At 50.1% G+C, this 57671-nt stretch carries 54 protein-coding genes, 1 tRNA gene and 1 pseudogene (1 of these 56 running past the window's edge); 38 read left to right on the top strand and 18 right to left on the bottom strand.

What is annotated here, in order from left to right:
* A protein-coding gene (locus tag BLU30_RS08315) for a zinc-binding dehydrogenase (protein ID WP_090245410.1) crosses the window boundary here: on the bottom strand, positions 1-253 show its beginning. The gene continues 1013 nt to the left of window position 1, outside the view; the window shows 253 of its 1266 coding nt (coding positions 1-253); it begins with the start codon at positions 251-253; its stop codon lies off the left edge, out of view.
* Positions 254-448: 195 nt separating this feature from the next.
* Here BLU30_RS08315 and BLU30_RS08310 point away from each other — a divergent pair, with 195 nt between their 5' ends.
* The 6 genes from BLU30_RS08310 (at position 449) to BLU30_RS08285 (ending at position 6708) form a co-directional block, all read left to right on the top strand.
* Positions 449-1219 (top strand): DeoR/GlpR family DNA-binding transcription regulator, encoded by a 771-nt coding sequence (locus BLU30_RS08310; RefSeq protein ID WP_090245409.1) that lies wholly within the window; start codon positions 449-451, stop codon positions 1217-1219.
* Positions 1220-1297: 78 nt separating this feature from the next.
* A complete protein-coding gene (locus BLU30_RS08305; RefSeq protein WP_176770870.1) occupies positions 1298-2140 on the top strand; it encodes a Cof-type HAD-IIB family hydrolase in 843 nt (280 codons plus the stop codon).
* 9 nt (positions 2141-2149) lie between these two features.
* On the top strand, positions 2150-2989 hold the full coding sequence (locus tag BLU30_RS08300) for a Cof-type HAD-IIB family hydrolase (protein WP_090245406.1): 840 nt from the start codon (positions 2150-2152) through the stop codon (positions 2987-2989).
* A 119-nt stretch (positions 2990-3108) separates the two neighbouring features.
* Complete coding sequence (locus tag BLU30_RS08295) at positions 3109-4587, top strand: SH3 domain-containing protein (protein WP_090245404.1); 1479 nt, start codon at positions 3109-3111, stop codon at positions 4585-4587.
* Between the two features lie 376 nt (positions 4588-4963).
* The gene (locus BLU30_RS14680; RefSeq protein WP_090245402.1) at positions 4964-5989 is read left to right on the top strand and encodes a Spx/MgsR family RNA polymerase-binding regulatory protein; all 1026 of its coding nucleotides are present in this window, start codon (positions 4964-4966) and stop codon (positions 5987-5989) included.
* Complete coding sequence (locus BLU30_RS08285; protein WP_090245401.1) at positions 5989-6708, top strand: hypothetical protein; 720 nt, start codon at positions 5989-5991, stop codon at positions 6706-6708. Before BLU30_RS14680 ends, BLU30_RS08285 begins: the two co-directional genes overlap by 1 nt.
* Position 6709: 1 nt before the next feature.
* Here BLU30_RS08285 and BLU30_RS08280 read toward each other — a convergent pair whose 3' ends face one another.
* From BLU30_RS08280 to BLU30_RS08270, 3 genes are read right to left on the bottom strand one after another with little or no spacing between them, the layout of a single operon-like run.
* Positions 6710-7195 (bottom strand): DUF188 domain-containing protein, encoded by a 486-nt coding sequence (locus tag BLU30_RS08280; protein WP_090245399.1) that lies wholly within the window; start codon positions 7193-7195, stop codon positions 6710-6712.
* Positions 7192-7704: a hypothetical protein gene (locus BLU30_RS08275; RefSeq protein ID WP_090245398.1), complete on the bottom strand. Its 513-nt coding sequence runs from the start codon at positions 7702-7704 to the stop codon at positions 7192-7194. Before BLU30_RS08275 ends, BLU30_RS08280 begins: the two co-directional genes overlap by 4 nt.
* Complete coding sequence (locus tag BLU30_RS08270) at positions 7673-8323, bottom strand: TVP38/TMEM64 family protein (protein WP_090245397.1); 651 nt, start codon at positions 8321-8323, stop codon at positions 7673-7675. Before BLU30_RS08270 ends, BLU30_RS08275 begins: the two co-directional genes overlap by 32 nt.
* 190 nt (positions 8324-8513) lie before the next feature.
* On the opposite strand from BLU30_RS08270, the gene BLU30_RS08265 reads away from it, so the two are divergent.
* A tRNA-Ser gene (locus tag BLU30_RS08265) sits at positions 8514-8604 on the top strand.
* A gap of 88 nt (positions 8605-8692) precedes the next feature.
* On the opposite strand, the gene BLU30_RS08260 is transcribed toward BLU30_RS08265, so the two are convergent.
* Both BLU30_RS08260 and BLU30_RS08255 read right to left on the bottom strand, forming a co-directional pair.
* Positions 8693-9478, bottom strand: a complete 786-nt coding sequence (locus tag BLU30_RS08260; protein WP_090245396.1) for a response regulator — start codon at positions 9476-9478, stop codon at positions 8693-8695.
* Positions 9479-9480: 2 nt separating this feature from the next.
* A complete protein-coding gene (locus BLU30_RS08255; protein WP_090245394.1) occupies positions 9481-10683 on the bottom strand; it encodes a sensor histidine kinase in 1203 nt (400 codons plus the stop codon).
* 175 nt (positions 10684-10858) lie between these two features.
* Here BLU30_RS08255 and BLU30_RS08250 point away from each other — a divergent pair, with 175 nt between their 5' ends.
* The 4 genes from BLU30_RS08250 to BLU30_RS08235 all read left to right on the top strand — a co-directional run bounded on the left by BLU30_RS08250 (position 10859) and on the right by BLU30_RS08235 (position 13627).
* Complete coding sequence (locus BLU30_RS08250; RefSeq protein ID WP_090245392.1) at positions 10859-11122, top strand: hypothetical protein; 264 nt, start codon at positions 10859-10861, stop codon at positions 11120-11122.
* 64 nt (positions 11123-11186) lie between these two features.
* Positions 11187-11510, top strand: a complete 324-nt coding sequence (locus BLU30_RS08245) for a hypothetical protein (RefSeq protein WP_090245391.1) — start codon at positions 11187-11189, stop codon at positions 11508-11510.
* Between the two features lie 99 nt (positions 11511-11609).
* Positions 11610-12947, top strand: coding sequence for an SHIRT domain-containing protein (locus BLU30_RS08240; protein ID WP_143024217.1), 1338 nt, complete (start codon positions 11610-11612; stop codon positions 12945-12947).
* 221 nt (positions 12948-13168) lie between these two features.
* Entirely contained in the window at positions 13169-13627 is a 459-nt protein-coding gene (locus BLU30_RS08235) for a hypothetical protein (protein WP_090245388.1), read from the top strand.
* Here the strand turns inward: BLU30_RS08235 and BLU30_RS08230 are convergent.
* The 7 genes from BLU30_RS08230 to BLU30_RS08200 all read right to left on the bottom strand — a co-directional run bounded on the left by BLU30_RS08230 (position 13624) and on the right by BLU30_RS08200 (position 20059).
* On the bottom strand, positions 13624-14631 hold the full coding sequence (locus tag BLU30_RS08230) for a Gfo/Idh/MocA family protein (RefSeq protein ID WP_090245386.1): 1008 nt from the start codon (positions 14629-14631) through the stop codon (positions 13624-13626). The two genes, BLU30_RS08235 and BLU30_RS08230, sit on opposite strands and share 4 nt — an antisense overlap.
* A gap of 98 nt (positions 14632-14729) precedes the next feature.
* Positions 14730-15575, bottom strand: a complete 846-nt coding sequence (locus BLU30_RS08225) for an ATP-binding cassette domain-containing protein (RefSeq protein WP_090245385.1) — start codon at positions 15573-15575, stop codon at positions 14730-14732.
* 139 nt (positions 15576-15714) lie between these two features.
* Positions 15715-16239, bottom strand: a complete 525-nt coding sequence (locus BLU30_RS08220) for a YjbQ family protein (RefSeq protein ID WP_090245383.1) — start codon at positions 16237-16239, stop codon at positions 15715-15717.
* Positions 16240-16249: 10 nt separating this feature from the next.
* Positions 16250-17086, bottom strand: a complete 837-nt coding sequence (locus BLU30_RS08215) for a class II fructose-bisphosphate aldolase (RefSeq protein ID WP_090245382.1) — start codon at positions 17084-17086, stop codon at positions 16250-16252.
* 2 nt (positions 17087-17088) lie between these two features.
* Positions 17089-17793, bottom strand: a complete 705-nt coding sequence (locus BLU30_RS08210; protein WP_090245380.1) for a triose-phosphate isomerase — start codon at positions 17791-17793, stop codon at positions 17089-17091.
* A 45-nt stretch (positions 17794-17838) separates the two neighbouring features.
* Positions 17839-18486 carry a ribulose-phosphate 3-epimerase gene (locus BLU30_RS08205; protein WP_090245378.1) on the bottom strand — a complete coding sequence of 216 codons (648 nt, stop codon included), beginning with the start codon at positions 18484-18486 and terminating at the stop codon, positions 17839-17841.
* A gap of 31 nt (positions 18487-18517) precedes the next feature.
* Positions 18518-20059, bottom strand: a complete 1542-nt coding sequence (locus tag BLU30_RS08200; protein WP_242873548.1) for an FGGY-family carbohydrate kinase — start codon at positions 20057-20059, stop codon at positions 18518-18520.
* 192 nt (positions 20060-20251) lie between these two features.
* Between BLU30_RS08200 and BLU30_RS08195 the strand changes: the two genes are divergently transcribed.
* Together BLU30_RS08195 and BLU30_RS08190 are read left to right on the top strand one after the other, a co-directional pair.
* Positions 20252-21196: a sugar-binding transcriptional regulator gene (locus tag BLU30_RS08195; RefSeq protein ID WP_090245377.1), complete on the top strand. Its 945-nt coding sequence runs from the start codon at positions 20252-20254 to the stop codon at positions 21194-21196.
* A 156-nt stretch (positions 21197-21352) separates the two neighbouring features.
* Positions 21353-23608: an ATP-binding cassette domain-containing protein gene (locus BLU30_RS08190; RefSeq protein WP_090245375.1), complete on the top strand. Its 2256-nt coding sequence runs from the start codon at positions 21353-21355 to the stop codon at positions 23606-23608.
* Here the strand turns inward: BLU30_RS08190 and rsgA are convergent.
* The 4 genes from rsgA to BLU30_RS08170 form a co-directional block, all read right to left on the bottom strand.
* Positions 23605-24681: a ribosome small subunit-dependent GTPase A gene (gene rsgA, locus BLU30_RS08185; RefSeq protein WP_090245374.1), complete on the bottom strand. Its 1077-nt coding sequence runs from the start codon at positions 24679-24681 to the stop codon at positions 23605-23607. The two genes, BLU30_RS08190 and rsgA, sit on opposite strands and share 4 nt — an antisense overlap.
* Before the next feature lie 274 nt (positions 24682-24955).
* Positions 24956-26701 carry an ASKHA domain-containing protein gene (locus BLU30_RS08180; RefSeq protein ID WP_090245372.1) on the bottom strand — a complete coding sequence of 582 codons (1746 nt, stop codon included), beginning with the start codon at positions 26699-26701 and terminating at the stop codon, positions 24956-24958.
* A 14-nt stretch (positions 26702-26715) separates the two neighbouring features.
* Complete coding sequence (locus BLU30_RS08175) at positions 26716-27354, bottom strand: hypothetical protein (protein WP_090245371.1); 639 nt, start codon at positions 27352-27354, stop codon at positions 26716-26718.
* A 13-nt stretch (positions 27355-27367) separates the two neighbouring features.
* The gene (locus BLU30_RS08170) at positions 27368-28630 is read right to left on the bottom strand and encodes a helix-turn-helix domain-containing protein (protein WP_090245369.1); all 1263 of its coding nucleotides are present in this window, start codon (positions 28628-28630) and stop codon (positions 27368-27370) included.
* 515 nt (positions 28631-29145) lie between these two features.
* On the opposite strand from BLU30_RS08170, the gene BLU30_RS08160 reads away from it, so the two are divergent.
* The 7 genes from BLU30_RS08160 (at position 29146) to BLU30_RS08130 (ending at position 36633) form a co-directional block, all read left to right on the top strand.
* On the top strand, positions 29146-29790 hold the full coding sequence (locus tag BLU30_RS08160) for a cobalamin-dependent protein (protein ID WP_090245366.1): 645 nt from the start codon (positions 29146-29148) through the stop codon (positions 29788-29790).
* A gap of 55 nt (positions 29791-29845) precedes the next feature.
* The gene (locus BLU30_RS08155) at positions 29846-30484 is read left to right on the top strand and encodes a corrinoid protein (protein ID WP_090245365.1); all 639 of its coding nucleotides are present in this window, start codon (positions 29846-29848) and stop codon (positions 30482-30484) included.
* A 48-nt stretch (positions 30485-30532) separates the two neighbouring features.
* The gene (locus BLU30_RS08150; protein WP_090245363.1) at positions 30533-31990 is read left to right on the top strand and encodes a trimethylamine methyltransferase family protein; all 1458 of its coding nucleotides are present in this window, start codon (positions 30533-30535) and stop codon (positions 31988-31990) included.
* Between the two features lie 418 nt (positions 31991-32408).
* Positions 32409-32639 carry a hypothetical protein gene (locus BLU30_RS08145; RefSeq protein ID WP_090245361.1) on the top strand — a complete coding sequence of 77 codons (231 nt, stop codon included), beginning with the start codon at positions 32409-32411 and terminating at the stop codon, positions 32637-32639.
* Positions 32633-34165 (top strand): sodium:solute symporter family protein, encoded by a 1533-nt coding sequence (locus BLU30_RS08140; protein ID WP_090245359.1) that lies wholly within the window; start codon positions 32633-32635, stop codon positions 34163-34165. The genes BLU30_RS08145 and BLU30_RS08140 overlap by 7 nt, the downstream gene beginning before the upstream one ends.
* Before the next feature lie 157 nt (positions 34166-34322).
* The gene (locus BLU30_RS08135) at positions 34323-35681 is read left to right on the top strand and encodes a uroporphyrinogen decarboxylase family protein (RefSeq protein ID WP_090245358.1); all 1359 of its coding nucleotides are present in this window, start codon (positions 34323-34325) and stop codon (positions 35679-35681) included.
* Positions 35665-36633, top strand: coding sequence for a GTP-binding protein (locus BLU30_RS08130; RefSeq protein WP_090245356.1), 969 nt, complete (start codon positions 35665-35667; stop codon positions 36631-36633). The genes BLU30_RS08135 and BLU30_RS08130 overlap by 17 nt, the downstream gene beginning before the upstream one ends.
* A 32-nt stretch (positions 36634-36665) precedes the next feature.
* On the opposite strand, the gene BLU30_RS08125 is transcribed toward BLU30_RS08130, so the two are convergent.
* Positions 36666-37574 (bottom strand): LysR family transcriptional regulator, encoded by a 909-nt coding sequence (locus BLU30_RS08125; RefSeq protein ID WP_090245354.1) that lies wholly within the window; start codon positions 37572-37574, stop codon positions 36666-36668.
* Positions 37575-37833: 259 nt separating this feature from the next.
* Between BLU30_RS08125 and hnr the strand changes: the two genes are divergently transcribed.
* The 18 genes and pseudogenes from hnr to BLU30_RS08040 form a co-directional block, all read left to right on the top strand.
* Entirely contained in the window at positions 37834-39333 is a 1500-nt protein-coding gene (gene hnr / locus BLU30_RS08120; protein ID WP_090245352.1) for a 6-hydroxynicotinate reductase, read from the top strand.
* The gene (locus BLU30_RS08115; protein WP_090245351.1) at positions 39314-40162 is read left to right on the top strand and encodes an FAD:protein FMN transferase; all 849 of its coding nucleotides are present in this window, start codon (positions 39314-39316) and stop codon (positions 40160-40162) included. Before hnr ends, BLU30_RS08115 begins: the two co-directional genes overlap by 20 nt.
* A gap of 15 nt (positions 40163-40177) precedes the next feature.
* Positions 40178-41083 (top strand): 2-(hydroxymethyl)glutarate dehydrogenase, encoded by a 906-nt coding sequence (hgd, locus tag BLU30_RS08110; protein WP_242873546.1) that lies wholly within the window; start codon positions 40178-40180, stop codon positions 41081-41083.
* Positions 41084-41974 (top strand): nicotinate dehydrogenase FAD-subunit NdhF, encoded by an 891-nt coding sequence (gene ndhF / locus BLU30_RS08105; protein WP_090245350.1) that lies wholly within the window; start codon positions 41084-41086, stop codon positions 41972-41974.
* On the top strand, positions 41967-42461 hold the full coding sequence (gene ndhS / locus BLU30_RS08100) for a nicotinate dehydrogenase small FeS subunit NdhS (protein ID WP_090245347.1): 495 nt from the start codon (positions 41967-41969) through the stop codon (positions 42459-42461). The genes ndhF and ndhS overlap by 8 nt, the downstream gene beginning before the upstream one ends.
* Positions 42461-43738: a nicotinate dehydrogenase large molybdopterin subunit NdhL gene (gene ndhL / locus BLU30_RS14635; protein WP_278286246.1), complete on the top strand. Its 1278-nt coding sequence runs from the start codon at positions 42461-42463 to the stop codon at positions 43736-43738. The genes ndhS and ndhL overlap by 1 nt, the downstream gene beginning before the upstream one ends.
* Entirely contained in the window at positions 43722-44714 is a 993-nt protein-coding gene (gene ndhM, locus BLU30_RS14630; RefSeq protein ID WP_278286245.1) for a nicotinate dehydrogenase medium molybdopterin subunit NdhM, read from the top strand. Before ndhL ends, ndhM begins: the two co-directional genes overlap by 17 nt.
* A gap of 46 nt (positions 44715-44760) precedes the next feature.
* The gene (locus BLU30_RS08090) at positions 44761-45909 is read left to right on the top strand and encodes a PTS sugar transporter subunit IIC (RefSeq protein WP_090245345.1); all 1149 of its coding nucleotides are present in this window, start codon (positions 44761-44763) and stop codon (positions 45907-45909) included.
* Positions 45910-46001: 92 nt separating this feature from the next.
* Positions 46002-47162, top strand: a complete 1161-nt coding sequence (gene ena, locus BLU30_RS08085) for an enamidase (protein WP_090245344.1) — start codon at positions 46002-46004, stop codon at positions 47160-47162.
* 32 nt (positions 47163-47194) lie between these two features.
* A complete protein-coding gene (locus BLU30_RS08080; RefSeq protein WP_090245342.1) occupies positions 47195-47776 on the top strand; it encodes an amino acid synthesis family protein in 582 nt (193 codons plus the stop codon).
* Positions 47777-47861: 85 nt separating this feature from the next.
* Positions 47862-49706: a 2-methyleneglutarate mutase gene (gene mgm / locus BLU30_RS08075; protein WP_090245341.1), complete on the top strand. Its 1845-nt coding sequence runs from the start codon at positions 47862-47864 to the stop codon at positions 49704-49706.
* 14 nt (positions 49707-49720) lie between these two features.
* Positions 49721-50863 carry a 3-methylitaconate isomerase gene (gene mii, locus BLU30_RS08070; protein ID WP_090245338.1) on the top strand — a complete coding sequence of 381 codons (1143 nt, stop codon included), beginning with the start codon at positions 49721-49723 and terminating at the stop codon, positions 50861-50863.
* A gap of 18 nt (positions 50864-50881) precedes the next feature.
* Positions 50882-52324, top strand: coding sequence for a glutamate mutase L (locus BLU30_RS08065; protein ID WP_090245336.1), 1443 nt, complete (start codon positions 50882-50884; stop codon positions 52322-52324).
* Positions 52321-53190 carry a 2,3-dimethylmalate lyase gene (dml, locus tag BLU30_RS08060; RefSeq protein ID WP_090245334.1) on the top strand — a complete coding sequence of 290 codons (870 nt, stop codon included), beginning with the start codon at positions 52321-52323 and terminating at the stop codon, positions 53188-53190. The genes BLU30_RS08065 and dml overlap by 4 nt, the downstream gene beginning before the upstream one ends.
* Positions 53191-53203: 13 nt before the next feature.
* Positions 53204-54610: a serine dehydratase alpha family protein gene (locus BLU30_RS08055; protein ID WP_090245332.1), complete on the top strand. Its 1407-nt coding sequence runs from the start codon at positions 53204-53206 to the stop codon at positions 54608-54610.
* Between the two features lie 366 nt (positions 54611-54976).
* Positions 54977-56239 carry a 2,3-dimethylmalate dehydratase large subunit gene (dmdA, locus tag BLU30_RS08050; protein ID WP_090245331.1) on the top strand — a complete coding sequence of 421 codons (1263 nt, stop codon included), beginning with the start codon at positions 54977-54979 and terminating at the stop codon, positions 56237-56239.
* A 15-nt stretch (positions 56240-56254) separates the two neighbouring features.
* Entirely contained in the window at positions 56255-56746 is a 492-nt protein-coding gene (dmdB, locus tag BLU30_RS08045) for a 2,3-dimethylmalate dehydratase small subunit (protein ID WP_090245328.1), read from the top strand.
* 534 nt (positions 56747-57280) lie between these two features.
* A pseudogene (locus BLU30_RS08040) lies at positions 57281-57671 on the top strand (sulfide/dihydroorotate dehydrogenase-like FAD/NAD-binding protein); the annotation flags it as partial.

Below are 57671 nucleotides of genomic sequence, written 5' to 3'. Positions count from 1 at the left end.
ACTGATCCTTCCATTGGTCACCCACTTCGACGATGACTCCTGAGAATTCATGGCCGATGATGACGGGATTGGTATCCACATTTTGGGGGCAGCGTTTATGGGCCTTTCCCTGAGCCACCAGCTTGTAGGTCGACATACAGATGCTGTCACTCACGACCTTCACCAGGATTTCATCCTCTTTAATTTTAGGAAGCTCGAATTCTTCCAACCGAAGATCATCTTTGCCATAGAGGCGGACTGCTTTAGCTTTCACTTTGTTACGCACCTTTCTTTATTAAAACCCCAATACAATCAACTTATTTTCACTAATATTCACAACTTTAACCAAATTATATACTTGCGAAAACTTGCTGTCAACCCCTAAAATCAAAAAAACGCAAGTTTTTAGTTGTGATATATTGGGAATCTGTGATAGACTATACAAAAGCACGACAGGAGGAGACAGGATATGGGAAAATCACTAACGGCAGATCGCCGCAACCAAATCGCCCAGATTTTAATGAAGAAGGGAAGTATTAAAGTAGGGGATTTGTCCAAGCGATTTGGTGTGTCGACGGAGACGATACGAAAGGATATTATTTATTTGGAGGGGGAGGGAATTGCAACCAAAAGCCATGGAGGTGCCATTGCAACGAGTGATTTTGTGGAGCGTCCCTTAGATGTGAAAGAAATGGATCACGCGGAAGCCAAGGCGGTCATCGCCACCGAAGCCGTGGATCGCATTCCACCCGGAGGGGCAGTGGTCCTGGATACAGGGAGCACTAACACGGCCATCGCCCGGCAGCTTCTGCTGAAATCGGGAATGACTATTTTTACCAATTCAGTGACCATTGCCGGGGTACTGGCGGAGTCAGACAATAATGTGTTTCTATTGGGGGGGCTTGTAAGGCCCAGCAGCAAGGCTACCGTAGGAGGATGGGCTTTGGAAGCCCTATCCACCATTCACGCCGATATTGCGTTTTTGGGATCGGATGGCTTTGAGGGATTGCCGGGACCATCGACCCTCTCCTATGAAGAGGCGGCCTTTAAACGCAAGGTCATCACCGTTAGCGATTTGGTCTACACGGTGGCAGACAGCAGCAAATGCAGCAGTTCAGGATTATTCGGCTACGCCGATTGGCACCAATTGGACGGTTTGATCATCGACAGTGGTATGACCCCAGCCATGCGGGATAAAATTCAAAAAGAAACAAGGGTAATTTTTCCACAACCCCTTTAAATCCAGTTTCCATCATGTTACAATATGTATGAAAATAAGTGCAACAATGTAAACATATGTAAAAATGGAGGAAAAAGCATGGGAATAAAACTGGTCGCGCTGGACATGGACGGGACGACTTTGGACAGTAATATCTGCTTAGCACCAGAAACGCGGGAGGCGATTGTCCGTGCCATTGATGCTGGCGTTCATGTGGTACCTTGTACTGGACGGGTTTTTGCCCAGCTGCCCCGGGAAATTTTAGGAATTCCAGGCCTGAATTATGCGGTAACAGCCAATGGGGCTCGGGTAACCGATCTGCGCGAAAACAATACTCTCATTTACGAAAATCCAATTCACAAAGATGTCCTATCAATGCTTTTAGAAATTGTCACGGCCTATCCTGTTTTACTGGAAGTCTATATTGGCGGACGGACATATATGGAACGAAGCTGCTTTGATGCCATGGGAAGCTATGGGGTACCAGAGGAGTATTACAGCTTGTTTGCAGAATCCTGCCAGCTTATTGACTCTGCAGATGATTTTAAATCCTTGCTGAAAAGCCAAAGTGTGGAAAAGGTCAATATCTTTTGCAGCGATACCGAGATCAAGGGCCGGATGGCAAAAGCCCTGAACACGACGGGTGAAGTCATGGTGACGACTTCCATGGAAACAAATTTAGAAATCAATGCAGCAACGGCCAATAAAGGAGACGGGCTTTTCCATCTTTGTAAAAATTTGGGACTCCATGCCCAGGATGTTATGGCCATTGGGGACAGCAACAACGATATGGAAATGCTTAAATATGCCGGATTGGCCGTGGCCATGGAAAATGCATCGAAGCCCATTAAGGCGATTTCAAACTTTATTACCACAACGAACGATGCTCTGGGCGTGGCCAATGCCATGAATCGGTTCATTTCATCAGAGTGGGTTTCTTAGGAGGGAAATATGGGAGAAATCAAGCTGGTTGCCTTAGATATGGATGGAACAACACTGAACAGTGATATAAGCTTGGCCCGGCAAACCCGGAAGGCCATCCAGGCGGTAATGGACTATGGTGTTAAAATTGTGCCGTGTACAGGCCGGGTGATGGATGAGGTCCCCCGGGATGTTCTGGATATTCCCGGAATAAGTCATGCCATTACCTCCAATGGTGCCCAGGTGACGGATTTGAAAAACCAAAAGGTGCTTTACTCCAATACGTTTAAACGGGAAGAGCTCCAGGAGGTCGTGGAAATTTTAGATCATTATGATCTGATGATTGAAGCGTATATCGATGGTGGAATCTGGACCGAGGCCCGGTGCCTGGAACGGATTTGGGACTACAATGTCAAAGAGGAATACTGGAGCATGTTCTTTAAAACCCGTCATGCGGCACCCAGTCGGGATACTTTTATTGATCGTATTTTATGCAGCCCAGTGGAGAAGTTCAATATTTTTTTCCGGCATCAGAAGGAACGGGCACGTTTGGCTGAGCAGCTCCGACAGAAAACGGAGATGACGGTCATCTGCGCAGCAGAGAATAATCTTGAAATCAATAATCCTACCGCCAACAAGGGGGATGGACTGAAGCATCTGTGCGGATGCCTCAATATCTCCGGAGATGAGGTTATGGCCATTGGCGATAGCAATAATGACATTGAGATGCTTAAATATGCCGGCTTGGCGGTTGCCATGGGGAATGGTGGAGAACGGGTTAAACAGGTCTCCGATTATGTGACCAGTACCAACGACGATGGCGGGGTTGCCCTGGCGCTGGACCGTTTTATTCTAAAACGGCCATCATAAAAGGACTTTTTTATGCCACTTTTACTAAAAGTGGCTTTTTTTGCGTAGAAATAGACAAAGAGCGGTAATGTTAAATGCCTTTATTTCAGGTATAATTAAGAAATAAGGAGGGATATTTTATGCGAAAATTATTTACGTTTTTTTTGGTGCTGACCCTGGCCCTTGTCCTGACAACGGGCTGTCAGACTAAGAACAGTACCGATTCCCGGGTCTTGTTTAAAGCCAAGGATGAGAGCGTCGAATTGTATATGCCTAACGATTCATGGAAGGTGATGACTGATGAGACTGGAGAAGCTGAGTTGGCCTCTGGGGAGGACAGTACCATCAGTATTATCTACGTTCCCGCTTCAGAATTCAACAGCTTGACTTTTTATAAAAGCCAGGGGGATCTGGAAGGGGGGATGCGGCAGATTAACGCCGATACGGGGAATACCTTCAGTACTAGCTATTTCTTAGATACCAAGGTGAATGGAATTGAAACCTACAAATACCTGGCGAAGATTACTGACGCTAAGGGTGGCGTTAGCTATACTGAATCCTACACCATCAAAGGGGATGAGGGTGCTTATGTGGTCAATGGCGTCGTCAAGGGCAATAACGAAGTCCTGGTCCAGGAGATGGAAAATGCCGTGGACAGCTTTACAATCCTCACCGGAGCTCTAAAGGGCAGTACGGCAGAAACCGTGGAATCCACCAAGGCGGAAACCACCATCCAAAAAGAACTTCAGGCAGAACAGAACAGTCTGAAAACCTACGATTCTTATACTACCCGATATGCCACCGGGGAAGTCAAGATCCGTAAGACCCCCAGTGTCTACAGCGATAGCCTGGGAACCATTGAGGGCGGTGATGCCGTAACCGTCATTGGGGAGACCAATCATTGGTATAAAATTCAGGATGAAAATGGGAACGCCTACGTTGCCCGGGCTTACTTTGTCGCGAATAAGGATGCTGCAGATGGCACCTTAGAGGCCGAAAAGCAGTCCTTAAAAACCTACGATGCCAAGAAAATGCACACCACCTCAGAGGTGCATTTCAGACAGGATTGCACCACCTACAGCGATATCCTGGATACCCTGGCGGTCAATACTGAAGTTTCGGTCACTGGGGAAACCACCAGTTGGTATCAGGTGACCTACAAGGATCAGAATGGCTATATCGATCGCCGGTACGTGACCATCGACACTCCTGCGGCGACGAAAGCGCCCCAGGCAAAGCCTACCGCCACCCCAGCACCGACGGCGGCCCCGACGGCAACACCAGAACCCACTGCCGCTCCTACGGCGACACCTACTGCCACGCCAGAATCAACGCCTGAACCGACACCGGTGGCGACAACCCAAACGGCAGATCCCACGCCCACCGTTATCCTGGCGGACGGGGTCACGCTGACCAAGCTCGATTCCCCCTTGACGCTGACCGCTCTGAAGCCTGGGAACGTCCGGGAACAACCCAACGCTGAATCCCAACTGATTAAGACCATGGCCACTGGTGATCAATTTACGGCCATTGCCAAAACCTCTGATGGCTGGTACCAGGTCCAATTGGATGACAAAACAACAGCCTTTATCCTGGCAACCTATTTGGGAGGAGATTGATTCTGTCCCCACTCCATGAGACCGGTTTTACCGGTCTCAGAGCGTAGACAAAGTGGTGTAGCGCAGTCAGGGAGAGGATAAAAAAGATTCACCCCGGACCCCAAGCGCTGATGAACAAAGGGAAAGCCCTCAGTTGTCAGTGCGCAAAACCTTCGGTTTTGATGGGGTTCAAGGTAGATTGACTTTCTTAATTTGATGAAAACCCAAAACGCCAGCCCGCAGGGGCAACCGGGGTTCTCGTATTTTTATCATCACCCTGACCTAGGTTTGTCGACACACTGAGACCGGCTCTACCGGTCTCTTTTTATGTCCTGCGTTGCGATTTTGAAGGTCCAATGCTATAATTCTTGTAAGGAAAATAAAAAATGGAGGCTGTATGGACGAAAAACGAACGACCCTTTATCTAGTCCGTCACGGAACAACGGATTTAAATGTTAAAATGTGTTTTCAGGGGGCATTGGATATTCCTCTGAATGCATTGGGTCTGGCCCAAGGGGACCGATTATACAATTATTTTAGAGAAATTCCCATCGATGTGGCTGTCAGCAGCCCGTTAATCCGGGCGAAGCAGACCCTGGAAGCCCTGCTGGGGGACAGGGTGTTCCACTACGATATCCAAATCGAACCTGATCTTACAGAAATCAATGGAGGCGTGCTCGAGGGACGAAGCATGAAAGAGTGCGCCGTTTTGTTTCCGGAATTCATGGCGGCCATGGGTGCCCATCCCGGGGCGGTTAATCCCCCGGGGGGCGAACCGGGACCAGTGGTTTATAAACGGGTGTCAGAGGCCATCAATGGGCTGGTCCGTGAGCATCAGGGAAAGACCATCGTGGCCGTATCCCATGGCTTTTCAATTCAGACCTGGCTCAATTATGCCAAGGGCATCCCTCCGGAGGCGATGGAGGAGGAGGTACTCCCCAATGTATCGGTGAGTAAATTTACCTTTGATGAAAATTTTAAGATCACCATTGACTATATCGGTGATAATAGCCATCTGCCAAAAGATATGCAGCAAACCTATAATTGGGAGGAATTAACCATGGAAGAACCTATTTTCTTATGCTATCCCCGGTGCTCGACCTGTAAAAAGGCCCGGAAATTTTTAGAAGACCATGGGGTGACCTATACCGAACGTCATATTGTAGAGGACCCTCTGACCAAGGAAGAAATTTTAGCTCTCATGGACCGCTATGGGGGAGCGCCGAAGCGATTTTTTAACACCAGCGGCATGCGCTACCGGGAATTAGCGCTAAAAGATATCGTCCCCAATATGGATACTGAAGACATGGCCGTCTGGCTAGCCACCGATGGGATGCTCGTCAAACGTCCCCAGCTTATTTTAAGGGATAAGGTCTGTGTTGGGTTTAAAGAACAGGAGTGGGCTGAGGCCCTGGGTCTTTAATGGCCATGGAAATGAGTGAGCGGTATAGCTGTCTGCCCCAGGGTCCCCAGCCCATGGAAATTGTCCTGCTCATGGGGCGGGGCTGTTTTTGGAAAAAATGCCGATTCTGCGACTATTACGATGATGCTGGAGAGGATGCGGTCAGTATCCCCCTGGATCACAGGGTTCTGGATGCGGTCACCGGGGCCTTTGGCCGTTTGGTCGTCCTGAATTCCGGCTCCTATTTTGAGCTGCCCCGGGAAATCCAGATGCGAATCATCGATCTGTGTGTGGAAAAGGGGATTGCCCATCTCCATATGGAAAGCCATTGGCTTTTGGTGAATCGGGTGAAAAAGCTAAAGGCAGAGCTGGCTGAGAAGGGGATTGCCCTCCATCCCCGGATCGGTATTGAGACCTTCGATGAGAATTATCGGGAAGGGGTCATGGCAAAGGGCATGGGTTATGGTCTCGCTCCCTCGGATATTGCCGCCGTTTTTGATGAATGCTGTCTCCTCTTCGGCATGGAGGGCCAGAGCACTGAACAATTTGAGCGGGATTTGACCCTGGCGAAAAAATGGTTTCAAACCGTCTATATCAACATCTTTAACGATAATAAAACACCCATTAAAGCCGATGTCCGGCTCATCCACTGGTTTATGGACAATTGGTACAAATGCCTTCAAAAAGACCCCCAATGCTGGGTTCTCGTTGAGAATACAGCCCTGGGGGTTGGGGACTAAGCTATTTAAAATGGATGAAGGGTGCCCGCTGATCCGCCGGAGTGATGAGATCCAACAGCACCTGGCGAAGGGCCTGATCCTCCTCGGAGGATCTTTTTTTAATCCGGGCTTCCTTCCCTTTTTTGGGGTTATGGCTTTTCCGAGTCATAAAGCGTTCGTACAACAGCTGGTCCATATTGGTGGCATTGTAGATAAAACCACAGGGATGGACCACCGCCAGTACCTGGGGATAAATCACGGAGGCCAGGCTATAATCGTGGGTTACGATGATATCCCCCTTGCCGGCCAAGGCACTCAGCTTATAATCCATGGCCCCGGGCAGATAGTCGCTGGGGGAAAACGCCATGACATCCTCATCGGTGTCCTCATCCCAATCCCTGTTTCCCTCAGTAAAGATAAAAGCTGGAATATTATATTCCTTGGAAAGTTCATGACAGACTACCTTCGCGCTTTTGGGGCAGGCATCCCCGTCGATTAAAATCCTCATTTTTTCACTCCCTTTCGATGTGATTCTGCGTCGAGCTCCAGGGCCAAATCTGAGGGAGCCCTGTGCTTTAAATTACCCAGGCGAACGTTAAAATAATAATTATTCGTAAATTCAATGAGGGCAAAGGCCCATAGAATAATGCCAAAGATATTAAAGGGTACCCAGAGCTGTTGGGGCTCCCGGAGCAGAAGGTAGATTATTAATAAGGGATAGAGGCACAGGATGTAAGGGGTTACCTTTTTTAAAAGTGCAAAAATTTTAAGAATGAGGGGACGATCCATGGAAGTGCCCCTGGCCTCTTGACGACGGTAATACCAATAGGCCGTTCCCTGAAGGAGGACAAAAATTAAGATGGCACCCGGGATAATGAGCCGTAGATCCAGACCGGTTTCCAGGGTTCCGGCCAGGCCATAGATAATATAGCCACAGATAAAAGCCGTTACCAGCTCGCTGATAAAGAGCTTATGGCATTGTTTTTCACTTCGTGTTGGTGTGGTTTTTGGATTCATGGGGGGATGTCCCTTTCTCTGGTTGATGGTATCGGTGTTTTTCAATATAAGCGGATAACCGCTTGGTATTCAGCAGGAAGATGACGATAAGCACCGCATAGATGGCAATAAAGATAATAAGCTGGGTGGGATTATCCGACATAATACCCGCCCCGATAAGGGTGTTGAGCAAGATACCCGGAGTACGTCCCACCACACAGAGCAGTAAGAAGCGCCGGAAGGGAATTTTGGTCAGCCCGGCCACAAAACAGATGAGGTCATCGGGAAATGCCGGAAAAATAAAAATGAGGAATAGGATGGTTTCCATTTTATCCTCATGGATACTTTCAAACTTCTCAATCCAGGGCGAATTGTGGGAAAATTTAACCACAAAAGGCCGCCCCAATCGCTTCGTCAGCGCAAATACCGCACAGGATCCCAAAATTACCGCCACAGAGCTAATGAGCGTCCCCCAAAGGCCACCAAAAAGTGCACCGCCAATGAGGGTGGTGGTTCCTCCTGGCAGGGGAGCCAAAATAACCTGAAGCATCTGGAGAATGAAATAAACGGCAGGGGTCCATGGTCCAAAGCTAAGAAGATAGGTTTTGAGTGCATCAATGGTCCCTAGATACTTAAGCATGTCGGTGCCGCCTCCTTTTGGTTTATTTTAGCATACCCTGATGGAGAATTCCCTAAAAACCTCAAAAAATTTCTGAATTAATTTCCGGTTTTTCCTTGACAAAAACATCATTCACCATTATAATTATAAACTGTTCGGTAAATAAATATAATCGAATTTTAACTTAATATTTTTACTTTGCTGAAGCAGTGGAGAGGTGTCTGAGCTGGTTTAAGGAGCACGCCTGGAAAGCGTGTATACGTGAAAGCGTATCGGGGGTTCGAATCCCCCCTTCTCCGCCATTTAAAAATTATGCGCGTAAGCGTTTTTTTATTTTTTGGAAAAAATCAAAGACAAACGCTCCCCGTTTCCGTGGAGCGTTTAGTGTCGTTAGCACCAATCCATTTTCTTCAAAAGAGCTGAGAGGGTGACCTCTGCCCAGCTATACTGTTTCATGTATTCCCCTGAAAAAGCCCATTTACCACGGTTCATTCCTTTGAGCAGCATATAATAATCACAATCAAAGGCTTCCATATTGACACAGCGCCCAGTCCGGTCTTCGGAGAGGATCGCCTCGATACCATATTGTTTTAGAATCCGTCGCAGCCGCATTGCAGCTGTGCGGCATAGGGCGTCATCCCCTTCCCCCTCCCAAACCACCGCCATTGCTTCCTTTGTTGTGACAAGTCCCCCTTTACTATCGACTAAAAATGCCAATAACTCCTTGGCCTTGGCGCTTGAAAATTCAATAGGCTGTCCATGTAAAAAAACATCAAAGGTGCCAAAGGTGCGAATAAAGACCGGCTTATCCTGGCGTTGGCTTAAAAGCCGTGCCCGTTGGAGGACATCATGGATATCTGCAGAGGAATAGGGCTTGGTCAGAAAATAGTCAGCCTTAAGCTTTAAAGCCGCATTGGCAAACTGATCATGGGCGGTGACATACACTAACACAATCTCTGGATACAGGGCTCGTAAGGCCTTGCCCAGGGATAGTCCACTCATCTGGGGCATATCAATATCCAGGATTGCAAAATCCACGGCATGCTCCCGGGCAAAGTTCAGGGCTTCTTGGGGATTAGCGAAGCTTCCAAGAATATCGATATCCTGGATCTGGGTACAGAGTTTTTGGAATTTGCGCAAGGCCCAGAGCTCATCATCTACAAAAATAGTTCTCATTTTCACACTTCCTTTTCAGCCTTTGGGATGACCAGAGTAACGGTGGTGCCCACCCCTGGGGTGCTGGATATTTCCATTTTTCCCTGGCACATCTGTGTCAATCGATAGTTGACATTGTACAGTCCGGTGGAGCCGATATCCCTTTCCGCTTCATTTTCCCTCATTTCAAATCCAATCCCGTCATCCTCAATGGTAATGGTAAAGGCATCGGGGGTTTCCTTAGATGTTATTTGGATATGTCCGCACCCACCCTTGGGTCGAATACCGTGATTGATGGCATTTTCCACAATGGGCTGAATGGTCAGGGGAGGAAGCTCGAAATTCGGGGAATCAATGGGGTAATTTAAGTGAATTTGGTTCTCAAAACGTAAATTCTGAATTTGCATATAGGTGCGGACATGGGTTAATTCTGTTTCAAAGGAGACGAGCTCCTGGGAAGACAGGGTATCGATATTCATGCGAAGGTAGCGGGCAAAGGATTCAAGCTCTTCTTTGGCTCGGTTCGGATCCGCCTCAATGGCATCCTCAATGGCGCCCAAGGAATTGTAGAGAAAATGAGGTTTGATTTGGCTGAGCATTAGGGTGCTGCGCAAATTATTCAGGCGTACCTCAGAGAATTTATCCAGCTTCTGATGGACGGTACGAAGCTCTATGACAAAAAGCATAATATTGATAAAGAGTATCCCCATCACCAGGGTGGTTGTACAGGTATTAATAATCCAGATATCCCGATAGGGAAGTCCGTTGGTGGGTGTTACCCAATAATCGATGAATCCGCAAAGGATATAACAGATAATAATCAGGCCCGAGGAATAAATGCCCATGGGGATAATCTCATCGTAATTATCATCAAGATATATAAATGAAAAGCAGACGGGAATTAGGGTAAATAAAAAATTCTGAAAGCCTAATTCCCAGTCCAGAAAGTAGGCAGCCCCAATCTCAAAGAGATAGGCATAGAGCAGGATGCACAAAAACATCAATTTGAAAGAACCGAACCGTGACATGCGATACAGCAGGAAAAAAAGGGAACAGCCAAAGAGGCAGATTCCGATTAAAAGATATTGTTTTAAAAAGAGGAAGATCAATAAAGAGTAAAGGGATTGGACGACACCCAACAACAGGTGAATCAAATAACGGTGTTTATCAATGGATTGATACAGATATTGGAGCAATCGATCCCGATCAATATAGAGTTTTAGCACATCAAAATCCTCCTCAGCTAATTTTAAACCATTTTACAGATAAAACCACAGGGTATCTACGCTTCTGATACGCATGCTACTGTAAAATGGCAGTATGATTGATAGTGAGTAGGATACAGATTCAATTTTTTAGGAAATGGTAGTTAATAATCATTATAACAAAGGAAGGGGGTGGATGCAAGTGGATAATTCCCTTGAAAAGACAGGGAACTCAATGGAGTTACTTGAGTTTTTAACGGTTTATTCGGGCTGTCGGTTCATATCCGATTTAAAATCGACAACACAATGGAAGGTTGTGCTGAAAAAGATAAGTGAGCAGGATACACTTGTAAATCAATTCTCATTGAACGAATGGAAACAGGCGTTAAAATACCTAAAAAATGAAGGAAACCCGGGACAGTCAAGGGAAGCGATTCTTCAACAATTGCTAAAGGAATAGCAAATACAACGGAGAAAGGACAAAAGAAAAGGGCGTGTTAAATTTGAAAAGGATAAAAAGGCACTTGGAAGCTGGCTTATTATTATTTTTTATTGTCGGCTTTTTAGGGAGTGGTGTGGGGGGGTTGACATCAATGCATTCCACCGATGCTCAAGCTGCCAGCCAGGTTTTTGTGCCCTTTGTACAAAAAAACTGGGGACATAAGGAAGAGCAAACACAAAGCGGTTTAATCACCAAAGAGTCAGTCAATATCATTAGAAAAATAAATCCGAATACGGGTATCGGAGCAGGTTGGAGCCGACAAGGCTCCATAAAAATGGGGCTGCTGCTTTTAATCAGCATTTTTTTAATTATCCATATCCGGAAAAAGGCAAAACAAAGAAGATGATTCTTCAAAATAAAATTTTATGCAAATGAAAGAGAAGGATGGTATTAGGACGGTATGAAGAGACTTGGAATTACTTTTTGCATGACAATGATGATTTTTATGAATTTAGGAATGGGTGTTAATGGCAAAGCGGTCAGGGCGGAGAGTTTGGCTTTCACAAGTTATCTTTCTCAGACCTATGGCGTACCCTATACAGAAAAGGACGCCAATGGAAGTGCTGCTGATAGGGATCAGGATGGGAAGTTAACCTATATGCTACCATCCAATGGCTATAAAGCCGCTACAAAAACAATCACAGAAACCATTATCAATGAGCGGGGGTGCCAGGAGGATCAAATAACCACGGTTTATACTGATGGGGTTGAATTTAATGCCCGTTCGGTGATGGATCCTAATTTAGACGATTATTCAAACAATGGATATTTTGAAAAAGTTTACAACCCCAGAAATCATCATGTCAATAGCGATAATGCGGAATTGGCTGCTACCTTTGGCCCTGGGAATCTGGAGGTTCAGCACTGGCAGGATGCGGGACTTAGCCAAACCCAGGTACAGTACTGGCGGATTGTATTTGCCAGCGACTATGCCATGGATAATGCGGTGATGACCATTACCCTTCCCTATGATGGCACCACAAATTCGGATACGACAGACTGGGTGATCAATCGCTACTATCCCGCGGTTAATGGTGGTGGGCGCTATACCCAGGCAATGCAAGGGAAATCCATAACCATCAATGGAAACATAGCAACCATTGAGTTTGGCAATATTCCTTCGGATAGTGCCTATGGGATTACCTTTACAAAAAGATTTGATCCTCCAGCCGATTTTTCAGAGGATAAAAAAGTAACGGCTGCCAAGGTAACCGGCCAATGGAACGAAGAGGGATTAAGGTTAGCATTGATGGCTAAAAAAGAGAAAATGCGGGCAGAAGGGGCCAGTCCAGAGGAAATAAGTGCAGCGACCCTGGATTATATGAAAATGCCGCAATCCATTGAGAGTATTCGTTATGAAAATGAAGTGTGCCCTCGCCGCTTTGATGTCATCCATCACTTCGTAAGTAAAACGGAGGGAAAGGTGTTACCGCCAGATGTTCTAGCAATTCTGCCATTAAAACAGACGGGAAAAACAGTGGGGACAGAAGTTCATGCCACCGCTCCCAGCCAAAATGCAGTGCAGGTTGAGGATGGTATTTGGCGTTTTAAAGGCTATGATCGAGAGAAGGATATTATAGGGGATCAGGATGTTGAATTTGTTGGATATTGGGAATTTGAACCAGCGGCAACAAAATACCTGGCAACAGAAACGAAGGATAAACAGGTAAATAACGATGTAAAAACGGGCATTACAAGGGATCATTGGGGATTGATTCTTTTGCCAATCCTGTTGGCTGCAGTGGTGGCTTACCCGGTAATTAAAAAAATCAAAGGAATCTAATCGTCAGTTAATAGAGGTGATGCCTTCAATCGCTACAAAATACCCTCAATGATCATTTTAGATCATTGGGGGTATTTTGTATGATGCACCGGATGAATTGGAACACCCGTGCGAAGAACTGGGGATTGATGCCAGAATGGGAGTAAGGATATAATTAAGGAAGTTTAAAGCGAAGCTATTGAATCGCATTTGGCGAGTAAATCGAAGGTGGGGGAAGGAGAATGGCCATTCATATTCGGATCCCAAGGATGCTCGAGGAGCAGTGGGATGAGCCGGGAATTCAACAGGAATTAAATCAAGCAGAGCGAATTTTGAAAGGGCAAGGGGCACTGCTGACCGATGGACGGATTCATTTTATCTTTATAAAGGGGGAATATCGCCAAGTAATGCGTCAGTTGAAAATCACTGGCCTGCTTATTAATAAAACGGGAAGCCCCCTTCATAGTATCAGTGCCTCCATACACCTGCGGTTTAATGATTTTAGAGCCATAATTCGGCCTCGGATTGTATCCTTTCCCGGGCATTATATTGGGACGCTCTGGCCGGAAGAAGGGCTATTGTTCCACAGCAATTTCCAGGTAAAGGGAAAAATGGCAAACCAGGTGTTCTCAGCCCTGGATATTAGCGGCAGTATGGAAAACATCCACTTTTCCCAGGAAAAAATAGGCGTTGCCCTTTAAAGAATCTGGGAAGGATTGTCATCATCTGGAAAGATCAGCCCCATCTGTCGCCGGGCTTCATCCATAATCTCCAGACTCATCAGAGAGTATTGATTATGGCAGGCACCAGTATGGCCCGCTTCAATGAGTCGTACCCATTCGGTCACCTGACCCACCATATCCAGATCCCGGCCCTGGCCAGGTGTGGCACTGAAAAGGGATTCGGGGGCACCTTGGCGGGGAATGAGCTTAAGGTCCAGGGGGCGGTTGATGGCCGTTAGCAAAAGGGTTCCATCCTCTCCTTGAATTTGGCTGGGGATATGGCCATCAGTAATTTTAGAATAGGTTAACTCGGCTTCCATGCCGTCGTAGGATGCCAGGATGGTACCCGCACCGTCCACACCGTTTTTGAGGAGGATCCCCTCAGCGACAATTTTTTGAGGTGCACCAAAGAGCTTGACCAGGGGATGGACGCAGTACACCCCAATATCCATTAACGCACCGTTCGATAAGGCAGGGTTAAAGGCATTTTCAACAATGCCTTTTTTAAAATTATCATAGCGGGAGGAGTATTGACAATACTGGAAACTGACCCGGCGAATGGTTCCCAGACGGGGCAGGGCCGCGGTCATTTTTTGAAAACCAGGGGTAAAGAGGGCGCGCATCCCTTCCATGAGGACAAGGTGCTGCTCCTCCGCCAGGGTGATTAGCCGGGCGAGCTGGGCCGCATTGGTGGTGATGGTTTTCTCACACAGTACATGCTTGCCATGGCTTAGCATGAGAAGGGCTTGTTCGTAATGACAGCTATTGGGGCTGGCGATATAAACCCCATCAATCTCTGGGTTTTGGGCCAGGGCTAGGAGGTCGGTTTCGATAGCCTGGGCACCATGTTTTTCTTTAAAGGCCAAGGCCGTTTCGGGATTCCGGGAGTAGACGGTGTGATAATGTAAGGATGGGATGGTCTGGATTGCTGAAATAAACCAATCCACAATAAAATTGGTGCCGATGGTGGCGATGTTGATCATGGGAGGTCCTCCAATAGTTTTTTTATAGTATAACAGAGAAAGGCAAAGATGTTAAAGATTATGATGGTCATCAAGAAAAAAGGGTTGAGGTAAGAACCTTACCCCAATCCGCTACCCGTAATATCCATAAAAATATCTTCAAGGGTAGGCTGATGGCTGTGGATGGATTGAAGGCGGTTCTCCAGGATGAGCTGTTTAAGGGTGTTGTCTTCAAGAAAGGCAGAAATGGGACGGGTCATTTGTTTTTTGCCATGGTCGTACCAGGTATAGGTAATCCGGATGCCGCCCCGGGAGAAAATAAGGTTCTGCGGGGCATCCATGGTGCAGATCTTACCATTCACTATAAAGGCCACCCGATCACACAGATCGGTGGCATCCTGGATACTGCTAGTGGCTAAGAGGATTGTTTTTCCCCGGGCCTTTTCCTTAAGGATCAGCTCCTTCATCATTTGGCTTTGGGTGGAGTCCAGACCCATGGTGGGCTCATCCAATAGAAGGAGCGGTGGGTCGCTGAGCAGGGTCTTAATAAAATTGAGTCGGGCCTTCATTCCTGGAGAGTATTCTGAAACAGGCTTTTCGGCATTATGGGCCAGACCGACAGTGGACAAAAGCTCCTCAATGCTTCGGGATGCCTTGGGGATGGGCGGCGCAAAAAGCCGTAGATTTTCCAGGACCGTAAGCTCGTCATAAAGGGTGGAAAAGGAAAAGCAGACGCCGATGGCACCAGGATGGGCGGCTCTGGCATGGCGGCAGTCCATTCCGGCGATGGAAGCAGAGCCTTGAAATTCTGGCAGCAGCCCAGTGAGGATTTTAAGGAGAGTGGTTTTACCTGAATAGGCCGGCCCCAGGAGACCAAAGCATTCACCACGGTGGACGGAAAAGCTGACATCTTCAATAAAAGGCTCTGGGCTGGGACTGTAAAAGAGGTTTCGTACACTAATCATAAATAAAGATACCTCCGGGTTTCTATAATGGTTTTAACACCATTATAGAGGGACCCCGGGGGAAGGTCAATGGATTCTTTGCACAAAGAACCCCCGAAACCTTTACCGAATTTCATTCAAAGGCTCGGGGGTTATGGGCTTATTCGCCCATGACGATAATCTTACATTTACGGGAACGGGCCCGGGTGCGGTCGAAATCCACAAAGTAGACATAGCCGGTTTTGCCGACGCCTAACTGGCCTTCATCGACTTCGAAAATAGCGCTGGAGCCCAGGAGTGTGGATTTTAAGTGGGCGTCGCAGTTGAGAAGCTGGGTTTTATCCCCACCGGGAATCCAGGATTCCCAATCCGGCCAGGTAAAGACATCTTCAAAATGCTTGTCCCCAGGGTAGCGGTATTGGCCCAGTTCCACCTCGTCGGGGATAATCTTCTTGAGGGCATCATTTAAATCAGCCTGGAGGAATTCCGTGGTCCCGTCCTCGGTGAAGTCGTGGACAAATTCTTCAAAGAAGACGGAGCAGGTGGTGTGGGGGGAAATGACGGTACAGGTTCCGTTCTGGACCCCGCTATTTTTAATGGCAGTCCGAACACTGTCAGTAATATTGATAAAGCTGGGGGTGCCGCCGTGGGATTCAAGCTGGATGGTTTCTTTATAAACGGTCATAAATGGCTCCTTAAATGAAATTATCGAAATTGTGTTTTAAAACGGCAGCCATTCCGGTATTGGCGGCGCGCTTCATGGCCAGGAAATCATCAGCGCCCTGGGCGTGGATTTCTTTGGTCGCACCGACGAGGAAGTCGGTAAAGATATTGATTTTGGCAATGCCCTCAGTGGCACAGCGGTGGATATTATCATCCCCGGAACCAGAGCTGCCGTGGAGGACTAATGGCACCGGAACGGCAGCGGCCAGTTCCTTGAGCCGTTCAAAGTTGAGGACCGGAGTGGTATTACCAGCATAGAGGCCGTGGCAGGTCCCAATGGAAACCGCCAGAGAATCCACATCGGTTTGTTCCACAAAGGCAACCGCTTCCGCAACAGAGGTGTAAATGGAATCGCTCTTTTGGCCTTCAGCACCACCGCCAAAGGCATCTCCCTGGCCCACATGGCCAATTTCTGCTTCCACAGTGATTCCCCGGGGATGGGCCAGTGCAACGACTGCCTTGGTGATGGCCACATTTTCCTCGAAGGGTTTGGAGGACGCATCAATCATGACCGAGGTGAAGCCTAAGTCCATGGCCCGTTCCAAAAATTCTAAATCCTGGCCATGATCAAGATGAAGAACCACAGGAACGGAGACCGCTTCACCCACCAGTTTCCCGATGACCGCGGCTTCTTCCAGGGAAATGACATCCTGATGTGCCTGGGCAAAGGATAAGATCACGGGTTTGCCTTCCGCCTCAGCGGTTTGGACGAAGGTCCGGGCCATATCGAGGTCCAGAAAATCAGGGGCGGGTACGGCGTAGCCGCCTTTTTTTGCATCGTTGAGGATTTCTTTTGAATTGACTAACATTTTTACGCTTCTCCTTCTGTCTTTCTGTCTTTTTCTGCCTGTAAAATGGCAACCGCCATTTCCCGAATCCGCTTAACGGGGTCTGGTGCGCTGAGGATACCACTGGTACCGCCAGTGCCGTCGGCACCCAGACGGACAACATTGTACACATCCTCTGCGGTGGTGATCCCTGAGGCAATCATAATCCCAATGTTTTTATCAATGGCCCGGATTTTAGAAACGGTATCCAGGATGTAATCATCCCCAGCGACCTGGCCCGTTCCGATAAGATCGGTGGGTTCAGCCAGCAGGATATCCGGACCAAGTTGGGCCAGTGCCAAGGCCTCTACGACGGAATCTCCACAAACGATGGTGGTCATCTTCAGTTCTTTGGCCCGAAGAATGGTTTTGTACAAGGCACTGATGGTCAGTGGATTTTCGGCATGGTTGAGGAACACCGCATCGGCACCAGCTGCCTTTAAGGAATCCGGCAAAACATGGCCCATCCCACGACCGGGTGTCAAAGGGTCCATGTGCTGGGCCGTGACGATGATATGGGATGTTTTTTCCCGAATCTGGCGGATATCGGCATAGGGGCAGGTAAAATACAGCTCAATGCCCGTCTCTTTTGCAATTTCATCCGCGGCGACAGCCAGCGCCAGTGCTTCTTCTCCATATAGATACGATTTGGGATTAACGACTAAAAATACATTATGTCCAGTTTCCACAACCAACCTCCAACTTTCTAATACTTTTTTGAATACTTTAAACCGTTATAATTCTTTTAATTGGCTGACCCGATCCGGGATGGATTCCCCTCCGAAGAGGTAGCTTCCGGCAATGAGGATATCCGCACCGGCCCGGACGAGGTCCGCACCGTTTTGGTCATTGACACCGCCGTCCACACTGATGGGAACGGTGTGTCCACATGTAGCCATCAGTGCTTTAGCCTCAGCAAGCTTCCCATAAATGGATTCATCCAGCTTTTGGCCGCCATAGCCTGGCTCACCGCTCATCAGGACAAGCCAGTCTATATGGGGCAGCAGGTAGGGCAGGCGCTCCAGTCCGTAGGACGGCCCGATGCCAATCCCCGCCTTAATACCGAGTTTTCTGATTTCCGCCAATAAGTGCAATGGATTGGGGCAGGCATCCAATTGGAAGGTGATGACCTCTGCCCCGACATCTGCAAAGATCGGGAAATAAATATCCGGGTGGGCCACTTCGAAATGAACCGAAATGGGCAGGGGACAGACTTGGTGTAAATCCCGGACGGTTTGTGGGCCGAAGGCCACATTGGCCACGTAATATCCATCCATGATATCAACGTGGAGATAGTCAATTCCTGCGGCCTCGGCCTGGGCGACTTGAGCGCCCAGGCGGGTTTGGTCACAGGCTAAAATTGAAGCAGATACGCGTGCCATATGAACTCCTCATGATTTGAATGGGTGACCCCTAATGGGTGGTCACTGCGTGCATCCAGTCCTTGGCCAGGGGATAAAATTCCTTGTACTTTTCATAGTAGAAGGTATAGGCATCGTGGCGCTCCTGACTGGGTTCAACGATGTAGTCCACCGTGGTCATGGATTCAGCAGCCGTCTGGATATCCGGATAGATGCCCCCAGCCACAGCGCCCAGGATAGCAGAACCCAGACAGGGCCCTTCCGTTACCTTTGGAACGATAATGGGCACATTGGATACATCCGCATGGGTTTGGAGCCAGAAGGGACTCTTAACGGCCCCACCTGAAATGACGATGCCCTCGGGGACGAAGCCTGCTTCCTTGAAGGAATCCATAATGACTTCGGTACCGTAGCAGATGCTTTCAATGATGGCCCGATACATATGGGCCGGGGTGTGACCTAAGGACAGGCCATAGAACATTCCCCGGATATCCGCATCCACATAGGGTGTCCGATTCCCCTGGAAGAAATCCAGAGCAATGATACCATCGGAGCCAATGGGCAGCTTTTCTGCCTCCCGATTCAGGATGTCATAGACGCTCACACCTTCCTCAGCCGCCTGGGCCTTGTAATTGCCGCAAAGCTGTTCTTTCACCCAGTTGACGATGGAACCGGTGGACGTCTGTCCTCCCTCGACCATCTGAAGCCCATTGACGATGGCATCGGGATAGGAACCCCAAATGCCCTTACTGTGGATGGCTTCCTTAAACTGCGCAATGTGCAGGTGGGAGGAGCCGGTGATTAAGGTGAGTTTACCCGGCTGGACAGCATTGAGTCCAATGACACCGACAAAGGCATCGGCACCGCCTTCACCCACCGGAATCCCAGGGACCAGCCCCATGGCCTCTGCGGCTTCTGGTGTCAGGCCGCCGACGAGGTCCCCCATGGCCATGACTCGGGATGGCAGTTTTTCCACCAAATCCTCCAGGCCGATGGTGTTATAGAAATCGACGGGATAGCCCCCTTCTTCTGCGTTGTAGTACCAACGACAGGATGCACAGTTGATGCTGGCGGTATATTCCCCGGTGAGGCGGTGAATGAGCCAATCCGTACATTCATAGAAACGTGTGGCTGTATTGTACACCTCTGGTTCATTTTCCTTGAGCCAAAGGGCTTTGGCAGGCAGACATTCTGCGGAAACCATGCCGTAGCCATTGTATTTCAGAGCATCGTGACCGGTTTCGTACATCCGTTTGGCTTGTTTGGCCGCACGGATATCCATCCACATAATGGCAGGCCGGAGCGGGACCATATCGTCTTTAGATAAAAGCACTGTACAGCAAGTGGTATCCACGCTCATCCCCCGGATGTAAGCCGGATCAATGCCACTTTCTGCAATGGCGGCTTTAGATGCCTTACAGATGGCATCCCACCATTCATTGGGATCTTGTTCCGCTAGTCCCGAGGCGGGGGTGTAAAGAGCATAAGGCTCCTCACAAAAAACAATAGGATTCCCCTTTAAATCAAAAATTCCAACCCGGGCTCCCCCGGTTCCCATATCGACCCCTAATACACACTCTAATTGTTTCATCATCATTACCCCTTTCAATGATCTCGCAATTGATAAGACACATATGTGCCTTACAGTAACGTACGTTATAGTCATCATACAACGGGAACATATGTGTGTCAATATTTTTTTGAAAATTCAATTATTCTTGACATTTTCGTTAATAATCACGTATAATCTAGTAACAAATGTGCCTAAATGAAAGAAGGACAAGAAATGGCGAAAAAAAACGATTCGACGGAATCAATGTTTAATAAAATGGTTCTCATTGCAACGTTGTACTATAAAGAAAAAATGTCCCAAAATGAAATTGCCAAAAAGTTGGGAATCTCCCGTCCCTGGGTCTCCAAGTTACTGACCCGGGCAGAGGAAGCCGGTATCGTGAAAATCGAGGTACTGGTTCCCTTTACGGAAAACACCGCTTTGGAAAACAGCTTGATGCAGAAGTATCGTGTTAAGCATGTGGGCGTCATAAAAAACGATTCACCCATGAAAGATGATTTAGCTTTAGCCGCAGCCAATTATTTCATATCTGAACTTCGACCTGAGGATGTGGTGGGAGTGGGGTGGGGAACTGGGGTCACCCGGCTGATTTCAGCCACCGAATCACTGAGTTTTCCAAGGGTAAAGATCTTGCCCCTGGCAGGGAGTTTTGGAAACTCATTGGATTTCCTGCCCAATCTGAGCAGTATCCGTCTGGCTAAAACCCTGGGTGCCGTGGCAGAGGTCATCCATGCCCCTGCGGTTTGCAGCTCGGAGGAAGAATTCGAAACCCTGATGGCCAATCCCCAGACCCGTCAGCTTTTGTGTGAGGCCGAACACGCTGATATCCTATTGTTGGGGATGGGCACCTTCGAATCCTCAACCATGCCCCAATACGAAATTTTTACAGCAGAAGAAATTGAAGAGCTGCGCAGCCGCCGGGTTATGGGGGATATTGGACTACAATATTTTGATGTAGAAGGCAGACCCATTGCCATTGGAGCCACAAAAAAACTTATCCGGGCCAATATCTTTGATGCCAGCAGTAATGCCCGAACCAGCATCGGTATTGCAGAAGGGGTAAAAAAGAGGGATATCATCCACGCAGCACTTTCTCTTAAGCTGGTCAATGTTTTATTTACCAATGAGGAAACCGCTATGGCATTGCTGGAAAAATAATGGGAAGAGTCTAAAACGTTTTTAATTTTTGTGTTTACATTAAAAATTCCAATGATTATGCTTAATGATGTACCGTACAAATCCCCAAGACCCATCGGAAAATCCGGAACCCGATGGGTTAAAATCAATTTTATGTATTGCACAAGGAGGAAGTAAATGGCACATCCAGAAAAAATCATCATCAAAGGACTTCAGCAGAATAACCTAAAAAATATTTCCCTGGAAATACCCAGGGGAAAAATCGTCGTTTTTACGGGGGTATCGGGCTCGGGAAAATCCAGCATCGTCTTTGATACCATTGCGGCAGAGAGTAAGCGTCAAATGAACGAAACCTACCCGGCCTTCATTCGGGGGCGGCTTCCCAAATATGAAAAGCCCAGGGTAGACAGAATTGAGAATCTATCTCCCTCGGTGGTCATTGATCAGAGCCGGATGGGTGGGAACGCCCGGTCTACGGTGGGGACCATCACCGATTTGTACTCCGCCCTGCGGGTACTGTACTCCCGTATTGGAGAGCCCCAGGTGGGGAGTGCCTCCTGTTTTTCCTTCAACGACCCCAGCGGGATGTGCCCGGAGTGCTCAGGACTGGGGAAGGTAATGACCCTGGATCTATCGGCCACCTTTAAACCTGAGGAAAGCTGGAATACAGGAATGGTGGACCTCTCTCTCTTCAATCCTGGAAATTATTATTGGAAGCAGTATGCGAAATCCGGTCTCTTCGACCTGGATAAAAAATGGAAGGACTATACCGAGGTGGAGCGTTGCCGGATGCTTTATGGAAAAGACACCCCGGATGGCCCACCGCTCCATCAAAAAGTGGAGGGCATCCACAGCCACCTCACCCGACTGCTTCTTAACCGGGATCGTTCTACGGCCAGTGAGACCATTAAAAACCGGATGTCCGAGCTGATTGCAGAGGAGGACTGTCCCCGTTGTCATGGAAAGCGTCTGAACGAAGCTGCGCTGTCTGCCCGGATTGCAGGCTATACCATTGCCGAAATGGGAGAGCTGGAATTCACCACCCTTCGGAAGGTACTGTCCTCCGTGACCGATCCCAGGGCTGTAACCATCATTGAAGGCATGGTGGCGACCCTCACCCGGATGATTGATATCGGCTTGCCCTACCTGAGTATGAACCGGGAATCCCTCTCCCTTTCCGGGGGAGAAGCCCAGCGCTTAAAGCTGGTGCGCTACATGGGCAGTGCCCTCACGGGGATGATCTATATCTTCGACGAGCCCAGCACCGGGATGCACCCCCGGGACGTGTACCGAATGACACGGCTCTTAAAAAGTCTTCGGGACAAGGGCAACACGGTGCTGGTGGTGGAGCACGATAAGGATGTTATCCGCATAGCCGATGAGATCATCGATGTGGGGCCCCTGGCAGGGCGCGGGGGCGGCCAGATCCTCTTTCAGGGAAGCTATGGGGCTCTTTTAACCTCCGGGACAATCACAGGGAAGGCCATGGAGGCGCGGATTCCCTTGAAAGCCCATCCCCGTGTCCCCCGGGAATTTCTGCCCATTCGTCACGCCAGCCGTCATAATTTAAAGGACGTATCTGTGGATATTCCCCTGGATGTGCTCACTGTAGTAACTGGAGTGGCCGGTTCGGGAAAGAGCACCCTCATCCGGGAAATTTTCGCCAGGACCTACCGGGACCGGGTGGTCTTAGTGGATCAATCCCCCATAACCGCAACAGGGCGATCGACCCCCGCCACCTATCTGGGCTTTTTTGATGAGATTCGAAAGCAGCTGGCCAAGGCATCGGGCCAGCCGGCATCCTTTTTTTCCTTTAATAGTAAAGGGGCCTGTCCGGTGTGTAAGGGAAAGGGCATCGTGGTGACGGAGCTGGTGTTTATGGACCCGGTGACCACGGTGTGTGAGGCCTGCGAGGGCAAACGCTATAGCGATGAAGCCCTGTCCCAGAGCTATCGGGGAAAAAATATTGTGGATATTCTGTCAATGACAGTGGAGGAGGCCCAGGATTTTTTTCAGGAAAGTGGAAAAATCACCAAGCATTTGAACGCTATGGCGGCGGTTGGTCTGGGATACCTGTCCCTGGGACAGCCCCTCTCCACCCTTTCAGGTGGAGAGCGCCAGCGCTTAAAGTTGGCTAAAAATCTGGATAAAAAAGGGAATATTTACATTTTAGATGAACCCACCACCGGACTTCACGCCAAGGATGTGCGCAAAATTATGGGGTTATTGGATGGCTTCGTGGTCAAGGGAAATACGGTTATCGTCATCGAGCATAACCTGGATGTAATGAAACAGGCCGATTATCTCATTGATATCGGACCGGATGGCGGTACCGCCGGGGGACAGGTGGTGTTCACCGGGGCCCCGGCGGTGATGGCCGCCCAGGGGGAGACCATCACCGCAAAATATTTGAGGGACAGCCTCATAAATTAATGCTTTTTCTTCGAGCGATTGGCCTTAGCGATGGCTTTAAACTTCTTCTCCTTCTTGGCCAAATAGGTATCGGGATCATCGCCGTAGGCCGCTTCAGCAACCAGTTTCCCGTAGGACCTAAAACGGTCCGGGGATAAAGTCCCTTGGGCAATGGCGGCTAAGACTGCGCAGCCAGGTTCTGTGGTATGGGTGCAATTTCGAAAATGGCAGTTCTGGGTTAAGGCTTCGATATCCTCAAAGCTTTTTTCAAAGCCTGTGGAGACGTTCCACATGCCCAGCTCCCGCATCCCCGGGGTATCGATAACCAGACTGCCCCCAGGTAGGCGTATCAGCTCCCGGTGGGTGGTGGTGTGCCGCCCCTGATCATCATCCCGGAGACCTCCGGTTGCAAGGCGTCCTTCTCCCAGAAGAGCATTAATTAAGGTCGACTTCCCGGTTCCGGAAGAACCGAGGAAGGCGGCGGTATGGCCGGGAATCAGGAGGGATTCCAGAGCGTCAAAGCCCTCCCTGGATAAAGCGGAGGTGACTAAAACCCCCGTACCAATGGCAACGGCGTAGACCTCAGCCAGGCGTTGGTTTAAGGTATGGCACAAATCGGCTTTGGTCAGTACCACCACTGGCTGGGCACCGCTTTCATAGGCCAGTGCCAGGTAGCGCTCCAGTCGATGTATATTAAAATTCTGATTTAAGGACATACAAATAAAAACGGTGTCGATATTCGCGGCCACCACCTGGCCAGCCAGGGCCTTGCCCGCCGCCCGCCTTATGAAAAGGCTCTTTCGGGGAAGGACCTGGTGGATAATGGCGTGGCCGCCAGCATCGTTGTCCCGGTCCAAAAGGACGAAGTCCCCTACACCGGGAAAGTCCGAGGGCATAGCAGCCCCATAGCGCAGCTTGCCAGACACCTCGGCCAGTAATTCCCCGGAGTCACAGACCACCCGGTACAGGCTCTTTTCCTGGGTAATGACCCGGGCGATAATGGGATTTTCCTCAAAGGTGTGTGCCAAGGTGCGGATGCGGTCGTCTAAACCATAATGTTGTAAATGAATGGACTGTTTTTTGATTGTGTTCATGTTTTCCTCCTAAAGATTTTGTAGAGTCTTATGGAGGTTGTGCAGGATTAATGTGTGCAAACCTCCCGGTTTGCCACAAGATCCAAGGTGTGATTGGTTTTCAAAAAGCAATGCTCCTCTTTTATAAAATAGTGGGAATACTCCCTGATTTGTATTGTAGCCATGGGGCAGAGGTTTGTCAATGGCCTGTGGATCATTGTCCCGGGGAATGGAAATAAAAGAAAATCGACAAGGTCGTCCCATTGGGGGGGCCTTGTCTTTTTTTGCAGGAACTTTAATTAAAATTCATATTCATAATATAAGCTTCCATAAATTCCGGGGTATCCGCCAGATTGATCTGTTCGGTGCAGGCTTGGATCTGGGTTGCCCGGGTGAGCTCCTCCTGGTTTAAGAGACAGCGCTGGACCCCGTGGCCGGCACCATTGCCGATGGCCAGGATTTTATCCCTGGGAACGGGGGGCAAAAGGCCGATGGCCAGGGCGTTTTCGATGTTGATAAAATTGCCGAAGGCCCCGGCTAACACCAGGGCATCCACATCGGAGAGGGTAAGGCCACATTCCTTTAGGAGGGTCATACAGCCCGAGTAAATGGAGCTTTTCGCCAGCTGAATCTGGCGGACATCTCCCTGGGAGAGGTAGACGGGCTTGTCCCCCCGGGAGAAGTAAAAGACCACATCCTGATCCGGAGTATCCAAAACGGCCAAATGGGCGGCCAGGGGACTGCCGGGATGGCGTGTCAGATATTCCTCGGGGGTGAGGAGATAGCCACTGGGGTCAATGATCCCCAGGCTGCGCAGAACCGCTACGGCATCGACGATGGCAGAGCCACACAGACCGATGGGGGCACCGTCGCCGATGACCTGACAGCAGATTTCCCCCTTTTCCAAGGTAATGCCTTCGATGGCACCTGCGCTTGCCCGCATACCGCATTCGATATTCGCCCCCTCCAAGGCAGGCCCACAAGCAGTGGAAGCGGTTTGAAAGCCGGTGAGGGCGTTGCCAAGGGCAATTTCACCATTGGTGCCTAAATCGACCATGAGATATTTTCGGTCATCCTGGGGAAGGGTGAGGAGGACGGATGTGGTGTCAGCTCCGACAAAGCCCCCCAGAAGGGGAAGAAAATCGATCACAGCAGCATCCGGCAGGTTGAGGCCACAGGCATGGTTGTGGGTGTGGATGGCATCCTCTGTGATATTGGCATAGGGAAAGCGTCCGAGGGCCTGGGGGTCCATGGCAAAGAATAAATGGGCCATGGTGCTGTTACCGCAGAGAACCAGGTGATAAAGGTCCTTGAGCAGCCCGGGATGATCCCCTTCACAGCGACGAAGCAGTTCATTGATGGTATCGGCGATGGCCTGGCACTGGTCCTCCAGGGCAGATTCCCGCTCCTGGCAGAACAGAATCCGGGCGATGACATCGCCCCCAAAGGTAATCTGCTTATTCAAGGACGATTCGGTGTAGAGCAGGCTGCCGTCAATAAGATCGTAGACATAAAGCACCACACTGGTGGTCCCAATATCAATGGCCCCACCATAAAGCTGGTCCGTGGTATCTCCAGGCTGGATGTCGATCGGAAGGCCCTGGTGGCGGACCACCGTTATACCGGATACATTCTTTTGGTTGACCATGTGGGAAAACTTTCGGCGCAGAGTCAGGCTGGTATCCCTTAGAAATGCGCTGTAGCTTTCTGGGGTGAGAGCCGAAAGGGGGTGGTGGGTTTTTCTCAGGGCTGGATCAAAGGGAAGGGTGGCATCGCTGTGGTGTCCGGTTAAGAGGGAAGCCTGATCTAGATACTGGGAATCTTCCAAATAGACGGTTAAATCCTCTTCCACCATCAATTGGCAGGCCAAGACCTCCCGTTTATGTCTGTTTGCTTCGATGGTAACCTGGCATTTTCCACAGGTGCCCTTTCCGCCGCAAACCAGGTCCAGGGGGAAACCTGCTGAGGAGCAGGCTTCTGAGAGCAGCCCCCCCGCTATAGTAATATTGGTTTTTTGGTTGATGAAATTTAGCTTAAACATCGGGTGCCTTTCTTTTAAAAATCCACATCCCGGTAGGGACAGTCCGTTGAATCACAGCTGTTACAGTCATGCTTAGTTGAATGGGTTTCGATGGTGGAATCGGCACCGTAATAGTAAAGCATGGATTTTTCAGGGGCTAACATAAAATTGGACGTTAGTGTGATATCGAGATCCGTTTCCTGCTTAAGGGCATTCAGGAGAACAGCCTGGGCTTCAAGATCAATGCCGCAGCTTCCAGGCGATTGTTTTCGGGTGAGATGGATATCTTTTTCCAAAAGACTGTATTCCAGCTGGGTATTCATTTGGTTGGAGGCATTGAAGAGAATTTCGTTTGAGATGTGGTTGAGCAAAAACCCATCGAGAAAGTCTTCTTCCTTGAGCATCCGTTCAATCAGATCGTCGATTTTCTGGGAACAGGAGCAACAACAAAGCACAATGTATTGACAATTTTCAACCCCGGGGAGGATACCCCGAAAGTGATTGTGCTGAACACTGTAGCAGGTAGTGATTTCGAGATGGTGCATGGCCAGCTGGATGAGCGAGGGAAAGACCTGGTGGGTGTAATTGGTCACATTCTCGTTTTCCTTGAGGTGCAGCTGGCGAAAGATTTTTTCTTTATCATAAATAAACTTAGTTTTGATGTATTCAACCATGATAACCTCCAAATTATTCTTGTGCCGTAAGGCGTTTTCGATATTGTTTGGGTGTTTCGCCTAAGAGTTTTTTAAAAACCTTGGTGTAGTAGCTCTGATCGCCAAATCCCACTTGGACGGCGATATCGGCGATGCTTAGATCTTCGTGCTCTAAATAGGTCAGGCTTTTTTGGATACGGATATTGTTGAGGTATCCCGTAAAATTTACACCGACCTCCCGTTTGAAGAGCTGGGAAATATAATTGCTGCTGATATGCAGATGGTGGGCTAAATCGTTAAGGGTGATTTTCTCACTGTAGGCATCTCCAATGTATAAAAGGGCGGCTTTAATAAGGTCCGATTGTCCAAGGATCAGAGTGCTGTAAACATGGTCGATAAAGTGAGCCACAATATCATTAATCCAGCTAAAGAGTTCGGATGTCGTTTGAATTTGGCTCATGGCAAAGATATGGTTAAAATCAGAACTGAAAATTTTTTGGACTGAAGCACCACTATCAATGGCCTTTTGGGAGAGGGTCCCGAATAATTCGAAGATCCGACCTTTGATATTATCGTAATTGCCACCCTCGATAATAAAGATTTCGTCATAATAAGCCTTCAGAACTTCAGTGGATTTCTCCTGATCCCGCTCCTCAATATAGCGGATGAGCTTGCGCTCCAGAGAGTTCAGGGTAGAGTTATCCTCGGGTCCGAAGGTATTCTTATGCTTATACTTTTCGATTTGATCACCAATATACAGTTGGCTTTGGTGACGGGTGTTCAGGTGCTCGTAATCCTGCCAATTGCGGCAGAAACCAAGAATGCTGTTGAACAACAGCGTGGAAAGGCTTTGGATATGATTGGGATTATATATCATGAGTTTTGAAATGGCAAGGGAAATTTTGGGGAGTAGGGTCTGTGCTTCGGGATAGAGGTTAAAGACCCGATCCACCAGAGTATCATTGAGGTTTCCCATTACCAGTGGACCGACGATAACGCTGGCCTGGTGCTTTTTATCGATCAGTACGGGAATCGCAATATTGATCAGGTCTGAGGGGCAGGCGAAGATATAAGGCTCACCCAGGCTGCGGGCAATCTGGGCGGAAAAATTCATACTATCCGTGCATTTTTTATTGAGCTGTCCTTGATGTTCACTAAAAATACTACAAAACTTGAGTTCTGTCCGGTAGCTGGCTAGAATTTCCCCAGAGTTTTTATAAATCGTAACCGGTACACCTGTGCAGATACAAAAATCATTGACGATTTCCTGTAATTTCTCTAGAATTTCATTCATCATTTTCTCTCTTTTATTTATATTTTCATTGAGTGATCCTGTTGGTTAGGCAGCCAGTACATCAATTAAGGAAAGGCAATTCTGATTGCTCACCGACAGGTTATCCTGTAAAGTAGAGGGACAGCATTCCTTTTGATGCATTTTTAAGGATGAAATCCTATTTATATCAACGTGAGTTGCTTTTATTATTCATTATAGCAGAGGAATTTGTCAATGAGAATCATGAAAATTTTTAAAAAAGTAAAAAAAGGATGTGCGAAAGTTGTAAAAGTATGATTAATCGTGGTATAAAGGAAAATATAGTGATGTTTTTTACAAAAAATAGTGTTTTTGTCCAAAAAAAAGAGAAACCGATTTTCCCTCTGTGAATCAGGATGAAACTGTGGGGGAAAAATACAAATATTCATGTTGCAATTCATAGAATCATGCCAGGGTCCTCAGTATAATAATGTTAGTTGGTTAAACAGTTATAAGGATCTCGTGAAAATCAAGTGAATTGGTAGGTTAGGAGGATATAAATGTTACCAATGAAAAAGGTATTTCGGAAGATCATCGATGGTGATGAGGTCTGTACAGTGGAAATATGCCGGGAATTCCTGGATGCGGGTGTTCCACCCATGGAAATTCTGGAAAAGGCAATGATTCCCGCTATGGATCACTGTGGCGTATTACTGAGAAGCAAAAAAAGCTTCATCCCCCAGGTATTAATGTCTACCCGGGCCATGCAGGCAGGGATTGATGTGCTCAGACCCTATTTGAGTCAAAGCCAGGAAAAGATGATTACTGCTGAAACCATTATCATTGGGACCGTTCAGGGCGATATCCATTCTATTGGAAAGAGCCTGGTGTCCATCATGTTGGAAAGTGTGGGGTTCACTGTGGTTGATTTGGGAACCAACATTTCAGGGCGGGAATTCATCGAAGCGATTATTGAGAACAAAGCCCAATACGTTAGCCTATCGGCCATGTTGACCACTGCGATGATCAGCATGCGGGAAATCGTTCAGGAAATTAACGCCTATCCCTTCGATTGGCCGGTTAAGATTTTAGTGGGCGGCGCACCGATTACCAAGGCCTTTGCCGCAGAGATTGGGGCAGATTTTGCAGATAATGCTGCGGATTGTGTCGAAAAGGTTTTAACCTTTAAAGATAATACAGATTGAAAGGACCCTTAGGTCTTTTAATAAAAAAATCAAAGATATTTAGTAGGAGGATAGTATGGCACTATTACAAGAAATTAGTCAAGCGGTTATTGCAGGAAATGTAGCGGATACCGTTGCAAAGGTTGAGGCAGCCGTCTCCGAGAAAATTGAAGCATCCAGCATCTTAAATGATGGATTAATGGTTGGAATCAACGAAATCGGTGAACAATTTGGGGCGGGAAAGATCTTTGTCCCCAACGTTCTGATGGCTGCAAAGGCCATGAATGAAGGTGTTGAAGTGATCAAACCTATGCTCGCCAGTGAAGGCCCAACCACCGTTGGGACAGCAGTGGTTGGTACCGTTAAAGGTGACTTGCATGATATCGGTAAAAAATTGGTGGTTCTGATGATGCGCAGCGCCAATCTCAATGTTATTGACCTTGGTGCCAATGTTGCTGCAGAACAGTTCATCGAAGCCATCAAAGAACATCAGCCGGATGTTGTTGGGTTGTCCGCTCTGCTGACCACCACCATGAATGAACAAGCCCATGTCATTAAAGCCTTTGAAGAAGCAGGCGTCCGAGACCAGGTCAAGGTCTTAATCGGTGGTGCACCGGTTACCCAGGGCTGGGCCGATAAAATCGGTGCTGATGGCTTTGCGGCAGATGCTGCGGGTGCGGCTGCCTGGTCCAAAGCATACGTTACAAACGCATAATAAGTCAGAAACCCCATAGTTTAAAAGCGAAAGGATAAAAGTGGAGATATGTTAGGTCGAGTAAAATACAATGTGATGAATGATCAGGAATTGTCCTATTTAAAGGGAGAAATCGAACGTCTGCTCATTGAGCGTGGCGTCATCCTGGACCATGAAGAAATGCTGGATGATTTGGCAGCGGTGGGCTGTGTGGTGGATAAGGATGCAAAAGAAGTTAAATTCACCAAGGAACTCATCGACAAAGCCCTGGCGGCGGTGCCTGAAAAATTCACGCTGTACTCTCCGGGCGGAGAGCGTGACTTGGACTTCCCAAGTGCCGATGGTCGTTTTTATACCCGCACCAACACCGGGGCCCCCAATTACCGCACGATCCAGGGAGATACTCACTATACGACCTTGGAAGAGGTTGAAGAATGGTACAAACTCACCAATGCCATGGAAAATCTGGACTTCGTTACCCTACCCAGTACTTCCGGTGAATATGTACCTGGGGATGCAGTCGATGTCTATACGTTGGAAAAAGCCCTTAAGCTTTCCGCAAAACACATTTGGATTCAACCCTACGAAGCAGATAATGTGCAGTACTTGATTGATATGGCGGCTGCCGCAGTGGGAGGCCTTGAGAACCTTCAGAAAAAACCCATTGTCAGCTTTATTGCCTGTAGTGTGCCCTGCCTGACCTATAAGCACATGGATGCAGAAATCCTGTATCGCTGTGCCAAGGCTGGCGTACCGGTTCAGCCCTGCTCGCTGCCCACTGCTGGTGCCAACACACCCGTAACGGCCCAGGGAACAGCCTTTATGGCTTGTGCTGAAGTCCTGGCCATGATCATCATGCTTGAACTGCTGTGCCCGGGCCTTCCGGTTATCGCAACACCATTGCTGTTCTCCATGGATATGATGACCACCTATACCCTTCAGTCCAATACAGAAATTACCATCGCACGATTGATTGCCATGGAACTCTTTGAAAATGGCTATAATGTTCGTGCCCACTCCTATGGTACAGGTACCGATAGCCTGTGCATGGATGCCCAGAACTTTATTGAACGGACGAGCCTTACAGATGCCATGGCAATGTCTGCGGCATCGGTTCTCGGTGGTGCTGGTCAACTGGAAACAGCCAAGACCATCAGTCCTGTCCAGTTGATTATTGATAATGAAATTTTCGGGATTGCCCAGCGAATTCGCCGGGGTCTGGATGTGGATGTCGAAACCATTGATGCCGACGAAATCTTTGAAGCTTTGGATAAAGACCCGTCCTTTAGTTTCCTGATGAGCCCCCACACCGGCCGTCACTTTATGGAGCCCCATCGCCCGGATATGTTTAACCGTGATGGCGTGGTTCACTGGGAAGCCGAAGGCTGTAAGACCCTGGAAGATAAGGCTCTGGAAAAATTCCATACCATTATGGATGCCGACAGCACCTATACCCTGGAAGCAGATAAGGCAGCTGCTGTGGAAGCCGTTTTAAAGGCTGCCCATGCTGCTCTTGTCAAGGAATAATACTGAATTTAAGTGAATCTGGCGCGAAACGGCCATAACAGTTTCAAGCGATTTGTATACATTTCCCATTGATTCGGCTATTTAAGTAGCGCGGATTCTGCACTCTTCAATGGCGATGAGTGATATATCCTGCCTGATTCATCCAATGGATTGGGCGGGATACCAGACAGAAGGGAGATTTCTGTCTGGTAACGCTTATTACTGAAAAAACGTGCATTCATCATATGAGCCCCCTTTCAAAGGCTAGGTTTTAAAACGGAAGAATCCCTCTCTAATTTTCTGGCTACAGGCTTCCTTCGAGTTTGCCTGGGCTAAACTCAGCAATTCCTTTGTTTTAACGACGTGTGGAAGCGATGTCTGAGAAAAGGGGCTAATATGATGAATGCACCGCAACTGTTTTGCTGCGAAAGGAAAAACCATGAGAGTCACAAAAACTGAAAAGATTTGGTTGATTGTCGTTACGGCTTTGTTCGTGCTGTACAATCTTCCGGGAGTGCCACCTTACGGTGAAGCTGTCCCAACACTGGTCCATGCGGCCCTGACCGTTATACCCCTGTGGATTGCCGTTTATGTCGGGATGCACAAGGTCTATAAGGTATATCGCCTGAAGGATCAAGAGAAAAAGAATAAAGGGGATGAAAAATGCTAAGTTCAATGACAATCTGGGTTGCATTTGGCATCTATATGTGCTTCCTGCTGGGGGTAGCATTCTATGTTACTCAGAAAGAAAAGAAACAAGCGGCTGGGGAGAATTTATTAACAGCCAGTGTCGCCTGGCCTATTTTGGTCATGACCTATATTGCCTCACTGATGAGTACCTGGGTTTTCTTCGCTGGACCAGGGGCCTACTATCGTGGGGGATTGGGATACTGGATTTCAGAAATGAGCTATATCGCGCTCTTCCCAATTATTGCTCACTTTACAATGAACAAGGTGTGGATGGTTAATCAGGAAAAGGGAAATACCTTTGTCACACCTGCAGATTTCTATTTCGAACGGTTTAAGAGTCCTGCCCTCCGCACTATTCTTGGTATTGTCTTCCTGGCAGCTTCTTTCCCGTATATTTCTTCGGTACTGGTGGCCATTGCCCAGGCGGCGGATTACGCTACTGGTGGTGCTATCCCCTATCAGACGGCGGTTATCGTCGTGGGCTTGATCATGACCATCTTTGTTTGTATTGGCGGGGTGAAGTCAGCGGCGACGGCGGATACCATTCAGGGGCTCGTTTTTATCGCCTTACTGTGGTTCATTGTCATTGCCTGCCTCATCGTTGGTTTTGGCGGATCTCTGACCCTGGCGGTGGAAAGCCTCTGGGAGAATACTCAGTCCTTCTTCTCCTATCCAGGGCCCAGCGGGTGGGTGTCCTATGCGTCACGATTTGGCTACCCCTTCTCCTGTGCCATTGGATGGACCATTATGCTCCCCCATGTATTTGTTCGTTCAGGCTATTATGGGGACAACTTAAAGGCTCAAAGAAAGCTTTCCTACATGACACCGGCCCTTCAGGGTTTGGTGTGGACCGGAACGATGTTAATTGGCCTGATTGGCTTAGCCTTAGTCAGTGATATGGCAACTTCAGAATCCGAATTAATTATCCCCTATATGATTAATAACTTTGTGAATGCCTTTAATCCCACCCTGGCGGTCTTAATGATGATTGGCTTCTTCGTCGGGGCGACGGCGGTCGGTCTGTCCACGGCCAATGCCTTCTTAAGTGTTGCTTCCGGTATTGTGGCTTCTGATTTAATTAAGAACACCTTCCATATCGATGTGCCTAAGAACAAGGAAATGCTGGTCAATCGTGTTATTATCGCGGTGCTTGGCCTGGGCTCCCTGGTGATCGCACTGAATCCGCCAGAGCTGATCTTTACACTCATTATGTTCTCCATTGCCATCGTCATGCCGCTGTTCCCAATTCTGGTCTTTGGCCTTTATTGGAAAAAAGCCACAAAGCAGGCTGCCGTTGTATCGACCATTGTTGGAACCGTATTGGTTCTGATGACGTACTTTGTGTGGAATATCGGAGATGTATGGTATGGAGCCATTGGTCTCATTGGTGCCACGGTTACCATGGTAGTGGTTAGCCTGTGTACCAAACAAGACGAAGCCGATTCCAAGGAGTTCTATGAAACTCTGGATCGGGCCACAGATCGTTTCTACGAAATTCAGGAGTAATTTAGGAATACTGAATAGAAATTTTGGGAGAAATCAAAATAAATGGAGGCTTCTGGAAAGAAGCCTCCATTGCTAAAGGTCCTTGAGGCGGAGTCATTTATAGAGTGGCCCCGCCTGAATGAAAATTAAAATCCAATCCATGAGGAGGAACAAAAACATGAGTAAAGAGTTGATTTTTAAAACAATGCGCCACGAACCAACAGAACGGGTGCCATGGGTTCCCTTTTCAGGCATCCATTCTGGAAAGCTTGGAGGATACACGGCCGAAGAGATTTTAAAGGATGGCCAGAAATTATATGAATCTTTAATGGAAGTGGCCAAGGTTTATGGCCCTGACGGTATGCCCATTATGTTCGACCTTCAGCTGGAAGCCGAAATTCTTGGCTGCGAGCTGCTCTGGGCCCGGGATAACCCGCCTTCCGTGGAAACCCATCCCTACGAAGGGGATAAAAAAGGCATTCCGTGCCGGTGCAAAATCCCTACCCGGGAATCGGGACGAATTCCTGTTATGCTGGAAGCTATGACCAAGCTTAAGGCTTCTGTTGGGGAGGATATCGCCCTCTATGGCTTGATTTGCGGCCCCTTCACCCTGGCATCCCATCTTCGGGGCAGTGAAATCTTTACCGATATGCTCATGGATGAGGATTATGTCCGGGAACTGGTTGGCTTCTGCGCGGAAGTGGCCATTAAAATGAGTGAAATGTACATTGAAGCCGGGATGGATATCATCGCGGTGGTGGATCCCCTGGTCAGCCAAATTGCACCGGAATCCTTTGATGCCATGTTGGCAGAATCCTTCACCGCCGTCTTTGATTATATCCGCAGCCGGGACCGCTTCTCCTCTTTCTTCGTGTGCGGGAATGCGACACCTCAGCTGGATGTCATGTGCAAGACTAACCCGGACAGCATTGCCGTCGATGAAAATGTGGATTTCAAATATGGGAAATCGGTATCCGATCAATACAATATTGCCATTAGCGGGAATATCCCCTTGACCGTGGTCATGCTCCACGGCGAACCCAATGACAACCGGAAATGCGTCATTGATCTTCTGGATTCCATTGAGGACAAACGCAATATGATTGTCAGTCCTGGTTGTGATATGCCCTACGATGTGCCCCTGGAAAACACCATCGCCTGTGCCCAAGCCGTTAAAAGCACCGAACAGGCCCGGGAAATGATCGTCGGTTATGAAGGGATGGATTTAAGCGATATTGAAGTTGAAATACCGGATTATGATCATCTTGAACGCCCCTTTATCGAAGTTTTCACCCTGGACTCCGTACAGTGTGCAGCCTGTACCTATATGATGGCTGCGGCAACCCGTGCCAAGGAAAAATACGGCGATCAAATCGATATTATTGAGTACAAATATACGGTTAAAGAAAATATGGTTCGATGCCAGAAGATGGGCATCACCAACCTGCCCACCATGGTCATTAATGGCGAAATTAAGCACGTTTCCATTATTCCCGATAATGAAGAATTAAGCCAGGAAATTGAAGCCCTCTTATAAAGGTGTCACCTGCCAGTGTGACATTGCGCATCGAAAAACGAATATCTGTTTATTGACAGGTTTTTTAGGCGCCGGAAAGACGACGTTGCTCAAAGAGTTGATGTCGTCTTTTCAGCGTCAAAGGATTGGAGTTATCGTCAATGATTTCGGGAAGATCAATGTTGACTACCGGTTAGTGGAAACCGAGGGTATGGCCATGGCCGAGGTTTCCAACGGCTCCATCTTTTGTGCCTGTGTGAAGGATAAATTTGTAGATAGTCTCATCGCCATGTCCCAGTGCGATATTGACATGCTGTTCATCGAAGCATCGGGGCTGGCAGACCCTTCCAACATCGGGACGATTCTGGAGGGGATTCGTGGGAAAACCGGAGATGCCTTTCATTATCAAAGTGCTCTTTGCGTTATCGATGGGGAAACCTACTTGAAAATGTCAAAGATACTACCGGCTTTGACCCGGCAGGTGGAGTATTCCGATATTGTCCTTGTTAATAAGGCGGATCGAATGGATGCGGACACCCGGGACGGGGTGGTTGCCCGGGTGATGGCAATCAATCCCGGTGCCCAGGTTTTTGTGACCACCTATTGTCAGTTTGATTACAAAGCGGTCTTGGGCGTTAAAGCCAGTTGCCGGGATGCCAAGGAAACCACCAACACCCCAGAGAGCCGCCCGGTGACCTTGAACCTGGAGGCTGTGCATTCCATGGATTACAAGGCTTTCAATGATTTCTTAAAGGCAGTTATCCCCGATACCTATCGGTTTAAGGGCTTTGTTAAAACCCTGGATGGGGATTTTGAAGTCAGTGCAGTAGGGGACTGTGTGGAAATGCAAAAGGCCCAAAAGCCTGTTGAAAAAACAGAGCTGGTGGCCATTTCCGCAGTGGGTCTTCGCTTGTACACCACGGTGACCAAGGCCTCCAAGGCATTTTTGCATGGGGCATTAAAAATTCTTTGAGAAGAATTCTTAATGCCCTCGGATCCCACCCCCTACTGCAGAGGCAGGCTTTGGTTATTGAAAAACTGGATAAAGTTTAACAGGGTGAGGGACAAAGGGCTGTCTGCATTCCAGATGATATAGGCACAGGAGGAAATAGTGGGGCTGGTGATGGTCTTGACCACCATGTCTGAATCATTTTTAAGTAGGGAAGAGGTGTAGGGTACAATGGCAACACCCAAGCCCTGCTCCGCCCAGCTGAGCGAAGAGGACAAATCGTTATTCAGACAGAAGAACTTTGGAATAAAGCCCTTCTGCCGACAATTATTGGTAATGAGCTCCCGGTAGCGGTGGTGAACGATTAAAGGCGTATTTTTAAGTTCGGCTAAATCGATACTGGGTGACTCTAAATCCTTGTAAAAGGACGGCTTGGCCATGGTGACAAAGGAATCAAAATGGGGGTTGCTCAGACCATCGTTTTCCAGGAGGATCGAATGAAAATCATGGAGGTTAAAGGGCTCCCGGACGATTCCCAGGTCAACAGAACCAATGGAGAGGAGGGCACAAATGGAAGCCGTGCTTCCTTCCACTATATCAAAATGAACATTGGGTTCAATTTCTAAAAATTCTTTAATTCGCTGGGGGAGCAGCTGGTTACAGGCCGAGGTAATGGTGCCAATGCGAATGATTTCCTGTTTTTGCGCCTCCTCAGCCTGGAGGTCTGCGATGGTTTCATTGATAAGGCTGAGAATTTCTTTGGCGCGCTCCTGGAGGAGTAACCCCTTTTCGGTAATGATCATTCGTTTTTTTTCGCGCTTAAACAGCTCAATGTCAAATTCCTCTTCCAGTGCTTTTAGGGATTGGCTAAGGGGGGGTTGGCTGATGTTCAGATTGATGGCAGCCTTTGTAATGTTCTCCGTTTCAGCAATCGCTAAAAAATATTCAAGCTGTTTTAATGTCATGACGATCAAACCTCCTAGTTTTAAGATGAACAACCATATCGATTTAATTTCATTTTAGCATAGAGCAATATAAAATGCTATCCCTATCGGTATCTACAAATGAAAACAAGTCATATCGAAAAGATATGATGCAATGGAAATTTTCTAAATATTTAATATTGGGAATAAAGTGAAGAGTTCAATATAATAGGATTAAGTATTTGGAAAGGAGAATCAGTGGCGGAGAGGCACCGATTATTCGATGAAGGAGATCTAGAGGATGTTTAAAATTGATGAAGAAAAGTGTAAGAAGTGTCGGATGTGTGTCAAAGAATGTCCGGTTCATGCGGTGTATTATGAAAAAAAGGACAAAGGGGCAATTGTAGAAATTACGGAAAAATGTGTGGAATGTGGTATTTGCAAACGGGTATGTAAATTTGGTGCCATCGAAAATGACGCACCCTTAGAATCTGTGATTACCTGCAGCTCCTGTCCCATTCAATGTAAGGTCCCCCTGGGGGAAACCGGGGCCTGTACGCGTTATCGCAATGTTGGCGGAAAGCTGGTAAGGGATCGGGAGCTGGTGGTTGAAGCCTTAGAACAAAAGGAAGCAGCGGACAATATCAAAAAGCCCATCATTACAGCCGTGGGAGCCGGAACCAACTACCCCTGTTCCAAGCCAGCCCCCCATATTGTCAGTGAATGCCGGGATGGCGTGGATGTGGTGACGGTGGTTACTGAAGCTCCTCTGAGCTACAGTGGACTGGTGATTAAGCTGGATACCAACACTTATATTGGGGAAGAAGGGGACCCGGTATACCGTGACGGCAAGGTTGTGGGGATGGTCAACACCGAAGAATATGGCTCGAAGATGATTGCCATTGGCGGTGCCAATAGACTCACTGGAGATAATGGCTTTGCCACGGCCCGGACCATTGTAGAGCTGGCCAACGGGGAAGAGGTCGAGCTAAAGGTCAACAAAAAGATCGTGCTGAAGCTTAAAGCCGGTGTGGCACCGGTCATCGATGGTGTTGAAGAAAGCATCATGCGCATTGGCTGCGGTAGTGCCACCGTGGGACTCTTTGCCAAGCGAATGAAGGATGCGGTGGATGAATGTATCGTGATCGACCACCATGTCATCGGCTTGTGCTCTGAGCATTTGGCGGGTGAAGCCGTGGGAATGACCTGGAGCGGGATTATCCCCAATGCCACCAAAAGCTCCAGAGGCCGTTACTTTGGCGGTCATGGCAGCGGCATTGGCGGAACCTCCCTGGAAACGCCCCGGGACGCCATCAAGGGCGCAGATATGAGCATTGCTAAAGCAGGTATGCAGGTGATGGTGGTGAACACCACCGGTGAGATTTACGCTTTGTTTGAGCTGAAGGCCGATGGCAGTTTTGACGAAATTCCCATGACGGAAGCCGCCCTTGGTGTGGCCTTAGCCATTCAGGATAATTGCCAACGTTCCATGACCTCGATTTTATACACCGGGGGAACCGGCGGCAGCGCCCGGGGTGGGGTGTGTACCCATCCGGTGAAGATTACTGAAGCCGTCCATGAACAAAAAGCGGTATTAACCATTGGGGGAGCTCCCGCCTTCGTTTATCCTGGCGGCGGAATTAACTTCATGGTGGATACTCAAAAGGTGGTGAATAAGGCCTTTACCTGGGTGCCCACACCGGCAACGGTGGCGCCGGTGGAATACACCATGACGGTAGCGGATTACGAAGCCATGGGTGGCCATATGGATCAGATCAAAGATGTGTCCGAGTACAAATAAGGACTTCTTCCGGGTGCTGACCGATGGCAGGGTCTACGTGGATTACGGGCCAGTATCCATGGTTCTGTCGGCCATGAAAAATGGGGTAGCACAGCCTTCTCTGTGTGCTGCCCACGCCCAGGCCATTCCCGGGATTTTGGAAGAAATCGCAGAAGTCCGGGATCAATTATGCCGCTATCCGGCGGAGATTCATGGCAAGGGCCTGCGTGGCCTGCCTCTGGAGATGGTCGAAACCGTTCGCCGGGTGGGTGAACCGACCTTAACCCCAATGGCGACAGTGGCGGGAACGGTGGCGGACTGTGTGGCGGATCAGCTGTTCAAGGAGGATGTGGACACGGTGATTGTTAACAATGGCGGGGATATTGCCCTTCGGCTGCGCCGGGGTGCCAGTATCCGCATGGGAATCCTTCCGGATTTGGCCGCAGGGCAGATCACCCAAACCATTACCCTCACAGAGGAGGATGGCATCGGTGGAGTGTGTACCAGTGGATTAGGCGGACGGAGCTTCACCCGGGGGATTGCCAATGCCGTCACTGTTTTTTCAAAGCGTTGTATGATTGCCGATGCCTGTGCAACACATCTGGCTAATACTTCCTATGTGGCATGTGATGGGGTGATTACCGCCAGGGCTGGAGATATTAAGCGAGAAAGCGATATTGCAGAACTTCAGGTTGTTACCCAGGTGGGCGTTCTCAGTGATGGGGTTCGGAAAAAGAGTCTTAAACAGATAGAGGCAGAAGCGGTACGCCAGGCCCGAATGGGGAATGTGGCAGCGGTCTTTGCCGATGTTGGGGGCACCGCCATGGCGTGGCACCCCAATGAAGTATAGAGATGGAGTGGAACAATGGAAAAATCAATTAAAATTGGATTTATCGGGTTAGGGGCCATGGGAAAACCCATGGCAATCAACCTCCTCAAAGAGGGGGTTACGGTGTATGCTTTCGATCTGATGGAAGCCAATGTGGCTGCCGTGGTGGCCCAGGGGGCCCAAGCCTGTGAAAATAATCAGAAGGTTGCTGCTGCTTCGGATATTATTTTTACCTCTTTGCCCAATGCCGGGATTGTAGAAACCGTCATGAATGGGCCTGGGGGAGTCCTTTCGGCTTGTAAAGCCGGGACGGTCATTGTGGATATGAGCAGCGTGTCCCCATCTTCCACCTTGAAAATGGCCAAGGTCGCTGCAGAAAAGGGTATCGATTATGTGGATGCCCCGGTAAGCGGCGGAACCAAGGGGGCCGAAGCTGGAACCCTGACCATTATGGTGGGGGCCTCAGAAGCGGTCTTTGAGAAAATACAGCCCGTCCTTTCTGTTATTGGTAAAGATATTTATCATGTGGGGGATACGGGTGCAGGGGATGCGGTGAAAATTGTCAACAACTTGCTTCTCGGCTGTAATATGGCCAGCCTGGCCGAAGCGCTGGTCCTTGGGGTGAAATGTGGATTAAAACCAGAAACCATGCAGGAAATCATCGGGAAAAGCTCAGGCCGAAGCTATGCTATGGAAGCGAAGATGGAAAAATTCATCATGAGCGGTGATTTTGCAGGGGGATTTGCCATGGATCTCCAGCATAAGGATTTAGGCCTGGCCCTGGAGGCTGGTAAGGAGGGAAATGTCCCCCTGCCAATGACCGCCATGGCGACCCAAATTTTCGAAGGCGGACGGGCTATGGGTCTGGGCCGGGAGGATATGTCAGCGGTCATTAAGGTATGGGAGCAGATGACCGGCGTTTCAGTTTCAGGAGGGCAATAGATGAAAGACTTTGAATTTTTCGCCCCTAAAACCTTAGAGGAAGCAAAAGGCCTTTTGCATCAGTATAAGGATGTTCCCCCGGCAATCATTGCAGGAGGGACAGATTTGGTCATTGAAATCAATGATCGCTGGGAAAAGCCGGATGTGGTGATCGATATTAAGAAGCTTAAAGAGCTGGAATACATCCGGGTAGAGGAAAACACCATTCATATCGGTGCGCTGTCGACCTTTACCCAAATTGAAAACCATCCCTTTATCCGCTCCCATGTCCGGGCTCTGTATAAAGCCGCCAGCCAGGTGGGTTCCCCCCAAATCCGGAATCTGGGAACCATCGGCGGGAATTTATCCACCTCCTCCGTGGCTGGGGACGGGGTCTCTGCCATGACGACACTGGATGCCACGGTGGTGCTGGAAAGCGTCCGGGGCACCCGGCAGATGAAGCTGACGGATTTCTTCGATGGAGAGGGCTTCAAACGGCGCAATGCTCTGGAAGCTGATGAGATCATGACCGAGGTCATCATCGACCGCCCGGATGCCCACAGTGCCAGTGCCTTCTACAAACTGGCCAAGCGGAAATCCCTGGCGATCTCCGTCATCGGAGGCGGTATGGCCGTTAAGGTGGATGACGCTGGGGTGTGTACCTGGGCATCCATGCGGGGTGGCTGTATTGGCCGTTATCCCCTCCATTTTAAACAGGCCGAGGAAATGCTGGTGGGGGCACCCCTGACCATGGAAACCATGGAAGCCACCCTTCCCATTCTCCACGACACCGTGTACGATATGGCCCGGGCCCGTCCCTCTGTGCTGTATAAAAAAGAAAGTGTCCAGGGCGTCTTTAAAAAGCTTTTTGTGGACATTCTGGATCAATTAGAAGGGGGATGCAATGAATAAAATCACCATTAATCTTAACCTCAATGGGGAGGCACGGAGCATCGTGACTGAACCCAACAAACGGCTTTTAGATCTTCTTCGGGAGGATTTTGGACTGACCAGCGTGAAAGAGGGCTGCTCCGAAGGGGAATGTGGGGCCTGCACTGTCATCTTCAATGGCGATCCGGTAACCACCTGCTGTATGTTGGCTGGACAGGCTGACGAATCCACCATCATTACCCTGGAAGGGGTGGCAGAGGATGGCAAGCCCAGCCTGCTGCAGCAATGTTTTCTGGAAGCTGGGGCTGTCCAGTGCGGGTATTGTACCCCGGGGATGATCCTGACGGCCAAGGCCCTTCTGGATAAGAACCCCGATCCCACGGATGAAGAAATCACGGTGGCCATGTCAGGTAATTTGTGCCGCTGTACGGGCTATATTAAAATTCACGCTGCTGTGCGCTACGCCGTGGAACGGATGCGCGAACTGAGGATGAAGGAGGGCGCCTGATGGGAAAGGACTATCAAGTACTTGGAAAAAACAAGGTCAAGGTTGATTCCCTGGAAAAAGTGATGGGCACCGCTAAATTTGCGGCGGATTATTCCTTCCCGGATATGCTCTACGCTGGGGTGTTTCGAAGTACCGTACCCCATGCCAGAATTGTATCCCTGGACCTTTCCAAAGCCCGGGCCATTGACGGTGTGGAAGCGGTGTTAGACTACCACGCCATTCCAGGAAAGAATCGATTTGGCATTATTATAAAGGATGAGCCTTGCCTGGTGGATGATAAGGTCCGCCGGTATGGCGATGCCATTGCCGTAGTGGCCGCCCAGACCCCGGACCTGGTTCAGGAAGCCCTGGATGCCATCACCATCGAATACGAGGAGCTGGAAGGGATTTTCACCATGGAGCGGGCCTTAGAAGAAGACTCCCCGGCCATCCATGGCGACACCAATATTCACCAGGTCAAACATTTGGAATACGGGGATGTGGATGCTGCCTTTAAACAATGTGATATCGTTGTGGAGGATACCTATTCCACCCATCGTCTGACCCATATGTTCATCGAGCCCGATGCCGGCGTATCCTATTACGACAATGAGGGAATGCTCACCGTTGTGGTGTCGACCCAGAATCCCCATTATGACCGGGGAGAGGTTGCTGGAATGCTGGCTCTGCCCAACAGTAAGGTCCGGATTATCCAGGCCACCACTGGCGGTGGATTTGGCGGGAAGCTGGACCTTTCGGTTCAGTGCCATTGCGCCCTGCTGACTTACCACACCAAAAAGCCCGTGAAGATGGTTCGCTCCCGGGAGGAATCCACGACGGTCTCATCCAAGCGTCACCCCATGACCATGCATTGTAAGACCGGAGCGACCAAGGATGGACGACTCCAGGCGGTACAGGTTGAAATGTTTGGGGATACCGGGGCTTATGCCTCCTACGGACCGGCGGTTATCACCCGGGCAACGGTGCATTGCATGGGACCCTACGTGGTGCCCAATGTACGGGTAGATGCTAAATTTGTCTATACCAATAATCCCATGAGCGGTGCCTTCCGGGGATTTGGTGTTCCCCAGGCATCGGTATGTCATGAGGGACAGATGAATGCATTGGCCAAGGCCCTGGGAATGGACCCCATTGATATCCGGATTCTCAATGCGCATCAGGTCGGAGCGAAGCTGGCCACCGGACAAGTTCTGGAAAACAGCGTCGGCTTAATCGAAACACTGGAAAAAGCCAGAGAAAAAGCAGTGGAGGTGATGGGTTATGAAAAAACGCGGTAAAGGTGTGGGCAGTATGTGGTACGGCATCGGGAATACGGGCCTGCCCAACCCTGCAGCTGCCTTCGTGGAGATCCACGGAGATGGTTCCGCCAACGTGATGTTTGGTGCGGCGGATATCGGACAGGGAAGTGGGACGGCCATGGCCCAGATCGCCGCTGAAGAGCTTGGACTTGATTATGAAAAAATTCATGTGACCTGGGGAGATACCATGGTCACCCCGGATGGTGGGGCAACGTCAGCTTCCAGACAAACCCTTATCACCGGAAACGCCGTTATTCTGGCTTGCCGCCAGGCCAAGGAAACCCTGGCTAAAACCGCAGCGGAAAAATTGGATTGTGCCCCTGAGGAGCTGAGCTTCAGAGACAACACCGTTTTTATCACTGCAGATCCAGAGCGAAGCATGACCTATGGCGAGCTCATGGCAGCCATGAAAGCCGCTGGACGGATGGCTGTCGGTGCAGGGTCCTATAACCCTAACACAACGGGCCTGGCTCCAGAGAATATGTCTGGTATTCCCTTTGAGGTTTACTCCTATGCCACGACCATTGCTGAGGTGGAAGTGGATACGGAAACCGGGGAGGTGGATGTCCTTAAGGTGGTTTCCGCCCACGATGTGGGAACTCCCATCAACCGATCCATGGTCGAGGGCCAGATCGAAGGGGGGGTCACCATGGGCCAGGGCTTCGTCCTCATGGAGGAAATTGAAGTCAATACTAAAAATGGTGCCATTAAGAACCCGTCCATGTCGAAATACATCATTCCGTCCAACCGGGACGTGCCAGAGATCCATTCAATCCTGGTAGAAAGCGAAGGCGGACCAGGACCCTTCGGTGCAAAGGGTGTGGGCGAACCGGCCCTGATTCCCATGATTCCGGCGGTCGTTGCCGCCATTGAAGATGCCCTGGGTACACGTTTCACCCATACCCCCATTATGCCGAAAGACATTGTGGCAGCGGTAAAGGCACAAGAAAAATAAAACTGAATACAATCCATTAATGTTAACAATTAGAGAGGGAAACACTATGGAAAACAAAGAGAAAAACGCAGTCCTACGGTTTTTGGAGAAAAAGAATGTCATTATCTCGTTTAAGCGATATGGCATCGATGCGCTTTCTGCAATGGCCCTCGGGCTATTCGCATCGCTCCTCATCGGGACGATCATTACCACCATCGGTCAGAATATCGGGAATTCCACCCTGGATCTGGCCACGGCAACGAATGTATCAACCCTGGATTATATGGCGGTGAAGCTGGTGGAAATCGGGGGATTTGCAACCTCGGTGACCGGCTGTGCCATGGCTATATCCATTGGGTACGCGTTGCAGGCACCACCCCTGGTTTTATATTCACTGGCAGCCGTTGGGCAAGCCACCAATAAGCTTGGCGGGGCCGGCGGCCCAATGGCCGTGCTGGTGGTTGCCATTTTGGCAGCAGAACTTGGAAAAATTGTTTCGAAGGAAACAAAGGTCGACATCATCGTGACACCCTTTGTGACCATTGCCGGGGGGATCATCATCGCCATGGCCATTGCACCAGCCATTGGTGCGGCGGCCAGCAGCATCGGCTTTGCCATTATGTGGGCCACGGATTTCCAGCCCTTCATCATGGGCGTTTTGGTTTCGGTGATTTGCGGGATCTGTCTGACCTTGCCCATCAGCTCGGCGGCCATTTGTGCGGCCTTGGGCCTTGTGGGTTTAGCCGGTGGGGCTGGAGTAGCAGGATGCTGTGCCCAGATGGTTGGCTTTGCGGTCATGAGTTATCCTGAAAATGGTTTTGGGGGACTCATCGCCCAGGGGATTGGGACCAGTATGCTTCAGGTTCCTAATATTTTAAGGAATTGGAAGATTTGGATTCCACCCATTGTGGCTTCGGCCATTACGGGTCCTATTGCGACTTGCATCTTTAAGCTGAAAATGAATGGTGCCCCGGTATCGTCCGGAATGGGAACTTCTGGCCTCGTCGGTCAAATCGGAGTAATCACCGGTTGGGCCTCACCTTCAGAAAATGCCCTGGCCCTGGGTGAAGCCGCTGTGCAGGCAGGTGCTTGGGATTGGATCGGCTTGATTCTAATCTCCTTCGTGCTGCCGGCAATACTGACTCTGGCCGTTGCCATTCCCCTGCGTAAAATTGGTTGGATTCAAAAAGATGATTTAAAAATTGACATGGGTTGATGCCACACACTGGCTGGGGCACAAGCCATGGGAAAAAAACAACTGAGTCATTCACGGGTCATTACCCATGAAAATATAATGGAGGAACTGTTATGAGTAAAACAATTATCAAAAACATTGGAAAAATTGTAAGTGGCGACATCAAAAGCCCCGTGCTGCAAGCCGACACTATTGTTGTGGAAGACGGCCTCATTGCTGCCATTGGCGGTGAAGAGCTGATGAAGGATGCGGGTGATGCCACCATCATTGACGCCGCAGGTTCTACGGTAACTCCTGGGTTGCTTGATACCCATGTCCATGTTAGCGGTGGGGATTACGCCCCCCGTCAGAAAACCATGGATTTCATCAGCAGCGCCCTGCATGGCGGGGTCACTACCATGATTTCCGCAGGATCTCCCCATTTCCCGGGACGCCCCAAGGATGCCGCAGGGACCAAGGCCCTGGCCATCACCCTGTCTAAGTCCTACTATAATGCCCGTCCGGCGGGTGTGAAGGTCCACGGTGGCGCCGTTATTCTGGAAAAAGGACTGACGGAAGAAGATTTTATCGAAATGAAGAAGGAAGGGGTCTGGATCGTTGGAGAAGTCGGTCTGGGGACTATTAAGAACCCGGAAGATGCCGCTCCCATGGTGGAATGGGCCCATAAACATGGCTTTAAGGTGCAGATGCATACCGGTGGGACCTCCATTCCAGGAAGCTCTACCGTTACGGCGGATGATGTCATTAAAACCAAACCCGATGTGGTTTCCCATATCAATGGCGGCCCTACGGCCATTTCTGTTCAGGAAGTGGACCGCATCATGGATGAAACAGATTTTGCCATGGAAATCGTCCAGTGTGGGAATCCTAAAATTGCAGATTATGTGGCCAGACGGGCTGCAGAAAAGGGACAGCTTGGCCGGGTAATTTTCGGAAACGATGCCCCCTCAGGTACGGGTCTCATTCCCCTGGGTATCCTGCGCAACATGTGCCAGATTGCTTCTATGTCGGATATCGATCCTGAAGTTGCCGTGTGCATGGCTACTGGGAATTCCACAGCGGTGTATGGCCTCAATACCGGGGTTATTGCACCGGGGAAGGAAGCGGATCTCATCATCATGGATACGCCTCTGGGCTCTGTGGCAGAGGATGCCATGGGCGCCATTGCCGCTGGAGATATTCCTGGCATCAGCGTGGTCCTCATTGATGGTGAGGCTGTGGTGACCAAGAGCCGCAACACCCCACCGGCAAAAAGAGCTGCAAAGATTTTATAATTTAAACCATTTAGAATAAAGGAGAAATAATTATGGCTGTAGAACCGAAAATCAGAAAAATTGTCACAACGATTGAAGATGTTAAATTTGAAGGCTTTAAGGAATTAGACCAACCCATTAAAACCGTATCCGTGGCTGCCGTCATCGAAAACCCTTTTGCTGGGAAGTACGTTGAAGATTTAAGCGAACTCAGCGAAATCGGTGAATGGCTGGGTGAACATCTCAGCAAAGCTGCTGCAGAAATTTTAGATGGCCACGTTGAAACCTACGGCAAGGGCGCCATCGTTGGATCCAATGGCGAGTTAGAACATGCCGGTGCCATCATGCACCCCAAGCTGGGCAAGCCCATGCGTGAAGCCATCGGTGGTGGGAAATCCATTATTCCTTCCGCTAAAAAATCTGGCCCTGCGGGAACCAGCCTGGATGTGCCGGTGCATTTCAAGGATGCGGCCTTTGTTCGGACCCACTACGGTGCAATGGAAGTACGGATTCCTGATGCTCCTAAGTGTAACGAAATCGTCGTAGCCCTGGTCTTCTCCAATGGCGGACGCCCCCATGCCAGAATCGGTGGGCTGACCATGGCAGAAGCGAAATGCGAAGACGGCTTGCGGTAAAGTAAGATGATTTAGCTTCCCTGGGTTTCCCAGGGAAGCTGAAAGATAGAGAATCAGATGTTGAAGAGAGTGGAATGAGGAGAGTATGCAAGAGAAAACAAAAAGAATCATAAAAGAGGATATTGAAGCGGTTCGGGCGTACAGTGATTGCTTCGATGTGGAAATGCCGGATTTGGATGAAAATGGTGAGGTGATCGGACTGCCGGCACCCTATCCCCGGGAAGTGGCTGGAACAGTTCGCAGCGGCTATCGGATTTACGATCTGGCTAAAAAGGCAAAGGAACGAGGCTGGCCGATTCAGAACCCCATTTTGGGTCGGAATACGGCAGAGGAAACCTATGGGGAATCCCAGGAAATGTACGCTTATGCTGATAAATTTGATGAAACCCTCTTCCACTTTGTCCACGCTGAAGCCACCCGACATATCGATCCTTTGAAGGGTCGGGAGCTCATCAACCAATCCCGGGGAAAGGGTGGTATTACACCCATAGGTGAGCGGGAATTTATCGCCATGGGCGGTGGTTCCAAGCATCCGGTGCGGATTAACGCCACCGGGGATACCCCCCATCTGTCCATTATCAATGCCCTGATTGCAGGCTTTGATGGGACGGATATCGGACCGGTGATCCACGTTCACTTTGGGGGACGGGGAATTCACGACTATAAGACCAAAGTGGTCAATGGCTATAAGGCCATCCAGATTTGTGCAGAAAATAATATTTTCGTCCAGCTGGATTCCCATAAGCACCTCAACAACATCGGGGGCACCGACGGCATGGCTCTGGCCATGTGCCTGCTCTCCGAAGGGCTGGCGGTCCACGCTGGACTGCCCTGGGAGCTATCCGCTATCCAGATGAATGTGGCCGGTATCAATATCTACGCCGACCTGGCCGTCATGCGGGCCTTCCGCAAGGCCTGCCACAGTAAATCCATCATCGCCGTGCCGGAAACCTTCCAGAACCCACCGGGAAACCTGGTGGCAGAGGCGGCCCATTTCTCGCGGATGGCTGTAACCGCCAAGCTGGGTGGTGCCGATTTCTACCGGCCCAAGGCCGCAGAATCCGTGGGGATTCCCACCGGGGATTCCATGGGCCAGGCCATCTGGGGGACCGAGGATGTCTTTGGCCATGTGGTCAATCCGGATATCCAGTCTCCGGTCATCGACGCCCGGGAGGCTGAAATCATTGATGAAGCCCTGGCTGTGCTGGAAGCCACCCTCCATTTAGAAGGGCTGACCTTAGAAGCCATGACCGATGATTTCTGGAAGCAATGGTCGGATGAGGCGCTCATCGACCTCATCGTTGCCGCCGGTAAGGCCGGGGTGTTAGATAGCCAGCGGGCTGCCGGCTGGGACTTAAAGCGCCACGTGGTGGTGAACCGGGATAAAGACGGTATCACCCGCTACGTCAAGGGCTACACCCCCCTAGGGGTGGATGCCAGCCGCTGTGCCCAGAGTGATGAGGATGTGGAAGTTCATGTGGAAAAAGCCCCCACTCGTCCGGAAAAAATCGTCCTGGCCACCGTTGGTGCGGATGCCCATGTCAATGGGATCAATGTCATCCGGGAGGCTTTCCAGGATGCGGGCTACGATGTGGTCTACCTCCGGGGGATGAACCTGCCGGAAAGCGTGGCTGAGGTTGCCGCCGAGGTGGGTGCCGATGCCGTGGGCGTCAGCAATCTGCTGGGCCTGGGTATGGAGCTCTTCCCGCGGGTCAGCAAGCGCCTGGAGGAATTGGGTCTCCGGGATAAAATGGTGGTCTGTGCTGGGGGCAGAATTGCCGAAAAGGAAGAAGAGCACCGTCAATTCGAAGAAAAAATCCAAAAGGAAGGCAGTGCCTTCATGGGAATGGATGGCTTCTTTGGACCGGGGAGCTCACCAGAGGACTGTGTTAAAATCATCGGCGATATGATCAATGCCAAGAAAGCATAATAAGGAGGAGAATGATGAGTGATCAAATGCGAATCCCCTGTGTCATCATGCGGGCAGGGACCAGCAAGGGAATCTTTTTAAAGGGAAATGACCTGCCAGCAGATCAGGAACTGCGGGATAAGGTGATTCTGCGGATCTTTGGGAGCCCGGATGTCCGCCAAATCGACGGCTTGGCTGGGGCAGACCCCCTGACCAGCAAGCTGGCTATTATCGGACCATCCACCCATCCCGATGCCGATGTGGACTACACCTTTGCCCAGGTGAGCATCACCGATGCTGTGGTGGACTACAACGGCAATTGCGGGAATATTTCCGCTGGGGTTGGTCCCTTTGCCATTGACGAATCCTTTGTCAAGGCCGTGGAACCCATGACCCGGGTTTGCATCCATAACACCAATACCGGCAAGCTGCTTTACGCCGAGGTAGAGGTGGAAGATGGTAAGGCCAAGGTAAGCGGTGACTGCAAAATTGATGGGGTTCCCGGTACCAACGCGCCGGAGCTCATGGATTTTTCAGATACTGCGGGTGCAGCCACGGGGAAGGTGCTGCCCACGGGCAATGTGGTGGATGTGTTGTCCACCAGCAAGGGAGATATTGATGTGTCCATCGTGGATGTGGCCAATCCCTGTATCTTCGTCCACGCTAAGGATGTCAATATGACAGGGACAGAAACCCCGGATGTCATCAATGGGAATGCGGATCTTCTGGCTTATCTGGAAGAAATTCGGGCGAAATGCTGTGTGAAAATTGGCATGGCGGCCACAGAAAAGGAAGCCTCTGAAAAATCACCGGCTTTCCCGATGATTGCCTTTGTCACGAAGCCTGAAGATTATGTGGATTTTTCCACGGGCAATACCATCTCCGGGGATGATGTCGACCTGGTGTCCCGCCTGATGTTCATGCAGGTCCTCCACAAGACCTATGCCGGTACGGCCACGGCCTGCACTGGTTCGGCCGCCCGCATTCCGGGCACCATCGTCAACCAGGTTCTTCGGGACACCGGGGACGAGGACACGGTACGTATCGGCCATCCCGCCGGGGTTATCCCCGTGGTTTCCATCGTCAAGGATGGGAAGGTTGAAAAAGCTGCCCTTATCCGCACTGCCCGACGGATTATGGAAGGCTATGTCTACGTCGAAAAAGCGAAATTAGTTTAAGAAATCGGGAGGCGGAGTATGGACGCGAATCTCATTGTATTTGACATCGGCAGTACCTGGACCAAGGCCGTGGCCTTCCGCCTGGATGGCCGGAAGCTGACCTATTTGGCCAGGGGCCAGGCCATCACCACCGTGAAGGATGTAACAGTGGGAGCCGCCCAGGCTGAATTGGCCATCCAAAAACAAGGTGTTAGTCTGGAGGAGGGGTACAAACGCTACAGCTCCTGCAGTGCCGCCGGGGGCCTTCGGATGGTAGCCATGGGCTATATGCCCAAGGTGACCGCCAAGGCGGCCAAAGAGGTCGCCATGACTGCCGGCGCCCGGGTGATGGAGGTTATTTCAGTGGATGAGCCTCCGGAATTTCGGGAGGAGGTCCTCCATGAAATCCGTCCGGATATTATTCTTCTTGCCGGGGGAACGGACAATGGCGATGAATCCTCGGCCTTGGAAAACGCAGAAATCATCTGCCGGGCGAAGGTAACGGCGACGGTTATCGTGGCCTGTAACCAGGTGGCCCAGCGCAGGGTGGTGCGCCTTTTAACAAAGGCTGGCATCCCCAGCATCCGCATTCCGAACATCATCCCCACCATTCACGAGCTGAATACAGTGCCCGCCCGGGAGGCCATCCACAGCCAATTTATTAAACAAATCACCCAGGCCCGGGGCGTCCAGGAATTTTGTAAAACCCTGAGCAATCAGGAGGTCATCCCCACACCCGGGGCCGTCTTCTTCGCCAGCGAGCTGCTGGCCAAGGGAATTTACGGTAAAGAGGGCATCGGAAGCCTGATGCTTATTGATATTGGTGGGGCAACCACCGATATCCATTCCGCGATACCGGAGCTATTAGAACTCAAGATCGAGGAACGGGGACTGCTGATCAATAATGAAAAGCAGTACTCCTACCGGACGGTGGAGGGAAACCTGGGGATGCGCATTAGCGCCGGGGGCGTGTTAGATATCGTAGGGGTAGAAAACCTACTGACTTATGCTGGCCCCGGAGTGGGGGAAACAGACATCATCGATTATATTGAAAGGGTTGAAGAACAGCCTGATCACATCCCCCAGAGTGAAAAAGAAAAAGCGATGGACCATGCCATTGCAACCTGTGCCATCAATCTGTCCATCAGACGTCATGCCGGCTTTTATGCCAAGGAGAATGACGCGGTGATGGGGGTGATGGCCGGGACGGCCATGGGCAGAGATTTAAGATATATTAAAAACATCGTTTGTTCCGGAGGGGTTCTGGTGAACGCCACGGACGAGGAGAAACGAGAAATCATAACCCATGCCTTTGAGAATCCAGGGAACTCCCTGTTGCCCATCCAGGAACCACGGCTCATTTATGACGAGCACTACTTGCTTTTTGCCCTTGGGGTTTTAAGCAAATGGTACCCCGAAGCCGTTCTGGATTTTATGCTTGAAGAATGGAAAAATATAGAACATGAGGAGATTAACCAATGAATACAGCAGCAAAGATGAGAGAATTATTAAGCACTAAGAAAATGGTAGTGGCACCTGGTGCCCACGATGCCATGACCGCAAAGGTCATTGGCCGTTTGGGATTTGATGCCGTTTATATGACCGGCTACGGCCAATCCGCCAGCCATTTAGGTCAGCCGGATGTCGGGCTTTTAACCATGACTGAAATGGTTGCCCGTGCCAACGCCATCGTTGAAGCTGCTGGTGTCCCTGTGATTGCCGATGCCGATACTGGCTTTGGAAATGCCGTCAATGTTATGCGCACCGTCCGGGAATATGAAAAAGCCGGTGTGGCTGTCATCCAGTTGGAAGACCAGGTCATGCCTAAGAAGTGCGGCCATATGGTCGGCCGTGAAATTGTGTCCAAGGAAGAAATGGTCGGGAAGATCAAAGCCGCCGTGGATACCCGTGTGAACCCGGATTTCATGATCATGGCCCGAACCGATGCCAGAACCACCAAGGGAATTGACGAAGCCTTGGAACGGGGCCTGGCTTATAAAGAAGCCGGTGCCGATATTATCTTCATCGAATCCCCAGAGGGCGAAGAAGAAATGAAGCGCATCAACGAAACCATCCCAGGCTACACTCTGGCCAACATGGTGGAAGGCGGTCGTACTCCTTTATTAAAGAATGCTGAGCTGGAAGCACTCGGTTATAATATCACCATTTATCCCACCGCATCCATCTATGTGGCGACTAAGGCCATGGTGGATCTGTGGACCGCTCTGAAGAATGACGACACCACCGCCGGTGTGATGGATACCATGGTCACCTTTAGTGAGTTCAACGACCTCATGGGACTGGAAAAGATTCGCGAAGTCGAACACAACTACGCCACCGGACGCTAGGCGGGTGAAGGCCATGACAGAATTAAGACAAAGAATCGAGGAACAAAACCCTCTGACCATCGGTGAAGTCGTGGCCTTAGCCACTGAATTCGGCGCCCGGGTAGAGGATGTGGTGCTGCTGGAATGCGAAATCCAATCCGGGTTGTCCCGGGAGGAGATTTTAACCCAGGTTATGGCAGAGTATGAGCATAATATTCGTGCTCTGGAAATTGGTCTGGTGGATGGCGAAAGCATCCTTTTGGGGACAGTGGCCTCCCAATTAGCAGGGATTGAAGGCCCAAAGTGCTTCGGTGATAAATTTTTAGATGATGCCCTGCTCTATACCCTGGCTGCCCAGGTGGGAAACCACTGCATCGGCCTGCGGCCCTGCGCCGGAACCGGGGATTCCTGTCCCTATGCCGGCTTTGTAAAGGCCATGCAGGAAAACGGCTACGATGCCAAACGGGTGGCAGAAATCGCTGCCGTCATCTTAAAAATTGGTAGTCTTTTCCGGGTGGGGAAGGTGACCACGGGTTGTAACATGGAAGGCTTTGGTGCGGGTTCTGCCTGTATCGCCGCTGCCACCGCGCTCTTAGAAGGCGGGACTCCGGAGCAAATGGAAAAGGCCATGGTGTTGGCCATGTCCCCCACCATCGGCGTGCCCTGCACTCCTCGGGTACTGGTACCCGCTCTGTGCACCACCCATGTCGGCGGTGCCATCCTCATGGGGATGTATGCCGGCCGGCTGTGCACCAAGGTGGAGATGACCGTCAACGTTCCCTTCGATGTGATGATCTCCATGGCCAGCCGGGTCCATGTGGAATCCGGGAAGCACCTGGTGCCCACTGTCGTGGAATACATGGAGCCCTTCTTCCGCAAGAAGGAAAAGGTGGAATCCCTGGTGAGTGAAGAGGTCAAATCGGCGGAAGCCCAGGAAGAAGTGGAGACTCTGGCCAAGGCCAAGGTCATTGCTAAGGAGATGGCCAAGGGCACCAAGGGCATCCTCCATACCTACGGCGATGCCGTCGTCGGTGGCAGCAGCCAGGCCGTGGGTTCCCCCACCAATGCGGCCCGCATTGCCCACCGCTTAGCCAAGGGGACCATTAAGAAGGTTACCATCGAGCTGTATCCGGAGCTATTCAAACGCCGCTCCATCAATGTACCCGGTGTCCTCATGGGAGCCGTCTTCGGTGCCTCCACCTCGGATTATGAGATGTATAATAAAGCCATCGATATGGTGAAGGAAAAGGGCATTGAGGTGGAAATCGTCGAGGGCAGTGAGCATGCCATTCAGCGCATCACCATCGAAACGGATCTGATGACTTGCTCCGTCAATACCTTAAACCGCGGCGGAGGACGGCTGGTCATGCGGGAGGCATCCCCATCCACGGAAGAGGCCATCGCAGCCGCCCAGGAAATTGGCGTTCAGCTGGTGGATTAGATCCGAGTGGATACACATCAATGAATCGGCAGGTATCACGACGAATGGGAGAGACGTTTCAGCCACCCTCGCCTGTGATACCTTTTTTAGATGAAGAATGAAAAATTTACGCAAACAGAGGGAAGGGTGAGGATAAAAATACGAGAACCCCGGCGGCCCCTGCGGATGGTAGCTTTCCATGTTACGGTACTTAAGGAAGCGAACCTGACTTAAACCTGATCAAAACCGAAGGTTTTGCAATCTGACGAATGAGTGTATTCCCTTTGTTCGTCAGCGCCTGGGGTCCGGGGTGAATCTTTTTTATCCTCAACCTGACCGCACACGGTTTCACTTTTTTAGATGAAGAATGAAAAGGAGAATTATATTATGGGAATGACAATGACCCAGAAGATCCTGGCTGCCCACGCCAGTCTGGATAGCGTGAAAGCTGGCGATCTCATTATGGCCGACCTGGATATGGTCTTAGCCAATGATATCACCGGTCCGGTGGCCATCAACGTGTTTGGGACCATCGACAAGGAAAAAGTCTTTGATAAGGATAAGATCGCCCTGGTGCCGGACCACTTCGCGCCGGCCAAGGATATTAAATCCGCTCAGCAGTGCAAGCAGGTCCGCTGCTTCGCCTGTGACCAGGAGATTACCAATTACTTTGAAATCGGGGAAATGGGCATCGAACATGCCCTCCTGCCGGAAAAGGGCTTAGTCGCCGCCGGCGATGTGGTCATCGGTGCGGACTCCCACACCTGTACCTACGGTGCCTTAGGCGCCTTCTCCACTGGTGTGGGCTCCACGGATATGGCCGTGGGGATGGCCACGGGTAAGGCTTGGTTTAAGGTCCCTGCCGCCCTGCGCTTTAACCTCACCGGCACCCTTAATAAAAACGTCTCTGGGAAGGACCTCATCCTCCACATCATCGGGATGATCGGCGTGGACGGTGCCCTGTACCGCTCCATGGAATTCACGGGACCAGGGGTGGCCTGCCTGAGCATGGATGACCGGTTCACCATTTCCAACATGGCCATTGAGGCCGGTGGGAAGAACGGTATCTTCCCGGTGGACGATCAGACCATCTCCTATATGGAAGAACATGGCTCCGGGGATTATAAAGTTTATGCTGCCGACGCGGATGCCGTTTATGAAAAGACCTTCGACATCGATTTAAGTCAGCTGAAATCCACCGTGGCGTTCCCGCACCTGCCGGAAAACACGAAGACCGTGGATGCCATCGAAGAACCGGTAACCATTGACCAGGTGGTCATTGGCTCCTGCACCAACGGCCGTTTTGAGGATCTCAAGCGCGCGGCAGATATTCTCCGGGGCAAGCATGTGAAGAAGGGTGTCCGGATGTTAGTCATCCCCGCCACCCATAAGATTTATTTAGATGCCATGGAAGCGGGTTATCTCCGTGAGTTCATCGAAGCCGGGGCCACCATCTCGACGCCTACCTGCGGGCCCTGCCTGGGTGGTTACATGGGGATTCTGGCTGAAGGAGAACGCTGTGTCTCCACCACCAACCGGAACTTCGTCGGACGTATGGGCCATGTGGATTCCGAGGTCTATCTGGCCAGCCCGGAAGTCGCTGCGGCATCTGCCATCCTGGGACGTATTGCGACCCCAGACGAATTATAAGAGGAGGACATTTAGATGAAAGCAAAAGGAAGTGTATTTCGGTATGGTGACAATGTCGATACGGATGTCATCATCCCGGCCCGCTTTTTAAATACCAGTGATCCCCTGGAGCTGGCGGCTCACTGTATGGAAGATATCGACGCGGATTTTTCCAGCAAGGTGAATGCCGGGGATATTATCGTGGCCGATGATAACTTTGGCTGTGGCTCCTCCCGGGAGCATGCCCCCATCTCCATCAAGGCCTCTGGGGTGTCCTGTGTCATCGCCAACAGCTTCGCCCGGATCTTCTATCGCAACGCCATTAACATCGGCCTGCCCATTCTGGAATGCCCGGAAGCCGTGGCGGTTATCGAAGCTGGAGATGAAGTCGAGGTGGACTTCGATTCCGGCGTCATCACCGATGTGACCAAGGGCCAGTCCTTCCAGGGCCAGGCCTTCCCGGAATTCATGCAAACCCTCATCGCCGCCGGCGGATTAGTGAATTATATTAACGCCACTGAGAAGTAGAGGGGCGGGAGCTGGGCGGTGGGGGTAGCGCTCTATGAAGGGGCGGGGGGCTGGACATATGCTTTCACTTCGTCTGCTTGCGGATTCGGACGGGGGATGTTACCGAAAGTGCATGGCACTTTCGAACATTCACCCGTCCGCCCCGATGCAGACTTACGTGAAAGATATGTCTATCCCCCCTTTGATTGTTGGGCACCGCCGCCCAGGAAATCCAGTGTCCAAGAGTACCAGCCAAATAAGCGGAGAAACCAGTGATCGCTGTGGCGGTAACAACACACTCAGGGTGGTCGGACATATCTTTTGTGGAAGTCCACATCGAGGCGAACTGGCATGTGTTCGAAAACGCGGAGCGGTTTCGGTAACACACCCAGTCCGAATTCGAAAGTGGACGGAACAAATAGCATATGTCCGACCACCCGCCGCTCTTAGAGACCCTACGCTACCGCCCCTCCAACCACCCGTATCCTCACGGCCCCAGAACGAAACACCTATGATTTGCATTTGAGAATGACAAGCAAGAATAAAGGAGAGAGTATGTACAAAATCGTCAAAGCCGAACACCTGGCGGATAACATCGTCCTGATGGACGTATTGGCTCCCCGGGTCGCCAAGCATTGTGAACCCGGACAATTCATCATCGTCCGGCTGGATGAACGGGGGGAACGCATCCCCTTAACCATCTGTGACTATGACCGGGAAGCCGGCACCGTCACCATCGTATTCCAGGAAGTGGGCGCCTCCACCGTCCGCATGGCCGAATTAAAAGAAGGCGACGCCTTCTTAGACTTCATCGGACCCTTAGGCTGCGCCTCGGAATTTATTGAAGAAGACATCGAAACCTTAAAAGCCAAGAAAATCCTCTTCGTCGCCGGCGGTGTGGGTGCCGCCCCCGTCTATCCCCAGGTCAAATGGATGCATGCCCAGG

This window comes from Eubacterium barkeri (assembly GCF_900107125.1).
In the GTDB taxonomy this organism is placed as follows: domain Bacteria; phylum Bacillota; class Clostridia; order Eubacteriales; family Eubacteriaceae; genus Eubacterium_O; species Eubacterium_O barkeri.
The sequence above is the reverse complement of the archived record's forward strand: the minus strand, read 5'-3'. Positions and strand labels throughout refer to the sequence as shown.

Bases quoted from the DNA above. Each gene is read 5' to 3' on its own strand.
- BLU30_RS08270 (WP_090245397.1), bottom strand. From the start codon at position 8,323: ATGCTTAAGTATCTAGGGACCATTGATGCACTCAAAACCTATCTTCTT.
- BLU30_RS08150 (WP_090245363.1), top strand. From the start codon at position 30,533: ATGTTAGGTCGAGTAAAATACAATGTGATGAATGATCAGGAATTGTCC.
- dmdA (WP_090245331.1), top strand. From the start codon at position 54,977: ATGGGAATGACAATGACCCAGAAGATCCTGGCTGCCCACGCCAGTCTG.
- BLU30_RS08205 (WP_090245378.1), bottom strand. From the start codon at position 18,486: ATGGCACGCGTATCTGCTTCAATTTTAGCCTGTGACCAAACCCGCCTG.
- BLU30_RS08300 (WP_090245406.1), top strand. From the start codon at position 2,150: ATGGGAGAAATCAAGCTGGTTGCCTTAGATATGGATGGAACAACACTG.
- BLU30_RS08190 (WP_090245375.1), top strand. From the start codon at position 21,353: ATGGCACATCCAGAAAAAATCATCATCAAAGGACTTCAGCAGAATAAC.
- BLU30_RS08200 (WP_242873548.1), bottom strand. From the start codon at position 20,059: ATGATGAAACAATTAGAGTGTGTATTAGGGGTCGATATGGGAACCGGG.
- hgd (WP_242873546.1), top strand. From the start codon at position 40,178: ATGGAAAAATCAATTAAAATTGGATTTATCGGGTTAGGGGCCATGGGA.
- BLU30_RS08230 (WP_090245386.1), bottom strand. From the start codon at position 14,631: ATGATCAACATCGCCACCATCGGCACCAATTTTATTGTGGATTGGTTT.
- mii (WP_090245338.1), top strand. From the start codon at position 49,721: ATGAGTGATCAAATGCGAATCCCCTGTGTCATCATGCGGGCAGGGACC.
- ndhL (WP_278286246.1), top strand. From the start codon at position 42,461: ATGGGAAAGGACTATCAAGTACTTGGAAAAAACAAGGTCAAGGTTGAT.
- BLU30_RS08295 (WP_090245404.1), top strand. From the start codon at position 3,109: ATGCGAAAATTATTTACGTTTTTTTTGGTGCTGACCCTGGCCCTTGTC.
- BLU30_RS08140 (WP_090245359.1), top strand. From the start codon at position 32,633: ATGCTAAGTTCAATGACAATCTGGGTTGCATTTGGCATCTATATGTGC.
- BLU30_RS08220 (WP_090245383.1), bottom strand. From the start codon at position 16,239: ATGACCGTTTATAAAGAAACCATCCAGCTTGAATCCCACGGCGGCACC.
- BLU30_RS08260 (WP_090245396.1), bottom strand. From the start codon at position 9,478: ATGAGAACTATTTTTGTAGATGATGAGCTCTGGGCCTTGCGCAAATTC.
- ndhF (WP_090245350.1), top strand. From the start codon at position 41,084: ATGAAAGACTTTGAATTTTTCGCCCCTAAAACCTTAGAGGAAGCAAAA.
- BLU30_RS08090 (WP_090245345.1), top strand. From the start codon at position 44,761: ATGGAAAACAAAGAGAAAAACGCAGTCCTACGGTTTTTGGAGAAAAAG.
- BLU30_RS08125 (WP_090245354.1), bottom strand. From the start codon at position 37,574: ATGACATTAAAACAGCTTGAATATTTTTTAGCGATTGCTGAAACGGAG.
- BLU30_RS08285 (WP_090245401.1), top strand. From the start codon at position 5,989: ATGGCCATGGAAATGAGTGAGCGGTATAGCTGTCTGCCCCAGGGTCCC.
- BLU30_RS08225 (WP_090245385.1), bottom strand. From the start codon at position 15,575: ATGATTAGTGTACGAAACCTCTTTTACAGTCCCAGCCCAGAGCCTTTT.
- ndhS (WP_090245347.1), top strand. From the start codon at position 41,967: ATGAATAAAATCACCATTAATCTTAACCTCAATGGGGAGGCACGGAGC.
- BLU30_RS08145 (WP_090245361.1), top strand. From the start codon at position 32,409: ATGAGAGTCACAAAAACTGAAAAGATTTGGTTGATTGTCGTTACGGCT.
- ndhM (WP_278286245.1), top strand. From the start codon at position 43,722: ATGAAAAAACGCGGTAAAGGTGTGGGCAGTATGTGGTACGGCATCGGG.
- BLU30_RS08240 (WP_143024217.1), top strand. From the start codon at position 11,610: ATGAATTTAGGAATGGGTGTTAATGGCAAAGCGGTCAGGGCGGAGAGT.
- BLU30_RS08155 (WP_090245365.1), top strand. From the start codon at position 29,846: ATGGCACTATTACAAGAAATTAGTCAAGCGGTTATTGCAGGAAATGTA.
- BLU30_RS08080 (WP_090245342.1), top strand. From the start codon at position 47,195: ATGGCTGTAGAACCGAAAATCAGAAAAATTGTCACAACGATTGAAGAT.
- mgm (WP_090245341.1), top strand. From the start codon at position 47,862: ATGCAAGAGAAAACAAAAAGAATCATAAAAGAGGATATTGAAGCGGTT.
- BLU30_RS08275 (WP_090245398.1), bottom strand. From the start codon at position 7,704: ATGAATCCAAAAACCACACCAACACGAAGTGAAAAACAATGCCATAAG.
- BLU30_RS08175 (WP_090245371.1), bottom strand. From the start codon at position 27,354: ATGGTTGAATACATCAAAACTAAGTTTATTTATGATAAAGAAAAAATC.
- BLU30_RS08135 (WP_090245358.1), top strand. From the start codon at position 34,323: ATGAGTAAAGAGTTGATTTTTAAAACAATGCGCCACGAACCAACAGAA.
- rsgA (WP_090245374.1), bottom strand. From the start codon at position 24,681: ATGAACACAATCAAAAAACAGTCCATTCATTTACAACATTATGGTTTA.
- BLU30_RS08055 (WP_090245332.1), top strand. From the start codon at position 53,204: ATGACAGAATTAAGACAAAGAATCGAGGAACAAAACCCTCTGACCATC.
- BLU30_RS08160 (WP_090245366.1), top strand. From the start codon at position 29,146: ATGTTACCAATGAAAAAGGTATTTCGGAAGATCATCGATGGTGATGAG.
- BLU30_RS08280 (WP_090245399.1), bottom strand. From the start codon at position 7,195: ATGAGGATTTTAATCGACGGGGATGCCTGCCCCAAAAGCGCGAAGGTA.
- BLU30_RS08235 (WP_090245388.1), top strand. From the start codon at position 13,169: ATGGCCATTCATATTCGGATCCCAAGGATGCTCGAGGAGCAGTGGGAT.
- BLU30_RS08215 (WP_090245382.1), bottom strand. From the start codon at position 17,086: ATGTTAGTCAATTCAAAAGAAATCCTCAACGATGCAAAAAAAGGCGGC.
- hnr (WP_090245352.1), top strand. From the start codon at position 37,834: ATGTTTAAAATTGATGAAGAAAAGTGTAAGAAGTGTCGGATGTGTGTC.
- BLU30_RS08305 (WP_176770870.1), top strand. From the start codon at position 1,298: ATGGGAATAAAACTGGTCGCGCTGGACATGGACGGGACGACTTTGGAC.
- dmdB (WP_090245328.1), top strand. From the start codon at position 56,255: ATGAAAGCAAAAGGAAGTGTATTTCGGTATGGTGACAATGTCGATACG.
- BLU30_RS08310 (WP_090245409.1), top strand. From the start codon at position 449: ATGGGAAAATCACTAACGGCAGATCGCCGCAACCAAATCGCCCAGATT.
- ena (WP_090245344.1), top strand. From the start codon at position 46,002: ATGAGTAAAACAATTATCAAAAACATTGGAAAAATTGTAAGTGGCGAC.
- BLU30_RS08195 (WP_090245377.1), top strand. From the start codon at position 20,252: ATGGCGAAAAAAAACGATTCGACGGAATCAATGTTTAATAAAATGGTT.
- BLU30_RS08065 (WP_090245336.1), top strand. From the start codon at position 50,882: ATGGACGCGAATCTCATTGTATTTGACATCGGCAGTACCTGGACCAAG.
- BLU30_RS08180 (WP_090245372.1), bottom strand. From the start codon at position 26,701: ATGTTTAAGCTAAATTTCATCAACCAAAAAACCAATATTACTATAGCG.
- BLU30_RS08170 (WP_090245369.1), bottom strand. From the start codon at position 28,630: ATGATGAATGAAATTCTAGAGAAATTACAGGAAATCGTCAATGATTTT.
- BLU30_RS14680 (WP_090245402.1), top strand. From the start codon at position 4,964: ATGGACGAAAAACGAACGACCCTTTATCTAGTCCGTCACGGAACAACG.
- BLU30_RS08115 (WP_090245351.1), top strand. From the start codon at position 39,314: ATGTGTCCGAGTACAAATAAGGACTTCTTCCGGGTGCTGACCGATGGC.
- dml (WP_090245334.1), top strand. From the start codon at position 52,321: ATGAATACAGCAGCAAAGATGAGAGAATTATTAAGCACTAAGAAAATG.
- BLU30_RS08250 (WP_090245392.1), top strand. From the start codon at position 10,859: ATGCAAGTGGATAATTCCCTTGAAAAGACAGGGAACTCAATGGAGTTA.